The following is a 57,671-nucleotide window of genomic DNA, read 5'->3' on the forward strand; positions in this document are numbered from 1 at the left end:
AACGTCCAGGTCAACCTCGAAACCCTCAAGGAGCAGATCGAGGCCGTTTTGGAAAGCAGGGATGCCCTTCGTTTGCGTGTTGTCAGCGGCAAGCTCCTCATCGAGGGCGAAGCCACCACCCCCCGGGATCTGGAAAGAATCGCCCTTCTCGTCGGGGATTCTCCGCAGGTGGTCAACATGGCCGGCATCTCCGCCAACTCCCTCCAGATTGTGGCCCAGACCATCCAAGATCGGATCAACGACCCGCTGGTCACGGTCATCGGGATTGGTCAACACATCATTCTTAAGGGCATGGCCTACAGTAAGGAGGCTTCCGACCGCCACGAACGGCTGGCTCTTATGTACTATCCCCGGATCACCAATCTGCTCGAAGTCCGAGAGTATCCCTTCACGCCCGGCCTCGAGCCGACCATCCATGTCACGGCCCATTTGATGGAGGTTAGCGATTCGGCCATTAAGGGCTGGGGCGTGAGTTGGCTACCCTTGGGAACCAGTGAGGCCAAGGCCCAGAAGGACATCGGCCCTGGCGGGGCTTCGAGCGGGCATCTGACCGGCACCATCTCCAACCTCTTTCCCAAGTTGAGCGTGGCCAAGGAAACCGGAGACGCTCGGGTTCTGGAAACGGCCAGCATGAGTGTCCGTTCCGGCGATATCGTCTCCTTCCACTCCGGAGGCGAGATGGGTATTCCCACGGCCCAGGGAACCGGGGCCATCTCCCTGACCTTCAAAAAGTGGGGAGTCATGGTTGATGTACTGCCCGTGGCCCTGGGAGACAATATCTCCATCAAGCTTGACGTGGAGGTTAGCACGCCATCCACCACTGCCCCCGGAGCCAGCGTGGTCAACTTCTCGACCTCGAAGATCTCCACGGTCCAATGGAGCAAATCCGGAGACAGCATCGTCATCGGCGGACTCCTCAGCCAAAGAGATTCCAAGACCTTTGACAAGCTCCCGGACGACGCCGGCGGGGCCTTGGTCCAACTCTACCGTTCCGAGGATTTTCGCAAGCAACGATCACAATTCGTCATGTTCGTGACCCCTACGGTCGTGGCCGGCGGAGCCCGTGAGGCCAACCGGGAAATCATGAACATCGTCGAGGACCGGTTCATGGCCTATGAGCCGGACAAGAGGTAAACGGATCGTCCGGATCCGTCTTTTCGGAGGTTCATGAATGTCGCAGGGTTGGGTGTACATGGTGGCCGGGGCCAAGGGCGGAGTGGGCAAGTCCGTGTTTGCCCACAATTTCGCCCTGGCCCTTCTCCGGGAAACCAGGGGCCGGATTCTCCTTTTGGACCTGGACCTTGAATACTGCGGCGACGGATCCCTAGCCCTGGGCATCGACCAGCCGACCCGATCCTTGGCCGACATGGTCGGCCTTCTCGACTCCCTACTGCCGAACATGGCCCGCGGCTTGGCCCACAGTCATGAATCCGGGCTACACTTCCTGCCCGCATACCGGCGTCCTGAAGAAGCGGCGGCCTTGACACCGCAGGTCTTGGGCCGATGTTTTGAAATTCTCGGCCAAGCCTATGACGCGGTCGTCGCCGACCTGAGCACCGGCTTTTCCCCCGCCAACATCCATTGCCTGGGCTGTGCTTCGCGAATCTTCCTGGTGCTCACACCCGATCCGCTGGCCACGGCCCACACCGGTCGCGGAATGGAGATCCTCCAGCATTACGCCTTTCCCCAGCAGATGATCTCCCTGATTCTAAACAAGCATGATCCACGTGGTGAGTTCACTCCGGACATGATCCAGGCCAGGCTCGGCCGTCCGTTAAGGGCCGTGCTGCCCAACGATTCGGAAGCCCTTGCCCGCAGCCTAGCCTCGCGCCAACCCATGCTCCTGTCCCAGCCCCGTCACCCTTTCAGCAGGGCCATGGACGATCTGGCCGCCGATGTCTGGTCATCGGACATGGCCATTCCCTGCCCGCAACGGGTACAAATCAAAAATGCCCCTGTCGCCCCCCAGGCCGATGTTTCTGGCCCGTCCGCCCCGCCGCCAGACCAGAAACATCGTCCGGAGGCACCTGAAATCAAGGCCCCCCGGTCCAGCCCGAAACCCCTCGAACGGAACCCTCTGGATGCCGTCAAGATCCGGATCCATGACCGGCTACTGGAGTCCATGGACCTCAAAAGCCTGGAATACGAGACCTTCCAGGATCCGAGCAAATCCGAGCAGATCCGCATCGATACGAAAAAGGTTGTCGACCGCCTTCTGGACGAAGAAGGAAGCGCCATCCTCGACCGAAACCTGCGAAGCCGTATCAGCCAGGAAATTCTCAGCGAGGCCCTGGGGTTGGGGCCGTTGGAAGTTCTGCTTGAGGACGAGACCGTTTCCGAGATCATGTGCAACGGACCCAGCCAGATCTATGTGGAACGCAAAGGCAAGCTGACCCTGTCCGAAGCCCGATTCATGACCGACAAACAACTTCGGGGCGCCATTGAACGTATCGTCGCGCCCTTGGGACGTCGCATCGACGAGCTCTCGCCCATGGTCGATGCCCGCCTCAAGGACGGCTCCCGGGTCAATGCGGTCATCCCCCCCTTGGCCGTGGACGGTCCTCTTTTGACCATCCGCAAATTTCCAAGCAAATCCTTGATCGTCGACGATCTCGTCGCCTATGGATCATTCAACCAGGCCATCGCCGAACTCTTCAAATTCTGCGTCCAGGCCCGGCTGAACATTCTCATCTCCGGCGGTACGGGCAGTGGCAAGACGACCCTGCTGAACGTCATGTCCTCCTTCATTCCCCATGATGAGCGGATCGTAACCATCGAGGACTCGGCCGAACTCCAACTCAAGCAGGACCATGTCTGCCGGATGGAATCCCGTCCTCCCAGCCTGGAAGGCACTGGTGAAATCACCATCCGCGACCTGGTCCGCAACTCCCTGCGCATGCGGCCTGACCGCATCGTCGTCGGTGAATGTCGCGGAGCCGAAGCCTTGGACATGCTCCAGGCCATGAATACTGGTCACGACGGATCCATGACCACCATCCATGCCAACAACCCCCGGGACGCTTTGAACCGTCTCGAAACCCTGGTTCTGTTCGCCGGTTTCGAACTGCCGGTCAAGGCCATCCGCGAACAAGTGGCTTCGGCCATCAACATCATCGTTCAACAGAGCCGCTTCCCGGATGGTTCCCGGAAAATTACCCACATCACGGAATTGACGGGCATGGAGGGTGACGTCATCACTCTCCAGGACATTTTCGAATATCGACAGACCGGTGTGAACGAACAGGGCCGGGTCGAAGGTCATTTCGTGGCCAGCGGCTTCATCCCCAGATTCATGACCACCCTGGAGGCCAAAGGCTTTACCTTCCCAAGGGAAATTTTTCTGGAATCCTACAGCTAAAAAGGAAACCATGTCGTGACAGCCGTCTTGTTCGCCATTCTTGCAGCCCTGACCATGGGCACGGGCCTGTTCATGCTTGCCCGCCACTCAGGCTGGAACTGGTTTTCACGCCGGTATCACGCCGACGTGGAATATGTCAGGACCACTCTGGAGCGGATGTTCAAGGAGGCACCACTTCCCCGATGCCGAATGATGGTCGCCGCCGTCCCGGCCTTGGGCGCTGGTTTGGGCGTTCTGCTGACCTGGGCTGCATCCTGGCCGGTTCAAATCGTGTTCGCCCTGCTCCTGGCCTCGTTTTTCTGGTGGGGATTGCACCGCTTCATGGATCTTCTTTACGCCAAATACCTGCACCGTTTCGAGGAACAGCTCGTCGATGCCCTGATCATGGCCTCCAACGCCCTGCGCGTCGGCCTTTCACTCCCTCAGGCCCTGGAAATCATCGCCAAGGAACTCCCTCCGCCGGTCAGCCAAGAATTCGCTCTGGCTCTCAAGGAGCACCGAATGGGCAAAACCCTTGACGATGCCCTGAGCACCATGGCCGACCGAATTCCCAGCCTGGATCTGACCATGGTCGTCAACGCGGTCCTCATCCTGAGGGAGACCGGAGGAAACCTGGCCGAAACCTTTGACACCATCGTCTACACCTTTGTCGAGCGGGAAAAGGTCAAGGACAAGATCCGAACCCTGACCGCCCAGGGCCGGGTCCAGGGTATCATCCTCATGGCCATGCCCTTTGTCCTCGGCTATGCCTTGAACTGGGCCAACCCCGACTATATGCGGCCCCTCTATTCCACCCCTTTTGGCTGGATCCTGATTACCTTCATGATTCTCATGCTGACTGTCGGCGGACTGATGATCAATAAAATTGTGAACATCGACGTTTAGGAGAACATCCCATGAAAACTCTTGCATTGAGATTGCTCGTCTGTTCGGTTCTTCTGTCCCTGTTGGCCTGCGCCAAGACTCCACCTGCCCCTCCGGAGGATCCATATCGATGGATCGCCGCCGAAGGAGCTTGGTATGGCGAAATGTTTCACGGCCGGAAGACCGCCAGCGGCGAGGTCTTTGACATGCGCCTCTCCACCGGGGCCCATTCCGAACTCGCCCTTGGAACCGTGGTCGAAGTCAAGAATCCCCAAAACAACACAATTGTCAGGGTCACCATCAACGACCGCGCCAACGAGGACCGCGGTGTCGATCTGCTCCTGAGCAAGGCCGCCGCCGAAAAACTCGGCCTAGTCCGGGAAAGACGGTTCCAGGTCGAATACCGCCTGGCTCGCTGACCATGGGCATGTCCGGGCTTTTTTTCAGTGCTCTAAACCGATTCAAAAGAGGGGTATCGGGCCAGACGACCACCGAATACATGCTCGTCATCGGAGTTTTGGTCCTGGCCTTGGTATTCGCTTACTGGTTCATCGCTCCGGGCCTGCGGGACGGCTTCGTGGAACTGGCCGAAAAGATCACGGCCCAAAAGCCATGATGGCCCACACTCAAGAGCAGAGAATCTGATTGGAGTAACCCAATGAGTTCCTTGATTTTACTAGGTATACTGGTGTTGATCTGCGTGGCCGGGTACATTTTTACGGCCCAGTTTTTTGCCCGGGAAGGGGACGTGGACCGTTTGGAGGTCCTGGGAGTAAAGGATGGACGCAAGGAAACCAAATCTCTGCTCCTGCGCCTGAGTAGACCGTTCCTTCCGCACCTGATGCACGTCACCCAGAACCTGGCCATGCCCGAGTGGCGCCGTAAACGTCAACGACAACTACTTGCAGCAGGCATGTCCGATGAAATCACCATCGAGGAACTTTTGGCCTACAAGGCCTTCATGGCCCTGGTCGCCCTAATTTTGTTGGCTGTTTTCAAGCCCGATACATCCTGGTGGGTTTTCGTGATCGTGCCGCTCATCGGGTTTTTCTTCCCCGACCAATGGCTGGCCGACCGGGTCAAGCGACGAGGCAAGGCCATATCCAGGGCACTTCCGGACGTCGTGGACATGCTGGCTCTGTCCGTTGAGGCCGGGCTGGATTTCGTGGCCGCCATGAACAAGGTCGTGAAGAAGTCCCGGCCGGGGCCTCTGATCGACGAACTGGCCCAATCCCTTGCAGAAATGCGTGTCGGTTCGAGCCGGGCCGATGCCCTGCGAAACATGGCCTTCCGCTGCAATCTCCGGGAGCTGAACTCGTTTGTTTCCCTTCTTGTCCAGGCCGACAAACTCGGCGTTTCCATTGGCAAGGTGCTGAGAAACCAGAGCGAACGCATGCGCATGGAGCGATTCCAGAAGGCGGAACGTCTCGGGGCCGAGGCCTCCCAAAAAATCCTCTTTCCCCTGGTTCTCTGCATCATGCCCGCGGTCTTCATCGTCTTCTTCGGCCCCTTGGTCATCCGGTTCCTGACCGGGGGATTGTTTTGACTTTCAGGCCCAAACGGATAGGCTGACTTCGCAAGGTTCATGACTCCGACGGAAATACAAAGGGGTGCCTCGTTTGCCTGCTACCTGACCGACTCGGGAAAAGCACTCGCCTTGAATATCCAAAGGGCGGACACTTTGTTCGCTCGGATGCGTGGCCTGCTCGGAGCTCCAAAACAAGCCAATGGCCAAGGCCTCTGGATCGTGCCCTGCAAGCAAGTGCACACGGCCTTCATGCCTTATGATCTGGACGTGGTCTTTCTCGACCGTGAACACATAGTCGTGGGTTTCGTTTCCCGACTGCGACCTTGGCGCTTGAGTCCGTTCTTTCTTGGCGCCCACAGCGCCCTAGAACTGCCGGGGGGCTCTGTCGAACGCATGAACCCCGGACAGCGACTGACTTTTGCCCGGAACAAGGATTGAATGGTGAGCTCATTCTCCCTGGAAATTCTCACAGGCCCACGCAAGGGGAAAATTGTCTCCCTGACCTCCAAAGCCCAGATTCTGGGACGAGGAGAGGCCGCCGACATCGTCGTTGACGACCATGAAGTCTCTCGACGCCATTGCCAGATATCCGCCTCCGAGGACGGGGGGAAACTCTCGGATCTGGGAAGCGCCAATGGTGTTTTCGTCAACAACCGGATGATCGAAACGGCCAGCCTGCAGGACGGAGACCTCATCAGAATTGGAACAACGGAACTTCGGTTCATCTCCATCGAGGCTCCCAATTCCGGCCCTGAGACCACTCCGAAAGGAATGCCGGAAACCGTTCTGACTCGTATCGCCGGGCTCAAATGGTCTACCCTGGTACTGCTCGTCATGCTGGCCGCCGGTCTTCTCTGGCACCTTTTGGCCTCCTGGCCGTTGATCGTCGCCCAGCGCCAGGTCGTGGCCAACGAGGCCCTGCGGCGGGCCCAGGCGCTGGTCTCGGCCTTGGCGGCCCAAAACCAGGAAGCCCTCCGTCTCGGCGACGAAATGCTTCTGGTGACCGAGGACGTGACCAGACACGACGGCGTGGTCCAAGCCATGATATACGACAACCAGGGCCGAATCCTTGCTCCCCTGGCCAACTTTCACGAGAGACACACCGACTCCGACACGCTTCGAGCCCTTGGGGCTGAAGCTCCGATCATGTTCGAGCGGTCGCGAGGTGTTTACGACCTGGCCGAACCCATTCGCATCTACAACGCCCAGACAGGGCAATTTGAAAAATTCGGCACGGCCCGGATTCTCTTCTCCATCCAGACCGTCCTTGATCTCGAGGCAGGACCCAAAAGATGGGCCTGGATCAGTTTCATCGTCCTTCTGATGACCGCCTTCCTTCTGGCCAAGCTGATCGGGCTGCTCACATCCCGCTCGGTTACAACCCTGCGCGACGATCTCGAGGCCGTACTCAAGGGGGATAGGGCCGATCTCGGCCGAGAATATGGACTGACCGCCCTGGACAGATTGGCGGCCAGCATAGAACGCTGTCTCGTCAAACTTTCGGCATCCCCCGTCCCCGCTGCCTGGAATTTCCCAGCCGGAGGAGGCGAAACTCCACAAGACAAAGGACTCCTGCCTCCTGAACTTCTGGCCGAAACGGTAAACGAAGCCGTGCTCGTGGCCGATGCCCACAATGAAATCCTGCTGGTCAACGCGGCCTTTGAAAATCTCATGGGTCTCAAGCGCCAGGGACTCATCGGTCGACACTTCTTCGAGGCCTTTACCGACCAAAAAATCCTAAACAAAGTCCTCAAACTCGTGCAGGAAGCCACGTCGTCTCAGGAAAACCGGGCCGTTGGACGCGTCGATGACGGGACCAGATTCTTCTCGATTCAGATCGCCGTCCAGGCCGGGCACTCCGGAACAGAGGGTGACTATCAATATCTCGTCATCGTCCTGGAACTTCAAACGCATGGAGCCGACCATGTCGGGGACTGAACACTCCCCCTGCTCTCCGAAACTCTCCGTCACTCAGGCTGACGGCCGAAAGATGGAACATGTTTTGTCCGCGGACTCCGTTCTTGTCGGCCGGGCCCAGGAATGCGATTTGACCCTCGACGATCCAGGGGTCTCCCGGCGCCACGCCCGCATCCGAAAGACACCGAACGGCTGGCAGGCCGAGGACCTCGAATCAGCCAACGGGCTCATGGTCAACGGCCGAAAAATCAAATCCATCCTACTAGCGCCCGGCGATGTCCTGTCCCTGGGGACTTCCAGCCTCGTCTTCCTCCTGCCCGAGGCCCCCGGATCCGACCCCGACAAGACCGTTTTCCGCAAGGTCGAGCCCCCTCCCATCCCCGAATCTCCAAAATCCTCGCACGGCCAAAAGCCCACCCGTATCCGCAATCCGAGGCGCATGGTTCTTCTCGGCGCCGTTTTGGTCCTCTTTACCGTCATCGTTGCATCGTTTTTGGGTTCGAACCCGGCCGTGGATCCGAATCAATCCGCGCCAGCGTCCTCGAACTTGGCCGAACCAGCCGTCCCGGAACCGGCCCCACTTTCGCCTGCAATGGTCAGGCAGGAGCCCAAACCCGAGTCGAGCCAAAATCCGACCCTGGAGGAGTCCACTTCCAACGCTCTTGCGGAGGCAGCCATCCTTGCCCAGGCCGCTCAGGTATCCTACGACACGGGCAAGCTACCCGACGCCGTCATGGAATGGCGAAAGGCCGTGGCCCTGGACCCTCAGAATCCCATCTACAGGGTCAAGCTCGAAACCGCCGAGGCCCAGCTGACCGCCAAGGCCGAGGAAGCCTACAGCCGAGGGGCCAAGAACTATCAATTTCTGAAATATGACGAGGCCGTCAGGGATTGGAATCAGGTTCTCCACCTGATACCCGATCCCGAACATCCCCTGCACCAGAATGCCAAAAAGAACCTGGAACAGGCTCAGGCCCAGATGCAGAGATAGGAGAAGGTTGTGCTTTTACTCACTGTTTTCAAGGACGGTCGACGGATCATGGAACGAAAACTCCCTCCGGGGGAGTACGTGCTCGGTCGCCAGAGTGACTGCGACATCATTCTCGAAGACCGGCAAGTGTCGCGTCGCCACGCCCGAATGACCGCCTTTGAAGACAGGGCGACCATCGAAGACCTGGGATCGGTCAACCGCCTGATCCAAGAAGGCAAGGAGTCTGGATCGGCTACCTTGGACCCGGGACATCCGGTGATCATCCGTCCATTCACCTTGACCGTCGAAGCCCAAATCAAGACGGAAAGGGTCGAAGCGGACAAAACCATCATCCTCGGATCCCGTGAAACAGCCGGTATCGACCCTCCCACGGTGATTCTCAAACCTAATGCTCCGTCGAACGACCCACAACCTCTCATCGGTTCCCCGTTCTCGAAGCTTGGACCTCTGGGCGAAAAGCGGACCCTCCTCTATACCCTGGCGGGCCTGGCGGCCGTCGCGGTCGGGATGATGCTCGTATTCGGCGCCGGGGACGGCTCCGACGGCAGCCCTTCCAAAACGGTCGACATGACCCGACCCACCCAGGAAAAAGAACTGAGCCAGGTCGAGAGGATGGCCGCCATCAATCTGGTCAAGGGGAAACAGGCCCTGGAGTCAGGAAGGCTTGAGGAGGCCGCCGATCTTCTGCACCGGGCGGCCGTGGCCGCTCCCGGGAACGAGGAAATCGCCAACCTACTGGCCCAGGTCCAAGATCTTCTTGAGACCAAGAGGAACGAGCGGGAACGGCTTCAACGAGAGCAGGCGGTCATGGCCGAAGAAACCGGGCGCCTCATGTCCCTGGCCGCCGCAGCCATAAATGACCAAAATTTCGACCAGGCCGAGGCCCTGGCCCTGGAGGTCCTGGAACTCGACCCGAGTCACCAGCAGGCACAGGATCTGGCCCGATTTGCGGCCGAGTCCCGTCAAGAGGCGGCGGAAACTCTCCAGACCATGGAGCGGTCTCTGTCCGAGGCTTTGAGTCGGGGCCGGGAGCTAAAAGCCGATGGGAAGCCCGTCGAGGCCGTCTCGGTCTGGGAGGAGGCTCGACTGCTCGATCCCGGCCTGAGGTCTGAACTCACCGAAAAAATCCAGGAACTGATTGACGGCACCAGGGCTGAACAGCGCAAGCTGGCCCTTCCCCGGGTGGACAAGGCCAAAAACCTGCTCAAGAGCGATCCCCGCCAGGCCTTCAAGGAACTTCGTGAGGTATTGACGACCGATCCCTGGAACACAGAGGCCGGGGAACTGATGGAAAAGGTATTGGCCCGCCTCAATTCCGAGGCCAAAAAACTCTTCGATCAAGGCCTGGTTCTAGAAAGCCTGGGTGAACGCCGCAAGGCCTGCGCCAAATGGGCCGAGGCCCTGAAATCGGCTCCTGAAGATGGAGAACTCCATCGACAGATCGAAGCTAAGGGGTCGATGTGCGACTGATCGTGAAGGGTTCGGTCGGCCTCTGGCCGGCGGCTCTGCTTTTGCTTCTCCTGCCCCTGGGCTGCCAATGGCATCGCCCCCAGGATTCATCAGGTCCAGACGTCTTTCCGTCCGATCTGACCCAGGCCACTTCCGAACAGGCCCTCCTGGCCATGTGGTCCTTCTGTCCCTGGCGACTGGGCTCGGCTTGTCCGGCCTTCACCTCCAACGCAGCCGTCCCGCAGGCCGATGCTCGCTGGAAGGCCCTGGCCATCGAATGCCGAGCCTTGCAGATCATGATCGCCCGCAATCTGCGCCGGGAGAATCCCCCCTTCGATCTCGACGGACTCACCCGTCAGGCCAGGACCGTTTTGGACGAAAATCCCCGTTCCCTGGAATCCAAACGGGCCTTGGCCCTGGCCCTCATGCTCAATGACCGAGTTACCGAGGCGGCGGGCCTCCTTCAATCGGCACTCAACGACGATCGGAATAATCCCTACACCCTCCTGACCCAGGCCGTCCTGGTCCGAAAGGATCCGGTTCAGGCCGAGGCCTTGCTGCGTCGGGCCGAAGCCCAGGCCCCAAATCTTCCCGCCCTTTGGCTGGTCCGGGCCTGGCAAGCCGAGGAGAGAAACGATCCGGAACTGGCCGAACGTGCCTATCGCCGAGCATTGACTCACGATCCGCGAAATACGGCCGTCATGATCGGTCTAGGTCGGTTGGAGATGGACAACGTCGACACCCAGGCCATAGCCGCCGAGCGCTTTGCCCAAGTCCTGGCCCTGAACCCCGGGGACGAGGTCGCCATGTTCAACCTAGCTCTAATCCGCCTACGGGAAGGTCATCCCGACCAGACCCGGGGGCACGTCCAGCGCCTGCTGGAACTCCATCCCAAAGACCCCATGGCCTGGGAACTACAGGGCCTTGCCCAGCGGGCCACAGGGGCCTACCTCGACGCAGCCCATTCTTTTCGCATGGCCATATCTCTTGATCCCGCTCTGGCCGGTCCTTTTTTCAACCTTGGAGTCCTCTGCGCCGTCCATCTGATGGACATCTCCTGCGCCAGGGACTCCTTCTCCTCTTTTCTCAACCTGGAGCCTCAGGGGGCTCGGGCCGACCAGGTGCGTGCCTGGCTCCTGGACCACCAGGACCCTAAACCCCTCGAATCCCCTGTCCATTTGCCGTTGTCTCCTTTGCCCACGGCAGACTCTTCGCAATGACCATTTGAACTCCGAGGAGGCACCATGAGCCAAGACATGTTCTCCCAGACCGTTCTGCAATTTCTCGGTCCGGTTCAGGATTTTCTCCTGGACGAAGGCGTCAGCGAGATCATGATCAACGGGCCGCGGGAAATCTATATCGAACAGCGTGGCAGGCTCGTCCTGACCGATCGACACTTTTCCTCGTCCGAAAGCCTTCTGGCCGCCATCCGCAACGTCGGTCAGTTCGTCGGAAGAACCATCGACGAAACAAAGCCCTACATGGATGCCCGTCTGCCCGACGGCTCCCGGGTCCACGCCATGATCCCCCCCATTGCAAGACGGGGCCCCTACATGGCCATTCGGCGCTTTTCCAAAAACATGTTGACCGTCGACGACCTCATCGAAAAAGGCAGTCTGACCGCCGAAGCGGCCCTGTTTCTCAAGGCCTGCGTGAGAATCAAGAAAAACGTCGTCGTTTCCGGGGGCACGGGAAGCGGCAAGACCACCCTGCTGAACATTATCTCGGAATTCGTCCCGGGTCATGAGCGGATCATCGTCATCGAGGACGCCAGCGAACTCCAGCTCCGCCAAGCCCATGTCCTTCCCATGGAAACCCAGAAGGCCGACAAGAAGGGGCGTACCGAGGTCGGCATCCGTGAACTGGTGGCCTGCTCCCTGAGGCTGCGACCGGACCGAATCATCGTCGGCGAATGCCGGGGAGGAGAGGCTTTGGATATGCTTCAGGCAATGAATACAGGCCACTCCGGCAGCATGACCACTCTGCACGCCAACTCAAGCCGGGATGCCCTGAGCCGTCTGGAAACCATGGCGATGATGTCCGGGGTGAACATGCCTCTGAACGCCGTTCGAGGCCAAGTGGCTTCGGCCATCGACATCATCGTCCAGATCTCCCGTTTTCCGGACGGTTCTCGGAGAATGACCGAAATCACCGAGGTTCTCGAATTGGATTCCGAGGGTCGCTATCAATCGGCTCCGTTGTTTGTTTTCAATCTCCAGGGCAAGGACGACGAAAACCGGATCGTCGGAAATATGCGCTCCACGGGCAGCAAACCGACATTTGTCAAGGAATTGCAATTGTGCGATGTTGAATTGCCACAGGGGATATTCGACGGGCTATAGCCTTTTGTCCTCGCGCTCGATTCAATTTTCGGTGGGACAGCCAACATGATTCATGTCGAACGGTTCAAAGACTACTACCTGACCAGGCGCATCGGCGTCGGCGGTATGGCCGAAATTTTCCGCGGCCGGAAAATCGGCGAGGGTGGCTTTGAAAAGCCGGTTGTCGTCAAACGGCTGCTAACCCACCTAGCCAGCGACGAGTCCTTTCGGGCCATGTTTCTGGACGAGGCCCGCCTAGCCAGCCAGCTCTCCCACCCAAACATCGTCCACGTCTACGACCTTGGCAAATACATCCAGGGTGGGTCTGAAAACTACTTCATCGCCATGGAGTATGTCTTCGGCAAAAACTTGGCTGAAATTCGGAACCAGGCAGCCGCCCGAAATCTTTTTCCGTCCATCGAGCATATCGCTCGCATCGTCTCCGGGGCCGCTCTGGCCTTGCATCACGCTCATTTCAGGATGGACGACTGCGGCAAGCCTTTGAACATTGTTCACCGGGACGTCAGTCCGCAGAACATTCTCCTCTCCTACGAGGGCGAGGTGAAGCTGGCCGACTTCGGCATCGCCAAGGCCCTGACCAAGTCCCAGCACACCCAGGCCGGGGTCCTCAAGGGCAAGCTGGCCTACATGTCCCCGGAACAGGCCAGGGGCGAATCCATAGATTACCGGGCCGACATCTATGCCCTGGGAATCGTTCTGTGGGAACTACTGACCGCCAAGCGCCTCTTCGTTGGAGACAACGAGGCGGCCACTCTGCGTAACGTACTCGAACCCACCGTTTGCCCTCCAACCGAGATTGCCCCCCACGTGCCACCGGAACTGGACGCCATGTGTCTGCGGTGTCTGGCCGTCAAACCCGAAGATCGCTACCCGAATGCCATGGCCCTGGCCAAGGACCTGGAAAAATTTTTGCACGACTCCGGGCTAACGTCCGGGTCACATGCCCTGCGGGACTATCTGCGGGGGCTCTTCGCCAAGGAAATCGAAGAGGAGAACGCCCAGATCCAGGAGGAAGCTCTGGCCGTACGCAGGATGGTCGGTGCGGAAAACAAAGGGGTCGAGGAAAAGACCCTGGCTGCGGAACCGGTTTCGGACGGGACAGGGTCTCGATCGGAAAACAGGTCTACGAATTCCGTCAAGCCGAAAAGATCCCGTAGGCCGATATGGGTCATGCTGGCCATCGGCGGACTCGCGATATTGGGAATTGGCGGACTTCTCCTTTTGAGCGGGAATGACCCTCAGGTCAATCTCAAGGATACTCCTCAGCCGCCGTCCACATCTGTCGAGACCACCGAAGCGCATGAGGACCCATCGGCGGCACTCCCTGTGGAACCGGCTTCAGAGATCCCCGAGACTCAGGAAGAAACGGATATTGAGAAGCCTTCCTCCGAGGACCTTGAGGCCTCCCGCCTGGCCAGGACCCGCAGTCAAATCGAAGGATTGGTGCAAGCGGGTCAGGTCGAGGATGCCCTGGCCATTCTTGATCAGGCCGAAGACCGTCGCCCTTGGAGCGTCCCCGAGCTCGGCCCGGCCCGGTCCGCAGCCTTGAAGGCCTTGGCTGCTGGGCTCCAGGACGGGGACCCTGAACGGGCCGTGGCCATCCTGCGAGAGATCGCCGCCCATGAGCGGGATAACGCCCAGACCTATCTGACCCTGGGACGGATGCTGACCCGCCTCGGCCGAATCCCCGAGGCCATCGAGTCCTACGACTTGGCCCTGCTCCAGGATGAGCGGCTCCACGAGGCCCATTACAACAACGGGGTCCTCTGGCTCCGTCTGGGACGAATGGATCTGGCCGAACGGGCCTTGCTCAGAACCTTGGCCCTGAATCCGCCCTACTCAGCCGACATCTACGTCAACTTGGCCGCCTGCAAGGCTCAAGGCGGAGCAAAGGACGAGGCCGTGGCATATCTTCGCAAAGCTCTTGAAATTGACCCCGGCCATGAAATCGCACGGTACAACCTCAACGTATTGGCATTCCAACCCTAATCCTCAACCCACGGAAGAATTCCCATGTCTGTACGCCGTTTGCTTCTAATATTTCTTTGTCTTCTGGCTCTTGGGCTCTGCCTCGGGTGCAAAAAAAAACCTTCGAGCCAGTCAAGTCCGGCGACCGAAAAGCATCTCTCCCACACCATCCGCCACCAGGGTGAAACGCTGGCCATCATCTCCCAATGGTACACCGGAGACCCGGGGCACTGGCGGACCCTGATGAACCTCAATGGCATCGCCTCTCCCACGGCTCTTCGTCTGGGGCAGACCATTGTCATCCCCATGAACCTGGTCAAGACCTCCAAGCCATTGCCTGCCTCATTCATTAAGGAACAAACTCGGCCCAAGGCCCAGACCAAGACCCAAACCAAGGTCCAGAAAAAGCCCAAGCCCGACATGGCGCCGGCTTCCGATGCCCAGGCCGAACCCGAATCCCCACTGGTCGAATCCGAGAAAATCGCCGATGAACAGGCTGCTCCGGACACGGATGCCCAGACTCCACCTCCTTTGATCATCGCCCCGCCCCGATAGACAAAAAGACCTTTCCAAAAAAAAGCTGCGGGATCAACGTCCTGCGGCTTTTGTTATATACGCCGGGGTTCCGTTCAGTTCGGACCACGGGATGAAAATTCTCTTCTGTCCTTCCACATACGGCGCAACCGTTCCCCGGGAGAAAAAAATATACACCCCATCGGACATGGGGGCCACCAGACGGAAGTTATCCTCTCTCGGCTCTGTCACTCTGTACAGCATGGACGGCTCAAGCATGTCCCCGAGTTCTCGGGACAGCTTCTTGCTGGCCGAAGCTCCCATCCGCTCCAGGGACTTTGGGTCGTCCAGACCGAGATCGGCCAAACGAATCCGTTCCTTTCGCAGGCAGTCTATGGTGACGCTCAGCAAGTCGTGGCTTGGATGCGCCCCGCCAGCGTAGGACTCGATCTCGTAGACCACCGTGACCAACCTGGGGCTGCCCCAGTACACGGAATACCAGACGTCCAGGTTGTTGATCGGGCCCGGCTCCAGATCATGACCAAGCCTCGAAACAGCCCTGAAATCTTCAACGAATCCCTTTAGGGGCCAAAAGGCCAAACGATCGAGTTCCGGGTCGGAAAAAACGGGAAAGCGGATAACCATGATATGGTCGCAATCCCGTTCTTCCAGAATACCGGAGCGGACCACCGGATGTATGTTGCGCGGAACCTGGACTGCAAGACAACCGGCCGAAACACTTAGGATCACGGTCCCCAGAATGAACGTGAGCGCGACCCTCTTCAAGGTTTCCTAGACCACCCTGCTCTGGACCAACTGGGCGAAATGCTCGAAGGACCTGTCGAACGTCTTCTCGGCCGAGGCCGGAAAACAGCAAGCCGGCAATTCCCTGCTGCGCAGGTGATATGCCAAGCACTCGCAGCACATCCCCTTTCTCGGACAGGGCTCGTAGGTGCAATTGCATCGCATACGGTTTTTGTCCTTTTGGCAGTCCATTGTTCCCTCCAGATCGCTTTCGGTGTGTGTCGAATCCATAAAACTCAAAGGGCCGCCCCATGGCGGCCCTTCTCGGATTCAAAGACAATAAGAAAAACCCACGGATCAGGCGTTCAGCTTCCGCTCCTGAGGGAACACAGGCAGATATCTGTAGGACAGGCTGAGGATCAGGAAGGAATAGGCCACGATCATCAGCGTGGTGGACCACTCGGCCCAGTTGGGAATGTAGTACTGCCAAGTGTCAAAGGGCATGACCGGGATGGCCAAAGCCTGAACGGTGAAAACGAAACGGTTCACGACAACGCCTAGACAGTTCAAGATGGCCGCCGAATACAGCAGAGCGGGCCGGTTGCGAAAAGCCGGAACCACCAGAAGGATGGCCGGGAGCACTCCGCATATTCCGAGTTCAAGCCACAAGAGCCACGTTCCGTATCCAAGCTCGGAGTTGAACATCTGGTCAAAGGTCAGGCCCATGTTGGGCAGGATTCCTTGAGCCCAGGCCCAAGTGTCCAGAATCTTAAAGAACATGTAGAAGCAGAGCAACAAACCGGCGATCTTGCCCATCAGTACCTTCGTCGAAAAATCAACAAGCTTCTTGCCGGTCAAAAGTTCCATGAACTTGGCCACCAACATGGTGAAGGCCGGCCCTGAAGCGATGGCCGAGGCGATGAACAAGAAGAAGGTCCAGGGCCAGATGAAAAATCCCTCGCGGAAGACAAAGGGTCGACCGAACAGCACACCGTACATGCCGCCCAGAGATCCTTGGTGGAAGAAGGACAGAAAGGTGCCAACACCGGCAAAAAGCGGCATGTACACATGGAGATTGTGGGCCATGTGATGGAGGAACCGAATTTCGTTCAACTTCCTATTCTCGAAAATGATCGGCAGATATTCAATAATCAAAACCATGCAGTAACAAGTGATGCAGAAGATAACTTCGGTCAGCATGGAGTGGACATTAGGGTGCCAGTATCCGAACCAGGCCCGGATGGGCTGCCCAATATCCAGGGTCAGGATGATCATGGCCCCGGAATAACACAGGAACCCGACGATGACCGCCAGATTGATGATGTTCTTCAGTTGGTCGATACGGATGATGTACCTGAGAAAACCGCTGAAGAAGGCACCGGCCCCGAGACCAATGACTGCGAGGTCGAAGGTGATCCACAGCCCGAATCCGAAATAGTTATCCAGGCCTGTAACGCCCAGGCCAGAACTCAGGATACGGAAGGCACCGTATAGACCCCAGGCCAGGAACAGGCCAATGAATCCGAGCCAGGCAAGGAATCGTCCGAGAGAACAGCGCTCCACCCCTTCGGGCATCAAGGCTTTGTCTATCATGGCCTACTCCCCCTTGGTCTTTTCGTGTTTGAGGTAGTTGTCACCCTGTCGGCGGACCCACTCGCGCTTGGAGTAGTAGTACACCTGAGGATCCGTGCCCAATTTTTCCAAAAGCCGGAAAGCATATGGACTCTTGGATAGCTTGTGCACTTCGTGCTCCGGGTTCAAAAGATCCCCGAAATGCATGGCCCCGGTGGGGCAGATATCGACACAGGCCGGAATATAGGCATCCTCGGCCAAATGGCTGGGGTCATGTCCTTCGTGGCGAGCCTTTTCCTTGGCCGCCATCCAGCGATGGTGGCAGAAGGTGCATTTCTCGACCACGCCCCGGGGCCTGACGGAAGTAAACGGGGTCAAAACCTTGTCCAGTCCTTCGGGCCAAACCGGGTCGTGCCAGTTGAAGTACCTGGCATGATACGGGCAGGCGGCCATGCAGTACCGGCAACCGATGCACCGGGGGTAGACCTGGCTGACGATACCACCCTCCTCGTCTTTGGTCGTGGCTACCACAGGGCAGACCGTAGAACACGATGGATGTCCGCACTGCATGCACGGACGGGGCAGATAGGCCACATCATGGTTCGGAAAATCCTGCTTATTGGACAACTGATAGACCAGCATCCAGGACAACGTCCTCAATTTGTTGGAGGCCTCGGTCACCGGTGCAACATTGTTCTCGGCCTGACAGGCGACCATGCAGGCTCCGCAACCCGTGCACTTGTCGATGTCAATGACCATTCCCCATTTTATGTGAAAAGTATGCGCTTGCATATCAATATCCCTCTTGGTTTCGCTTCAGTGGGTCTTAGGCCCTGGACACCGTAATCTGGGGATTGCCGAAGGAGGCTCCGCCCTGGCTGTCAAGGCCCTGGACAAGAAGCACGTCACAGGCATTGGTCCCCTTGCCTCTGGAGAAATCGTCCCAGGCCGTATGGCCGAAACCCAGGCACGCTGACACGGCCCCGGGCACGACACCTTCGAAAATCTGAACCCGGCCCTTCATTTCCCCGGACTGGCTGGCAATCTTGACCATGCTCCCCTGATCGACGCCTATCATGGCCGCCGTGGCCTTGTTCATGGCCACGAAACAATCCTGGCCCTGTAACTCCCGTTCGGAAATGGTCAGAACATTGAAGGGTGGTGTGGCCATCTTGGCACTTCCGATGTTCAACTTGACCACCGGAGCCAAAACCAGTTGTCCGTCGGCCCCCTTCTTGCCGAGGTCCGCATCGAACGGAACCTTCCACATTGAGAGGAAGAACTGGAAGGCCGTACGTTCCGAAGTCCAGGCTTCCCCATCCTCGAGCAGACCCGACCAGTCGGCCCCGAGATTCTCGGCTCTGGCCTGAAGGACCTCTTCGAAAGATTCTAACCCCAGACCGAGGCCGAGTTCATCCGCCACAGCAAGAATTATGTCGCCTGCGGTTTTGGTGTCGTTAACCGGGCCGATGACAGGGGCTGTTGCCAGGTATGTTCCCTTGGCCGAGCCGTAGGGCGTGTAGGAGTCGTCGAATCCCTCAAATGAATAAGACGCAGGAAGGATGAGGTCGGCCATGGCCGCCGTCTCGTCCATGAACGAACTGAAACTGACCAGGAACCCGGCCTTCCGCAAAGAGTTTGCCATGCTCTGCCCCCCGGGCAAGGCATAGGCGGGATTGGCCTCGTGGACGAGCATGACCGCTGGTGCCTCGTTCCGGCCAACCGCGACTCCTTCGAGAAAAGCGACCAGATCTTTCGCCAGCATGGCGTCGCGACGCGGAGCCCCCTCAAACACCGGCTCGGCCCAGGGCACGATTCGCACCCCACCTTCCTGGTTGATGCGGCCGAGGAGAAAATTGAGGCTCATGCCGGCCGCAGCCTCGAACGTGCTCAATCCCTGTCCGATTTCAGATCCGATGACCACAACGGGCTTTTTGGCCCGGAGCAGCCGCTCTGAAAGGTCCTTAATCTTGGCGGCCTGAACCCCGGTCTTGGCCTCCACCTGGGCCGGGCTAAACCCCTTGCGCACGAAGTCGGAAAATTCGCTCATACCCATGGTGTCGGCGCTTCGACCAGCCTGGATCAGGGCGTTGGCGACACCCAAGGCCAGAATGGCCTCGGTGCCTGGCATACAGGGTATCCACTCATCGGCCACAGCCGCAGTCCCATTCTCAACGGGACCGGCATAAAGCAAGGATCCCCCTGTGGCCTTGGCGTCCATACAGGACTTGCCGACGCCCGGTCCCCACGCCTGGCAGATATCGGCTCCAAGGACCAAGATGCAGTCGGAGTTTTCGAAATCGTATCCAGGTTGCCCGTCACCGCCAAAGACATTCTGCCATGCTCGAACCGCCGGTCCGGCCTCGCTGGGCATCAGAAAATACTGATCCGAACCAAGCCCTGCCACAAGGGCGGCCAAGACCTCGGCCGCGGTGCCGGTCTCGTCTCCGGATATCATAGCCACCTTGTCACCAGCAACCTTAATCTTATCCTTTAAAATGGACAAACCCTCGTCCCAGGATATCGGAACCATGGAGGCCCCGTCTTTCTTCATCGGCGATTTGACCCTGGCCGGGCTGTACAGGAGTTGAACGCTGGCCGCTCCGAGCGGACAGACGCCGCCCTTACTGGCCGGATCCTTTTCGTTCCCGTAGGCTGTGACCGGCCGGCCCCCGACGGTCAACACTTCAACGCCGTATGCGTCGGGTCCCAATTTACACAAGGCCGACTTTCGATCCAGTGCCCCATAGGACAGGCGCGGAATCCATGGCCAATTCTGAGACCATATGGATGCATCGTCCAGGAGTTTCCACACAACCGGGGTGAAGAGGATACCGCCGGTGCCACCAGCCAAGAACGAGATAAAGCTTCTTCGATCGAGTCCCATCTTCTTCATCCCCTCGTTTATTTGTGACACACGAAGCAGGCATTGCTGGCGCCATTCTCGGCGTGGCAACGCTCACACTCCCACATTTTCATGGTCTGCTTGCTGTATTTGGTCAGCCTGTTCTCGTAGTACACCGGCAAAGTCTCGTTGAAGGCCATGTCCGGATGGCAGGCCGTGCAGTCCACACCGTCATGGGCGATGTGGGAGAAATACACGTTGTCCGGCTGCTTCTGATAGACATACCATGGTACTTCCTTGTAGTCGCCTTCATTGACGTACTTCTCGACGAACTCAATCTCTGCGGGATCGTCCCCCATGGGGGCCTCGTGGCAACTGGCGCAGCTTTCCGTTGTCGGAAGGCCGGCGTAGGATCCGTCCTCGCGATAAAAATGGCAGTCTTCGCAGGACATAGCCTGGTCTTCCACGTGCACCTTGTGGCTGAACTGGAGTGGTTGCGTCTTCTCGCTGTAGAGCAACTGGGGGAACCCCCACCAGCCGAGAAAGAGCGAAGCCACAAAACCCGCCACAAAGGGCAGTACAACACAGCTCTTCTTTTTCGACACCTTGTTAACCTCCGTTCCAGAGAATTGAAAAGAACCCCAGCATCCTGACAAAAGCCCGGATCAACCTATGCAACACCCCGAAGAGGTGTCAAGAGCAAATGAAATATTTCACGAGTAAAAATCAAACAAAAAAATAATTATTCCAAAAGAATAGTTGACAACATGGCAGCTTGCGGCCTTAGATCTACTCATTCGGAGCATAGTCGAACGGACTTTGAAATCCTTTCCAGCCGGGGAGTCTCGAATCCTTTTCAGACAGGAGGGGACGTGTCACCGGCCAATCAACGGCAAGGTCGGGATCGTTCCAAATGAGACCGGCATCATGCTCCGGGGCATAGGGGTTGTCGACCTTGTAGAGAAATTCAGCTTCCCTGGTCAGCGTCAGATAGGCATGGGCGAACCCCCGGGGCACAAACAGCTGGAGCTTGTTTTCGGCCGACAGTTCCACCGAATACCAGCGCCCGAAAGATGGCGAACCGCGCCGAAGGTCGACGACCACGTCCAGTACCGTGCCCCGAACCACCCGGACGAGTTTGGCCTGGGCGAAGGGTGGCAGCTGGAAGTGGAATCCTCTGAGAACTCCCGCCTCTTCGGATCGGGCATGGTTGTCTTGAACGAATTCGCAGTCGAGGCTCTGGGCCATAAAAACCGCACGGCTGTAGGTTTCCATGAAAAAACCCCGGGAATCGGAAAATACCCTGGGTTTGAGAATCATGAGTCCCGGCAGGGACGTGGTAATGAATTTCATGACTTCCAGTTGAAACATTGGATTATTTGGAGAGCCGTCCGAAGAAAAAAGCCAGAAAGGCCGTCACTCCGAGAGTCCAAAGGAAGAACTCGTTGTCGAGAACCGTCTGGAAATTTGACAAAAACCTGTCCCATGTCTCGTAAATCATGCTCAATCCTTGAATATCGAAAAAAATGTGTGGCGATGGCCGAAAAACGTCCGCATCACGGGCCCGTCTACATCAAGGGAGCAAAGGCTGCAAACACTTTCTTAAAGCCTGTTGAGAACCTCTCTGGACAAGCTCACAAACGGTCCTAAAAAGAACTATGACACTTCGAAAAATCAAGCCTCCAATTTGGCGAACTGGATTCTGGCTCGTCTTCACCGTCCTGACCATCGGCGCCCATCTCTTGTCGGCCCTTCCGGTCGGTGGCGGATTAGTGTCCACAAGAACCTTCAGCAAGGATACGAAAATGACCGACAACAAGCCCGACATCAAAGCCCAGAAACGAACACTGACCCCAGAACAATTCCGAATCACCCAGGAGAAGGGTACTGAGCGCCCGTTTACCGGCACCTATTGGAACCACCATGAAGATGGAATCTATGACTGCGTCGTCTGCGGTAACAGTCTCTTCCAATCCGTGGACAAATTCGATTCCGGGACGGGCTGGCCGAGCTTCATCGCTCCGGTAGCCCCGGATGCCATTCGAACCCTTCCGGACACATCCCATTTCATGGACCGCACCGAGGTGCTCTGCGGGTCTTGCGACGCCCATCTAGGCCATATCTTCGACGATGGCCCAGGGCCCACGGGCCTGCGGTACTGCATCAACTCAGGTGCCTTGCTGTTTCGACCTTCCCAAGACCTATGACCGGCCCAAGAAACCCGGTCGCACATCCTCGGGCCAACCCACCATGGCCTCGATCATGGACATGATCTGGACTGTTTCGGATCCCTGCAGCCTTATAGCCCCGGATCGACAGGAGGCCACGCACAGTCCGCATCCCTTGCACAGGGTCGGCTGGATGGAGGCTCTTCCGGTCGTTTCGTTCCAGGCAGGGGCCGAGTAGGGGCAGACAATCACGCAGACCCCGCAGGCCACGCAGTATCGGGGGTCAACAATGGCTACGGCCCCGGGGACGGATATCCTGTCCCGAGCCAGGAGGGTCACGGCTCGAGCCGCAGCAGCCTGGGCCTGGGCAATGGACTCATCGATGGGCTTGGGACCGTGGGCCATGCCGCAGACGAAAACGCCTTCCGTGGCGAAATCGACGGGCCGAAGCTTGACATGGGCCTCAGCGAAAAAACCGTCCTCGTCCTGGCTGATCTTGTACAACCGGGTCAGTCGATTGTCCTTTTCGGCCACGATGGCCGTTGCCAGAACAAGCATTTCCGGGCGGATGGACATCTTTCGGCGAAGCACGCAGTCCGAAAACCCGACCTCCAGACCTTCGTTGTCCACTTCCACGGTCAACCCCTTGTCGTAGCAATAGCGTATGAACCGGATCCCGGCCGTCCGGGCCTTCTGGTACAAATCCTCCTGAAAAGCGTAAGGCCTCATGTCCCGGTACAGGACGAAGATGTTCATATCTGGATTGAGTTCCCGCATCTTCATGGCGCTCTTGATGGTCTGGGTGCAGCAAAGCTTGGAGCAATATGGTCGCTCCGGAATCCTTGATCCTACACATTGAACGAGAACCACGCTTCGCAACCGGGCCAGCTCCTCGGGAACGTCGATGAACTTTCTCTGCAACTCGAGTCTGGTGAGCACTCTCGGGCTTCGGCCATACCCCATCAGGTCAGGCTTCAATTCCGAAGCCCCGCTGGCGACAATGGTCACCCCGTGCTCCACGACCACCTCATCACCCTGACAACCTCGAACCGTGGACCGAAAATTGCCGACAAACCCCTCGGCCTCGACCACCTCCGATTCCATGTGAATTAAAATCAGCGGATCGCTTCTGACCGCGTCGATCAGACCCTGGAGATAGGCCTGCACGTCCTCGCCCCGCCAGGTACGCTGAATGAACCAAGCATTGCCTCCCAAATGGGAGGTCCGCTCGACGATATGAACAGGAAAGCCCTGGGCCGAGAGGCTCCTGCCTGCCTCCATCCCGGCAACTCCCCCTCCCACTACTAGAACTGCCTTGCCCACTTCGAGCTCGGGATCCCTGAGGGGAACGGACAGGGCTACCTTGGCCACAGCCATCCGTAACAGATCCTTGGACTTGTTCGTGGCCGCTTCAGGCATCTCTCTATGGACCCAGGAGCACTGATTCCGGATGTTTGCCATCTCGAAGAGATATTTATTGATCCCGGCCTTGATCAGGGTCTCCTGAAAAAGGGCCTCGTGGGTCTTGGGCGTGCAGGCTGCCACGACCACCCTGTTCAACCCCTGCTCCCGGATGACAGCGGTGATCTTTTCCTGGGTGTCCTGAGAGCAGCTGAACAGGTTCACCTCCACGTGGACCACACCAGGAAGGCTTCGGGCAAAGACCTCCAGTTCTTGCATCCTGACTACGCCGGCGATGTTGGTTCCACAACAGCAGAGGAACACCCCGATCCGGACCGGGTCTTTGGAGGTGTCCAGTTCCATCGGAACCGGCCTGGTTTTGGTTAGGGTCCACCTGGCAGGACCGAGCAGCTTTCCGGCCAGGCCCGCAGCCGCGCTTGAATCTATGACCGAAGTCGGGATGTCCTTAGGCGCTTGGACCGCCCCGCAGACGTAGATCCCGGGCCGGGATGTCTCGACCGGAGAGAAGCTTCCTGTGTCCACAAATCGATAGCTGTTCAGCCGAACTCCGAGGGCCTCGGTCAGGGCCAAGCCTCTGCCGGAAACGGCCAGTCCGGCCGAAAGCACGACCATATCGAAGGATTCCTCGACGATTGCCCCCGTGTCGTCCACATACCGGACGGCGTGGCAACCGTTTTGATCCAGGACACCCACGGTTGAAATTTTTGATTTAACAAACCGCACGCCGGCCTCGTCCCTGGCCCGGTTGAAATACCGCTCGAAATTCTTTCCGTTGGTTCTGATGTCAATATAAAAGATTGCCGTGTCCAAAAACCCCTTGCTGTGCCCCTTGGCCAACATGGCCTCCTTGACCGCAGCCGTGCAGCAGACCGAGGAACAATAGCCTTGGGCACCCTTGTGCAGATCCCGGGATCCGACGCATTGCAGCCAAGCGATCTTTTTGGGCTCCCGACCGTCTGAAGGCCGCAGGAGATGCCCTCCGGTGGGTCCCGAAGACGAGAGAAGGCGCTCGAACTCCATATTGGTGACGATGTTTGGAGAATTGAGATACCCGTAGGTGTCCACGGCCCCGGGGTCGAAAGCCTCGGAACCCGTGGCCAGGATCACGGCCCCGACCTGAAGGGTGCGCTCCCGGACCGTGTCGGTGAAATCGATGGCCTGGTTCGGGCAAACTTTGGCGCAGGCGCCACATTTACCCTTTTGCAGGTAAATGCAGTGTTCGGGATCGATGGCATATTTCAGGGGCACGGCCTGCGCGTATTTGAGATAGATCGCCTTTCGTTTTTTGAGGCCCTGGTCGTACTCGTCATCGACCTTCTTCGGGCATTTTTCTGCGCATAGGCCGCAGGCGATGCACTTAGACGTATCCACGTAACGTGGATGGATTCTCAGACGAACCTCGAAACTTCCGGCCTCGCCCGTGACCGACGTGACCTCGGACAGAGTCAAAAGTTCGATATTGATATGCCGGCCGACCTCGACCAGTTTGGGCGAGATGATTCACATGGCGCAGTCGTTGGTCGGAAAGGTCTTGTCCAACTGAGACATCATCCCTCCGATCGAGCTGGTCCTTTCCGATAGGTACACTTGGTACCCGGAGTCAGCCAAATCAAGGGCTGCCTGCATACCGGCCACACCTCCCCCGATCACCAAAACGGATCCGATGCACGTCTCGGCACTCATATTCCCTCCTCGCTTGTCGTAGTATCCAAAATCCTCGACGCCAATTCGCTCCCCATCCCAAGGGCCGCCGGGTCCAGGCCCATGGCCAAGCCCAGCAGTTGCGGATAGAGGATCGGCTCCACATCCGTGGCCCTTGCGGCAAACTGCGCTTGGCAAAACGGACAGGCCGTGCACAAATACCGGGCACCGGCGGATCTTGCGCTTTCGATCTTGCGGTTCATGATCGTCGTGGACAGTTCATTGTCGACGGCTCGCAGGGGCGCACCACAACACTCGAGTCGAAGGTCCCACTCGACGCTTCGAGCCCCGGTCTGGGCGATAAGATCCTCAAAAATTGTCGGTTTATACGGGTCGTCAAAATTGGTGACATCGCTCGGCCTCAAGGCGTGACATCCGTAGTGAGGGGCCAGTGGCAGGCCTTTGAAAAGCCGAACGACCTTGGTTTCGAGTGCCTGAAGGCCCACGTCGTGACGTAGAACGCTCAAGACGTGACGGATTTTGACCTCCTGCCCCAGACCGAGCCCGACTCTGCCAAGATGGCGCGCTATCTCCGCCCTGGCCTCGGGCTCCTCCCGAAGAAACTGGCGAGCCTTTTTCAAGGTTCCGAAACAACACGCGCACAAGACCAGCAAATCCAGTCCGGCCTGTTCGGCCAAGGCCAGATTCCTGACCGCCGAAACCAAGAAGGACAGCCGATCAATGTTGCGCATTGGATATCCACAACACCCGAAGGCCGAAATGTCCAGCAGGTCCACCCCCAAGGATTGAAGCACCGCCCTGGTCGAAGTCTCGTACTGAGGAACCAGGGCCGGGGCCGTGCAGCCGATAAAAAAGGCGAATCGCATGATTCAGACCTCCCGCCTGGACAGTCCGATTTCAGCCACGGCCGTGTGCTTTAGTCGGTAGAAAAGGTCTACGATCCTGACCTGCTGGGGACAATATTCCTGACATTTATAGCAGGTCAGGCACTTCCAGATCATCTTGCTCCCCAAAGCCATCTCGGTCAGACCAAGCCCTAGGCAGCACATGATCTGGTGGGGAAGAAGCCCCAGCTCCTTCTCCGGATTCTCGTAACTCATGACCACCGGGCAGAGCGTCGTGCAGGTCTGGCAGCTGAAACAATAGGAAAAGGTCTTGTTCCTAGACAATTGGGCCGCCAGTTTGTTTTCCTGATCCACAAGAGGAATGGGGCCTGCCGGATTCCGGAAACCTCCCCGGATGAGGTTGAAGGCGGCTTTGGAGTCAACTTCGAAATCCCTACACGCGTTCATGACGGAGCGGGCGAAGAAAAACGGAGACAGCGCGAAAGGCTCCGGACCATGCTCCCTGACCAGCACGTTTCGAGCCTCAAGCCAGATGGACTTCAGATCGATACCGGAAGGACAGAGTGCCGTGCACCTTCCGCAGCTCGAACAGACCGACACTCCCTGGCGAAGGGCTTCCCGCTCCTGCCTGGTCAGGCCAAGGCCCAAAAGCGTCCTCCTCAGGGCCTGAACCTTTTCGCCAGGAAGCACGAGGTCATTGTCCAAGGTCCAGGACGCGGCCATGGCCGAGCAGTTGGCACTGCACTCCCCGCAATGGGTGCAGGCATCCAACTCCAAAACCCGCCTGGTCATAAAATTCTCGGCAGTTGCGGTTCCCAGTCCCGACACCCTGCGGACGATGAGGCTGAGCGGCGTGGCCAAAATGTGAAACATCTTGGTGAAGGGCAACGAGGCCAGCCCAAACAGAGTCAAGAGCACGTGAACCCACCAGAGCATATCCACGGCCCGAAAATGGTTCCACTCCAGGGCCAGGGGGGAAAAACCCCGAGCCAAGGCGAAACTTACAGGAGCCCATCGGCTCGGAGCATGGCAAAATGCACAGGCCTCTTCGTTCACCTCTCGGCCCTTGTCCAACACCTCTGGATCGAAGGGACGCCCAACCCGGTGGGAAACCAGTCCGCACTCGGCCGCCCAAAAGGACTCCAGAGCCGGAACGTCGTCAGGGTCGACGGACGAGTAGTCACTGACCATCCGGTCAAACTCGTCCATTGAGGTCATCTTCATGGCCTGCAGGCCGAAGCCCGAACAGACGATACCGCCGACCAAGGCCAGGGCGATCCAGTCCCTGGCCGAAGACAAAACATGCTTTCTGATCCGTCGGACCACGGCCACGGCCACTCCGGACAGGACCAGGGCGCCAGCCGCATCGCGGAGAAAGAACCAGGGGTTCAGGCTCGATTGGTAGTCGGAAAAAAGTTCCTCGGTCACCATCCCATCCAGGGCGTGGAAAAGGACCAAATAGAGAACTCCCCAGAAGATGGCACCGTGCATGATCCAGCGCTGGAGACTTCGCTTCCGGGTCCGCTCGAGCAGGAAGACGTCCAGAACCGTGGCCAGGCCGAGATCACGAAATCCCCGCCCCCGGGATAGGCAGCGCCAGGTACCGGACAGGGCCGCACCTGTCCTGCGCCAGACCGAAGCCCCTCCGGTCTCCCCTTCCAAACACCGCGAGAACCAGCCGTAGACCCGATACAGAATTCCCAGGATGCAGACCGCAACAGACAACCAGAGCAGGACATCGTAGACCATCGGTGCTCCTTGCCTCTCAATAGTCCGGGGGGAGCCGATCCAGCTCGGCCTTGGTGAAAACCGGACCGTCCTTGCACACGTAGTAGGGTCCGACGTTGCAGCGCCCGCAAATCCCAATCCCGCATTTCATCCGGTTTTCAAGGCTGAGAAAGATTCGGTCCGCGGTCCAGCCCAGCGAATCGAACACCGGCTGGGTGAAGCGGATCATGACCGGAGGGCCGCAGACCAGAGCAATGGAGTTGTCCGGACTCGGGGCCACCTGACCGACCACGTTCGGGACGAACCCGACCAGACCGTCCCATCCCTCCGCCTCGCGATCCACGGTGACGTGACAATGGACATCGTCCCCGAAACGTGCCCATCGATCGAGTTCCCGACGATAGAGAAGCATGCCGGGAGTCCTGGCCCCATAGATGAAATCGATCCGACCGTAGTCCTTCCGGTGTTCCGGCGAGAGAAGCCAGTTCATAGTCGCCCGCAAGGTGGTGACCGCGAATCCCCCGGCCACGATGACCACGTTGCGCCCCCGATTTTCCTCCAATGGATAGGGCCTGCCCAAGGGGCCCCGGACCCCCATCACGTCACCGGCCTGCATATTGTGCAGGGCCGTGGTTACCCTTCCAGTCCTGTTAACCGTGAACAAAAGATTCCGCCCCTCTGTGGGGCTGGACGCAATGCCAATGGGAATCTCCCCGTGACCGGCCAGGCTCAGTTCGGCGAACTGACCGGGCATGTAGTTGAATTCCGGGGCGTCGTCCGGGTCGAGACGCTCGAGCCAATAGGAACGTAGCTGTCTGTCCTCGGTTTCCACGGCGACGTCGACGATCCGCGCCGGGGTAGGCACGTACGGGTTACTCACGAACGCCCTCCGCCTCATTCATCCGGGCCACAATCTCCCGGACGTCGATGTTTACCGGACAGAGCCGTGTGCACCGCCCGCAGCCCACGCAGCCCATCATACCATTTCTGCGCATGGGGATATACTTGAACTTGTGCATGAATCGCTGTCGGAACCGATCGGTCTTGGTTGCCCGGGGATTGTGACCCGAGGCGTGCTGGGTGAAAAGCCTGCTCATGCAGGTGTCCCAGTTTCTGACCCTTTGCCCCGAGGCTCCAGACACCTCGTCCTGGATGTCAAAACAGTGACAAGTGGGACAAAAAAAGGTGCACGCTCCGCAGTTCAGACAGGTGAAGGCCGCCTCTTCCCAAAATTTCCGGTGAAACAGATCGAGAACTTCGGCCTCGGCAATATGGTCCGTATAAACGGCCACGGCCGCTGCCGCCTCGGCCTGCCTGCGGCGCCGACCGGCCCGCACCGAATCTCCCCGCTTGGGTGAGGGAAGGCCTTTGACCAATGTCTCGCCTGCCTCGGACAAAACCCTGACCACATAGCCCTCGCCCACATCCACAAACAGGAGATCAAACCCTTCCTCGTGGTGAGGCCCACACTGCATGGCCATGCAGAAACTGGACGGGCAGGGCTCGTTGCAGGCTAGGCCGACCAGAATCGAATTCTGCCGCTTGGCCTGCCAGTAGACATCCGGGCAGGCGGGATCCTGAAGAAAGATGGCATCCAAAAGAACCAGGGACCGAGCCTCGCAGGGCCTGACGTTCAGAATGACCAGCCGTTCGGAATCGAAAGGCACGGGCCGCATGACCATGCCCTCGGGAGATCTCGGTTCATTCAGAAACCTCATCATACACTCGGTCTGGGGAAAAAACAGCGACTTGAGTGGCGTGACCGTGTTGACGAATTCTCGGATCATGTGTCCGAAATGCTGCACCGGCCCCCAGTCAGGTCCTGCGCTGGTCTCCACCGGGGCCAGAACCGGCATTCGTTCCAGAACCCCCTGGGCCCATTCTTCCAGGCGATCTTTGGTCACGTATCTGTTTTTCCTCGCCACCGACACCTCACGTATTGAAGATCAGGAAATCTTGAGAATCTTCGGACTTGAAGGACATCAGCGGCTGACGGTCCACAGGGTCCAGCCCGGGCTCATGGCCGTAGAGAAATCGGACGTCCTTTTCCAGCTTAGCGGTCAGTCTCCGCACCTTCACTCCCACCGGACAGGCCGACTCACATGCACCGCAATCCGTGCAACGTCCGGCACAATGCAGTGCCCGCAAAAGATGAAACGTCTGGACATCGGCCTCGTCCTGTCCCTTGCCGCACCATTGGGGCCTGCTTTCGTCGACGAAGCATACCGGACAATAGCACAGGGGGCAGGCGTCCCGGCAGGCATAGCACCGGACGCAAGACGCAAAGGTCGAGACAAAGGATCGCCATCGGTCGGAGGCCTCCAAGGATTCCCAAGGCGCGGCGACCATGTCCAGATTCCCGCCACCGGTCTCGTCCACCGGGGAAGCGGCCAGAAAGTCGTGAATCACCGGATTGCGATGCATGCAGGTCATGCAATTGTCGCGGCGCATGTGGGCTCGAACAAGGCGCTCCTCGAAATCCATCCCCCGAACCGTGATCTCCCCTTCCCCGTCGTCGACGACCTCAAGGATTGTCCGGCCTCCGACCTTGGCCTGGATTTTCCGTCGATCCAGCATTCCCAGGCATGGAACCCCCAGAAACACCACCCTGTCCCGCTCGATCTGCCTCTCCTGAATCAGCCCGACGATGTTGCGACTCACGCAACCCTGGGCGACGATGCCGATCCGGCCTTTGAAACCCGACAGATACGTGGCCGGGTTGCCGACACAGAACCCGGACCAGATCAGTTCGCCGACCTGGGACGAATCCCGGATCAAAATGGGCCTGTCCCGCATGGGCACCGTGCCCCGGGCGTGACCGAGCACGGCATCGACCCGTCCCTCGTCCAGAATTGCGGCAGCGAATTCTCGAATGGCCAGGGTTCTCTCCGTCAGCATGGCCCGGCCCCTTCTTCGATCTTTTTGACCAGCCTCGTGTTCGGCCCCAGCCCTCTGACGGTCTCCACCACCTCCGTGGCCGTCCGTCGAAAGGCCTCGGCCTCGGCCGAAGAGATCCAGGAGAAAAGAACTCTTCCCGGCTCCAGTCCCACATACTCCAGAAGATTCTTCAGCAGGGCGAAACGACGCCTGGCATGGAGGTTGCCTGAGATGTAGTGGCAGTCTCCAGGATGGCAGCCCGAAATCCAGACCCCGTCGGCTCCCCGGCGAAAGGCCTGAAGAACGTAGCGGGCATCGAGTCCTCCCGTGCAAGGAAGTCGGACGACCCGAAAATTAGGTGGATACTGCATTCGGCCTACACCGGCCAGATCGGCCGCGCCGTAGGTGCACCAGTTACAAAAAAAAGCGACGATCCTCGGCTCGAACTGCTCCACCAAGTTCTCCATGACCAAAGGTTTCGGATCGATCCTCGATACCTTTCTATACATCCCAACTCAAAAAAAATGCCCGGCTCGCGAAACTTGCGCTGCGCCCCTGACCGTTTCTACTGAAACAACCGGGTTATGATTTCCTTGTATTTTCGCTCAATGACATGACGCTTTTTCTTCAAGGTGTTGGTCAATTCCTCGCCAAGTTGGAACTCCCGGTCAAGAAAAGAAATCCGATGCAGTTTCTCGTAAGGCTTGAATCCTTTCCTGGTATCGAGCAATTTGTTCATCTCCTTGCGAATGCCTTCGAGTATGCTCGAATCGCTCAAAAAATCTTCTGTTTCCTGAGAGATGCGTTGGTATTTGCGCCTCAAGTACTCGCGCAGTTCCTCCATGTTCGGCACGATGAGGGCCCCCAGCCCCTTCTGGTCTTGGCCGACCAGCACGGCATCGTTCACAAAAGGAAACATGGAGATGGTCGCCTCGATCCGACTGGGATCCACATTTTCTCCGCTGGTCAGGACGATGATCTCCTTGGATCGTCCGGTGATCACCAATTCTCCTGTGACGGTCAGCATCCCGAGATCTCCGGTCCGGAAAAACCCGTCGGCCGTAAAGGCCTTTCGATTCTCCTCATCGGCCATGTAATACCCGCCGAAGACCTGCCCCCCCCGGACCTGGATCTCGCCCTCATGCCCTGGGGGAAGAGGCTGATCTCCATCGTCTGCGATCCTCAGTTCCGTTTCCGGCACCGGAGGCCCGAGGGTTCCGAAAACAGGACAATTCCAACCTCTGCCGGCGATGCCCGGCGAACATTCGGTCATGCCATAGGCATTGACGATTCTGATGCCCAGGGCATCGATCCATTCGTCGAGATAGGCCGGCAGACTTCCCCCTCCGCTGATGGCCATTCTCAGACGGCCTCCGAATCGCTCCTGAACAGCAGACAATTTTTTCCGAGCAAGGCAGTACGGCAGGGCCAATGCCGCCATGGCCCAAAAAGCTCTGGCCCTGTCGATCGCCACCCTGAACCGCCCCGGCCTCACAAATACCGGCAGTTCATTGCGGACTATACGCCGATTTCTGCGGTAGGCCTTGGAGGTCCAGACCAAGGCAGCAAAAATCCGCTCGGGCCAAACCCCCTTCTTCCGCACGGCCGCCTGGATTCGGTTGTACAGGGACTCCCAGAGCCTGGGGACACTGGCCACCAGGGTCGGCTTGTACTCGGCCAAATCAGCGGCAAAGGTTTTGATCGAGGAGTAGACGATTTCGCTCCCCCGAGCGACCGAAAGGTACTCGGCGGTCCGCTCGAAAATGTGCCAAGTCGGGAGGACCGAGAGCCATCGGTCCTTTTCGGTCAGCCCGATCAGCCCCGGCAGGTTGACGATGTTGTGGTGGATGTTGGCATGGGTCAGAACAACCCCCTTGGGGACCCCGGTGGTTCCCGAGGTGTAGATGATGGTCATCGGATCCTCGGGCAGAATGTTTCGGGCCGCATCAAGAAATTCGTCTCGATCCTGGGCGGTGAAGGTGCGCTCTCCAAGAATATCGGCATAGGAAAAAACGCGGTCGAACCAGCTCCCCCGACCTTCACCGGCGATGACTAATGTGGTCATCACGCCTTTGATGCCTTTGATCGTCTCTTCGTGACAGCCTAAAAGCTCCGCTGTTTCGAAGATCAGATGTGAACATCCGGAGTGCTCGAGAATGAACCGCAACTCCTGAGATGGTGCATCGCTGCCTCTGGGCACGCTGATGGCCCCCAGGGACTGAAGGGCCATGTCGGTCACGATCCATGCGTAACGGTTGTCCGAAAGGAGAAGAACCCGCTCCCCCTTCTGAATTTTCTTCTTGGCGAAAGCTCTGGACAGGAGCAGGACGTCCTCAAGGAACTTTTCGTAGGTCACCTCAAACTCCTGCTCTCCGGCCCTGTACCGGAAAGCCGGGCGATCCTTGAAACGTTGGCACGCCTCAACAAAGACCCCGATGACCGTTTTCCTCTCGAACTCCATCCCATCCCCCGGTTTGCCCGACCTGTTGATCAAGCCTCGAACCTCAGACACCATCTCTGCGCCTCTACAGGGACTCGGCCTTCCGGGCAAGCGGAACATGCCTCAATGCGATGGCCTTGCCCTGGAAGTGTTTTTCGGGCATTCTCATCAGCACAGGACAGTCCCACTTCTAAACGGCATTTGGAGTCACGATCATGGCCGCCTACCTCGTGTGGTTTATCATCGGCTTGGTGTTCATCGTTCTGGAAATCACCATGCCCAATTTCGTATTCATCTTCTTCGGAGTCGGAGCCTGGGCAGCTTCGGCCGTCGCCTTTTCGGACACCCTCGGCCTCGAGTTTCAGATCGTGACATTCATCCTGGCTTCAGTCCTTGGGCTCGTTTCTCTCCGACGCCTGGGTCTGAAGGCCTTCACCGGCCGAGCGAAGGACACGGAGGATGACGGACTGGATGCCAGTCCCGTGGGGAGCAAATGCCTGGTCACCAAGCCGATCGCCCCGGACATGCCCGGATCCGTCAAATTCAGGGGTTCCTTCTGGCGAGCCGTGGCCCAAGAGTCCATCGAAGCCGGAGCCATGGTCGTGGTTGAAAAAATAGAATCCAACCAAGAAGGGACCGTCTACCACGTCCGGCCCGTGACTAGAGGCTGAACCCCCGATTCTTAACCAAATATCACAGGAGATACCCATGCTTGCTCAGTTGTTCGCCAGCGACTCCCTCGTCGTGGTCCTTCTTTTGGCCGGTCTGGTCATTTTCGTTCTCTACCGGTACACTGTCGTTGTCCCCCAACGTTCCGAATTCATTGTCGAACGTCTCGGAAAATATCGAACCACATTGGGGGCCGGTTTTCATATCCTTTTTCCCTTTCTCGATCGAGTAAGCTATAAACGCTCCCTGAAAGAGGAGGTCCTGGACGTGGTTTCCCAGACATGCATCACCAGGGACAACGTCACGGTTGAAGTCGATGGTGTCATTTATTTGCAAATAGTCGACAGCAAACTCTCCGCCTATGGCATCGAGGACTACAAGCTGGCCGCAAACCAACTGGCCCAGACATCCCTTCGTTCGGCCATCGGCAAGATCGACCTGGACAAAACATTCGAGGAACGGGAAAGCATCAACATGGCCGTTGTCGATGCCGTGGACGAAGCCGCCCAGACCTGGGGGGTCAAGGTGCTCCGCTACGAAATCAAGGATATCACCCCGCCCCAAAGCGTCATGGACGCCATGGAACAACAGATGAAGGCCGAGCGGGAAAAACGGGCCGAGATCGCCCGCTCAGAAGGTGACAAGCAGGCCCGCATCAACCGGGCCGAAGGCCTTCGCCAGGAGGCCATTGCCATATCCGAAGGCGAAAAGCAGAAACGAATCAACGAGGCCGAGGGAAGGGCCCGCGAAATCGAACTCGTGGCCCAGGCCACGGCGCGGAGCATCGCACTGGTTGCTCAGGCCATGACCAGGGACAACGGCATGGGCGCGGCCAATCTCCGCGTCGCCGAACAATATCTGAATGAATTCGGAAAACTGGCTAAAGAAGGAAACTCCCTGATCATCCCCTCGAATCTGTCGGATGTGGCCTCCATGGTCGCTTCGGTCACCCGGGTCATCGGACACGAGGGGTCCGTGTCAGGTTCGGGCCAGAATATGGATTTTTCCCTGGCCGAAGAACGCTGAGCACTGCCGGGGCCTCTCAAAAATCTGACATCTCGGGGCCGGTGAAAACCGGCCCTTTTCCGTTTGCAACCCGAAAGAGCGAGTGTGACGTGTGGTGAATGCCAAGAATGACCCGATTTCAGATCTTGAAATGAAGCTCGGCTATAAATTCGGCGACCAGTCCCTGGTGCTCCAGGCCTTGACCCACAGCTCGTATGCCAACGAGCAAGGCATGGAAAGCAACGAACGGATGGAATTCCTAGGAGACGCGGTCCTGGAGTTGGCCGTTTCGGTGAAGATATATGACCTCTTCTCGGATATGCGGGAGGGGGACATGACCAGACTCAGGGCATCCCTGGTCAATGAAAAGGCCTTGGCCGAACGGGCCAGATCCATGAATCTCGGACGACACGTCCTGCTCGGGAAGGGCGAGGAATTACAGGGGGGGAAGGACAGAGACTCCATCTTGAGCGACGCCCTGGAGGCTCTGCTCGGGGGGATATACCTCGACGCCGGATTCGACCGGGCCATGGATTGCATCGACCGGATTCTAGGCCCGATCTGGCCGACATCCCCAGATCTGGATCGTCCCAAAGACGACAAGTCCCGATTACAGGAACTTACCCAGTCCCTGCACAAGGCAAAGCCGACGTATATCCTCAAGGAAACCATGGGGCCGGACCATTGTGCGAGCTATCTGGTCGAGGTCCGTCTGCCGGATGGATCCTTTGCCGAGGCTCGGTCCTCGACGGTTCGCAAAGCCGAGCAACTGGCAGCCCGCAAGGCAATTCACAAGCTGCTGAACCAAGGCGATCAAAGGCCTTGACCTTGCCCGCCATGGGGGCCAATCCCCCATGGCGGACCATGTCTTAGCCACAGCCACTCACGGAATGACTGTCACCTCTATCAACTACCCGCCCTGAATGAGCTGCATGGCCATCCTGGGCAGCGAGTTGGCCTGTGAAAGCATGGCCACGGCGGCCTGGGTCAGAATCTGATTCCGGACGAACTCGGTCATTTCTGCAGCGACATCCACGTCGGAGATCCGGGATTCAGCGGCCTGGAGATTCTCGGCCTGGATGCTCAGATTGGTGATGGTGTTGGCCAACCTGTTCTGCATGGCACCGAGATTGGCGCGGATATTGTCCTTAGAAGTGATGGCTGCGTTTAGGGCATCCAGCGCGTTCTGGGCCAGGGCCTGTGTGGAGATGGAACGACCGGCGTTTTCAGCGAGGGTAGTACCTCCTCGGGCGCCAAAACCGACTCCCAACGCCGAAGCCGTGGCCGCGCCGATTCGGATGTAATAGTAGTCTTCAGCGCTGTCGTTGCCTGCTCCGAAATGGATCTTCAAATCACCACTCGACTGCAATCCCGTACCTTCATGCGCGCCCGATAATGTTCCGTCCAAGAGCTTGATGCCGTTGAAATCAGTAGCCATGGCGATTCGGGTGATTTCCGAGGCCATGGCTTGGTACTCGGAGTCGATGATCAGTCGCTGGGCCGACGTGTAGGTGCCCGTGGCCGCCTGGGTCGCCAGCTCCTTCATCCGGATGAGTTTCTCATCAATGACCCCCAAGGCCCCGTCGGCCGTCTGGATCATCGAGATGGCATCGTTGGCGTTTCTGATGCCCTGGTTCATTGAAGCGATGTCCGCCCGCATGAGCTCGCGGATCGCCAATCCGGCGGCATCGTCGGCCGCCGTGCCGATCCGGAGCCCCGAAGACAGTCGCCTGGTTGACACACCCAGACTGTTGTACGCATTGGACAGATTCCGGGTGGCATTCATTGCCATGAGATTATGGTTGATGACTAAAGACATGGTGAAACCTCCTTAGGCTTTTTCAGAATTATGCAATCAAGGGGCCAAAAAATTATATATATTTAAAACAGTATATTAAGTATATTTTTGGCCATTTTTTCCCTTTCATGTCATCCTTCCGGCCTTAAAAATCCTCCCATCCGTCATTTTTTTCCCACCCCTAAAGTTTCAAGTGCTTTCGGCCGATTATTGTTATGACCATCAAGGAGGTAAGAAGCATGATCATCCAACCACTCCTGCAGCAAAACGACGGGGGAGCGGAACGACTGGCAGCCGAAGCACGGCACCGTGTTGAGGAATCCATCGGTCGTGACCAGGAAATGGCTCAACGCGAGCAAAAAAACACCGTCCAGAATTTCCAGCAACGCGAAGACGACGAGCTTCTCGATCGGGACACAGCCCGAACCTTGGCCTCGGCCATGGAAAGCTACGCCTCGGCCATGGGCTCCCAGCTCAAGTTCAATCTCGACGACAAGCGAAATGTTCTCCAGGTCGAGGTGATCGATCCGGCCACCGACAAGGTCATCCGAAAAATTCCTCCGGACGAACTTGTCGATCTGGCTTCTTCTCTGGAAAAAGCCACTGGGATCATGATGAATCGAATGTTTTGAGTCGGACCATGTCTTGGCCTCCCAAACACCGATAGCCCGCTGAAATCCCAGCGGGCTATCGGTGTTGGTTGTCGACTTGGAGCCGTTCTTATCTCTTGAGTTGTATGAGAATGGACAGCATCTGGTCCGTGGTGGTAATGGTTTTGCTGTTGGCCTCGAACCCCTTCTGTGTCGTGATCATGTTCACGAACTCCGTGGCCAGATCGACGTTGGACTGCTCAAGGGAGTTGGAAGCGATGCTCCCCTTGCCGGCCGTTCCAGCCAAACCAGTCAACGGCGGTCCGGAAGACCGGGTTTCCGAGAACAGGTTGTTTCCTTCCCGGTACAATGCGTACTGATTGTTGAAATCTGCCAGGGTCAAGGCGTAGAGTTCCAAGACTTGACCGTTGGAATACCTACCAACGAGCACCCCGTCCCGGTCCACGGAAACGCTCTGCAAAAATCCCGCACCATACCCGTCCTGAGACTGGTACAGGGTGGTTGATCCCGTACTATACGTTGTGCTCGACAGGGCGCTGATTTCCGGATCTCTTACGGTCATCAAATTGTCCGGGTCAGTTCCATATGTCGCAGGATCACCGCCTGTGGCACCCGAGTTGCTCGTCCATCCAGGGCCAATGGGATTAACGGGATCTTCTTCTAAGTTCTTGTTGCGCAATCCAAAATTGATTTCAATATTCTTGGGATCTGCAGGAGGATTTGCGGTGGCGCCTCCCGGGTAGGAAGTCGAGCTGGCATTTGCGGCTCCAGTGAAGTTGGCCGTGCAGATGGGGTAACCGTTCTGGGAAAAATTGGCAGGAGTCCACTCAGCCAAATCACTTGGGTCGGCGGGAAAAGTATACGGACCGCCATCCGGACCGTCCGCATTAATCGTGAAACCGGTCATGCCCTCGATCTCGCCGGCCGTGTTGAAGGTCAGGGTCCCGATCATCAACACACCGCGCATCCTCTCGTTATCTCCCCCTGCGTCTATAACGAATTCCCGATGATCTTCGTTAGGCGGAACCGTGACCATGTACTCCACATACTTCTTGCCTCCGGCCGCATCGATAACGTCCTCGTGGTTGACCGGATCGAAATACACGGTAAGATTGTGCGAAGTTCCGTTCTCGTCATATACCTTGATCGTGCTTTGGTAGGCATATTGAGCGTCGCCTAATGGCGGGTCCACAGTAGCGTCCCAATTGCTATACAAGGCGAAGAACGGGTCCGTTTCGCTGGTCGACTTGTCTTCCGCCCTGGAATCGACGTTCACAATCATGCTGACGTTCGTGGTCGCCTGAGGCGGAGACTGAAAATTTTCCAATCGGATGTCGGTTGGTACACCGATGGTCTTGACCCCGACCGTGGCCGAACTGGTCGACGCCGTCGTGGCCGCAGCGGAGATGTTTTCCCGCTGCACTTCCCAGCCCTGAAGCACGTAGCCATTGGGATCGACCAGATAGCCATCCTTGTCGAACCGAAAATTCCCGGCCCGAGTGTAATAATTCGTCTCATACCCCTTGGGGGAGACCATGAAGAATCCCTTGCCACCGATGGCCAAATCCGTGGCCTCGGTGGTGGTTTCCAGGGAGCCCTGGGCGAAATCGGCCATGACCGTGCCGACCATGACGCCCCGCCCTACCTGTCCGCCCCCTGCCGCCGTGGTGATGGACTGACTCAAGGCGTCCATGAAATGCATCCTAGAACCCTTGAAGCCTAGGGTGCTGACGTTGGCGATGTTGTTACCGATGACCGACATGGCCTCGCCATGGGCCTTGAGTCCGGTGGTGCCCGAGTAAAGAGCTGCTGACAAACCCATAACGTACCCCCTTATACTTCGGATTCTTGGGCCTGCTGGCCCGAATCCACCACTTGAGTAACCTGCATGAAGTCGAGATACCGCCCGTCCTGCAATCGAAGATAGATCTGACCGCCCACATTCTCCACTCCGGCCACCACCCCGGCGACCTCGGAATTGACCAGGACGGGCTGCCCGTTGACTCCTTCAGCCGCGATATAAACGTAGTACACACCGTCCGGGGCTGAGCCACCCATGTAGTTGCTGCCGTCCCAGGTGAACTCGTAGGATCCTGGCTGCTTGGACATGGCGTTGGCCGAATAGATGATGTTTCCGTCAGCGTCGTAAACGTTGATGTACATCTTGGCCGCCACGTCGTCGAAGGAGTAATAGATCGGGCCAGCCTTGCCGTCGACCTTGCTGACCTGATTACCTTCGGCGGTCACGGTCTTGCCGATGAAGCTCACCGCTCCGAGCATTTCCTGCCTGCTTGAATTTTCCTGAAGGCCGTCGATGCCCTTGGCGATCTGGGTCAACTGTTCGAGGCTGGAAAACTGGGCCAGTTGGGCCGTGAATTCCTTGTCGTCCATGGGATTCAGGGGATCCTGGTGCCGAAGCTGGGTGACCAGAAGCTGGAGAAAGGCCTCCTTGCCCAGTTCTGACCGGTCTCCGGTCTTCTTCTGGTCAAGGGCCTGTTCCTGCTCGTAAGTCCCGATGACGTTCGTGATCATAATTTCATAACCTCACGCAAAGATGTCCAACCCATCGGAGGAAAAACTTTCCGCCATGCCTGGACTTTGCATCTCCCGGACCACATCCTGGCCGCCTCTCTGAAAGAGTCCCTGCCAACGCATCTTCCGGGCCTGCCTGGCCACCTCCTCCTGCAGTTCATTGTGGCCCTGGGCGCCCGTCCATTCTCCGGCAGAATCGTGATGATTGGCCTCGGATTGAACGTCCAGCCGCGAAACCCTGAGCCCCTGTTGCTCCAGATTCTGACGCAGGGCCTGCATCTGATCGCTCAAGGCCGTGGCCGTATCGGTGTTCGAGGTGTGCATGACCGCCTGAATCTCCTTGCCCTTGACCTGAAGAACCACCCGAATGGTTCCCAGGTCCTCGGGCTGCAATCGAAGCACGAGCTGTCTCTTGCCCTGGCCCAGATCCCTGAAGACACCCTTCTCCAATTGAGCCAGAATCTCGTTCGAACTCGGCTTGGAAGCTGACTGAGCCATGGATCTGGTCTTCTGCCCGGCCTCTGTTCCGGCATCAGCCTTGACGTCCGCCATGGTCTGCGTGATTTGACCGCTCAGCTCTCCAGTCTTGGCAGCCGCTCGGAAAAAACTGCCTGCGGCCCTGTCGTTCGAAGCCGCCTCGCCGTGACTGTCCTTGGCCTTGGCGTCCTGTCGAAACCCGAACTGATCGGCACCCGGACGTTGTCCTTCAGAAAATTTTCCTGCGGCCGTCACCCGATTCGACAGACCTTCCCGCAACTCGGTGTCGGCCTTGACGGCACTGCTGAAACGTGTGGTATCTTTGCCAATGGCCTCAGTACCAACTGTTTCGACATTGCGCTCTCCACCTGCCACGGCATCGTTCCTGGCCGAATTTGTGCGGGTATTCCGAATTTGATCTGCGGCAGTTCCATCCTTAAGTGTCCGTGTTCGGATGGTGTCCACAAAGTGAGCGTCCTCTTTTCCTTCTTCCGAATTCATGCCCTCGCCTTTGAAGCCGCCTTGCCTTCTCTCTTGCCCATTGAAAAGTTGGTTTTTCAAGGAAGACCGATCCATTTGAATCTCGATGGCCTTGTCGGCATCTGCCGACTCCTGACGATTCATGCTCATTGATCCGACTTCCGCCGAGGCCCCTTTGCTCATTCCTTTCAAATCTTTGCCCACAACTTGCCGGAATTTAGATCGGGCACCGTCGTTTCGGCTATCCCCAAGCAATCTTTGATTGTCCCTGTTTCCGACACGACTCTCATCAATTTGGACATGCTCACCTTGACGTGCCAACAGAGACAAAGCCTTCTTGGCCTCTGGACCAACTTGGCCCACCGAGGTCAAATCGACTCTCGTTTCTTTCGAAAGAGAAACCCAGCCGAGGACCAGACTCGCTTGCTTTTGAGCAGACAACGCCCCGAAGCCTTCCTGTCGCCAGGGAGGAACCGATTCGGAACCGGCCTTGGCTTGTCCCGATGTCTGTATGGCCCGCTTCATTCGCTCAACGAGTCCGTGGACCTCAGTATTTCCTCCTGCCAAGCCCTTCAAAAAAGACATGAGGGCCTGCCACTCCTCCAGCCGGATACTCGTTGTTTCTTTGTCACGATCCTCCGGCAAGAGGGGCTCAGCACGCCCATCGGCGATCTGTTCGAAAGTATCTCTCGAATCGAACTCATTTCTTTCCTGCCCAGCCGCGTCCTCGAGAGAAGTTCGCTCCGCTTCTCCCGACAAGCCTTCGGCAACATGCCCGACATCACCCTCGGACAGCGGATCATTCTGGCCCTGATCGTCGTCGGGATAGCCGCCGGAGTATTGAGGACTCTCGTCGGCCCGGGCTTCCACCCCGCCGCTCGCGGCATCAGGCCCATACCCGTCGTCACGAGATCGGCCGTGATTGTCTGAGTCGTCCCCGACTGTTTCACGGCCCCGGGCCGCTTCGGTCGTATCCGTCGACCAATCCGAAGATAACTGTTCATGCGCGTCCGGTTCATGCTGCGCCGAGGTTGGGGAATACTCGATCACCATTTCTTGCGGAGTTCCTTCCCACCATGAACAATCGGAAACTTTGCCGGCATCCGAATAATCGGTCCATGGTTCGGAAACCGACCGACTGTCGCTCGGCTGAGAGATAAGGTCGAACGACTCCTTGCCGGTCTCGAACAGGGGTTGCCCACCTTGGCTATCGAACAGAAACCGGCCAAAAAACGACTCGAAAAGCTCATTGGCGCTTTCCGGAAGGGATGAAGACGTTCCCGGGCTGACATTGGAGTTTGACTCGGTGCCGGACGAAAAAAGGGGAAAAAACTGCATACCGGACCTCCTTTGTCCGGTAGCGATACAAAACCCGTACCCTTCAAAAGAAGGCCCTGGGCTCAGAGGTCAAAGGGAAGTGCGTCGATCAGGAAAAGGCAGGTCTTCAGGGCTTCCCGACCATGGTCTCCGTTATCGAGCACATGCTGGACATAGCTGGTCAAAGGCCGGATTCCGGGGGGGAACGAACGCCAGAAAGAAAGGGGGCCAAAAGATAATGATGATTTAGCCTGACGACCAAGGACCAAGGCGAGACGGACTCGGGACCGGGCCAGGGCCAGGGCCAAATCGGGAAATGTTTGCCGCAGGAGGAGCCATTTGGCCTTCGCTTCCTGGCCAGAGCCGGGTCCGAAAACCGACCAGAAAAATGCCTTCCAGAAAGTACTCACGCACTCCCTGGCCTCCGGTCGAGCCTTTCTCCCGACCGAAGCCAAATCGTAGAGCCCGTCCGCATCCCGTCGCACAGACCAGACCCGGAGGGTCGAAACCTCCATTCTGACGATTTCCTTTCTGAGAACGCGGCTGGCCAAGGACGATATCTTGGTTGCCGTGACCGCGTCGGCGCAAAAAACCCTATTTTGCCGACACGACCAGCACCCTGTACAACTCGATCCGGACCTGACGATCCAGCTTCCGGGCCGAAATGGTCCGGTGTCCCAGGGATACACTGGCCCTATAGACAAATTCAGAACCGGGAGGCCGGCCCATGAGGCCAGATGCATGGGACCAGTATCCGGGGCGATCAACAGGTTGAGGCTCGCGAAGACACGCATCAGTCCGGCCAAATCGGTCTGGCCGCAAAGGTTCATGACCTTGGCAGGCAGGGCACGACTGATGGCCCGCCCTACCGAACTCTCGACCTTTCCACCAAGCAGAACCGGGGCGTGCCCCTGGCTCAGAAGCCGCTGGGCGAGGGAAATCCAGAAATCCACCCCTGGAGTTTTGGCCGCAGTGCTCGCGCCTGGGAAAAGGCCGATTCTGGCCGGGATTCCGGTCCTGCACACTGGCGTCGGCCAGACGTGACCCCGAACCAGATCCGGCACAAGATCCAATCCGTACAGCTCAGACCAGTGGAATCTGTTGTGGCGGCTGTTGTCCGTCAGGCTGGATCGGTACAGGTTCCAGTCGCCCCTGATGTACAGTCGTCCGTCCGGCGTCCGAAAAGGGCCGAAGAGCGCCTCAGCGCGAACTCCTCCAGCTAGGGCCGCTGCTTCCTCTCTGGAGGAAAGATTCAGACAAAACAGGAAGGTCTGGGTCTTCAGGGCCGGATCGGACGGCAAAACATGACGGACCTTCGGCCCGATGCCCTGGAGGGCCATGGAAACAGGGGGCTGGGCCGCCACCCAGACCGGATGCCCGGGCCAGGCCCGAGCCAGCCAGTCGAACAGGGGGAAGGCCATGACCATATCGCCCATCCGATGCATCTGTATGACGAGGATCGGCTTGGCCACGAAACCTCAAGCGTAGACCTCGGCCATGATCTTGGCGATCCTGGCCAGGCGGTGATCGTAGGTGTGTTCGGCCAGAACCCGAGTCCTGGCCGCGGCCGCCATGGTTCGGCGTTGCTCCGGCCTTGCCAGATAATGACGGACCAAATCCGGAATCTCGTCCGGATGACTGAAACAGACCACCTCCCGGCCGGGCTCGAACAGGGTCTCTATCTGCTCTCTGGCGTCCGTCAGCAAAAAGCTCTCGCAGGCCGGAACATCGAAGACCCTCTGGTTGACGGCCCCTTTCATCTGCATGCTGGTGCAGTTAAAGTTGACGGCCACGGTTGGATACAGTCCTGGAAGATCCCGATAGTAGTTCATCTCCGCCTGCCATCGCCAGGAATGGTCCCCGGGCAGAAGTTTCCTCCACCCCCGGTCGCCGACAATCAGCGGCCTGAACTCCAAAAGTCGCTGCACGCACGCGAGGCGGTACGCGAGAGTGGCCTGCCAGGTCAGCATGGTCTCGAAGGCCAGTTGCCGCTCCAGTGTTCCGAGTTTTTGAAAATGGGCATAGAGTTCGGGATGGTTCTCTTCAAGAAAGACCCGGACCGACCGGTTCGAACTGGCCGCATATTCATCGGCCGTCTGTCGGTAGATCCGCAAAAGCTCACGTGGAAAACGTCCGGCTTTGAGCCTGGCTCCGACCTTGTAGACCATGGAATTTCCGACAAAGGCCGCGTCCCATCCCACCCCGGTTCGGACTGGAACAAAACGGGTCACATCGGTTCCCAGGGGGAGATACTCGACCGAAGAGAAACCCAGGCTCCGCAATCCCTCGACATTGTCCCGGTCCCAGGTAAATACGGCCACCCACTTCGAGACCAATCCCTGATAGAGCGACAAAATCAGTTCCGGATTGTCCACGAACCACGAAGCCAGGGGCAATTCCATCCGGGACAGAAGATCGGTCAGCACCCCTTCGCGGTCCACGCCGAGATGGTTGACGGTCAGGACGAAATCCGGACGGAACTCAAGGACGGCCTGAAGAAGCCCCTCTATGAAAGCCGTGCATCCTTGCTCCTGGCTTTCCATCTGCAAAAGCCGGCAGGTGAATCCGCACCTCCGACAGGCCGATTCAAGTTCCCCGATGAGGAAATAGGAACTGGTCAGAAGCAGAATCCGTGGCAAGGCCGGGTTGGTGAACTTTTTGTATCTGAGCCTGTCCCAAATGTTGAACCGCGCGCTGGCCTTGAGATGTTCGAGGATTGGGCGATAGTACTCCGGGTCGAGACGCAGATAGGCGGGCAGAATCACCGGGACCAACGGCAGGCCTCCGTTTCGAGTCTGCCATTGAGTCAGACGGTTCAGGGCTTCACGAACATCCCCGTCCGAGACCCAGAACAGGTTCGAATGCCTGGAGACGAGAGTGTCCAAACCGGTCAACCTGAGAACATCGAATTCCTTGTCCACCAGGGCCACAGGACCGGCCCAGCCTTCCAGAAAAAATTTCAGGCCATGGCCAAGGCCGCTTCCCAACACCACCGGCAAGCAGGGTTCTTTCCCCATCAGGGCTTCGAAGACGCGACGTTCGGACACTGGCCCGCCTCGACCGCACAGAGATACCTCCAGCCCGGCTTTGACGACAACCACGTCCAGTAGTTCCTCCCCGTCCAGAACAGGACGGGCTTTCGCCCGGGAGAGGAAACCGTTTCCTTGGGTCACCATTTCTCGAACTGGGGCTGATGGTAGTAGAACTCCACCCGGCGGTTCATATCCCGGTTGGTCTCAGAGACGTTCGGCACCAGAGGCCGTGTCCCGGCATAGCCGATGGCCTTGAGCCGCGAGGGGGAAATCCCCCCCTTGTCCACCAGATACCGAACCGCCGCCGCGGCCCGGGACGAGGACAATTCCCAATTAGAGGGGTAGACGCTCGACGCGATGTACTGGTCGTCCGTATGCCCTCTGACCACAAGATCGAAATTGTGCTCCTTGAGAATGCCGATCACCGCATTCAAGACCAGAGATGCATTGGGTTCGAGGACGGCGGATTGGGGAGGAAACATCAGCCCGCTTTCGACCCGCATCAACACGCCTTGGTCGTCAGGAGAAATCTCTATGCCGTTCTTGATTTCCTGGTCGTTGCTGACCAGGGCCTTAATCTGGAGCGTTAGATCCAGGATCGCCTTGCTCTCCCTGTCAAGGGCAACGTCCTGGCGTTCGTAAAGGGAAGGGGAAAAGGCCACGTGACTGGTCGGAGGTCGTTTGACCTGAACACCAAACGCATCCCGGACCGAACCCATCATGTCCTGGAACTTCTGAATGTCCATGTTCGCGAACGACAAAAGGAGAACGAAAAAGGTCAAGAGCAGAGAGACCATGTCGGCGAAGGTGGCCATCCAGGGAGGCAGACCCTCTTCGCACATGCGATCTTCCTGTTTTTTGCAACGCACCTGCCCGGACCTGGCGGTCATTCCGCACCTCCCCGAAGGGTGGGTGATAGGAAGGCCTCCAACTTCTCCTGCAAGATCCTCGGGTTGTCACCGTTCAGGATGGAGACCACCCCCTCGACCGTGATCTCCATGTACAGGGCGTCCAGGGCCGAAAGTTGGCCCAGCTTATTGGCGATGGGCAAAAAGACAATGTTGGCCAGCAAGGCCCCGTACAAAGTCGTCAGCAGGGCCACGGCCATGGCCGGACCGATGGACGCCGGGTCGGAAAGATTCTGAAGCATATTCACCAGGCCGACCAGAGTCCCAATCATGCCGAAGGCCGGCGACATGGTCCCCATGCCCTTGAAGATACCCTGGCCCTGGTGGTGGCGCTGCTTCATGAAGTTGATCTCGGTCTCCATGACCGATCGGACCAGATGTTCCTCGGTGCCGTCAGCGACCATGAGCAGACCTTTCTTCAGAAAGGCGTCCTCCACCGGAGCCTTTTCCAGGGCCACCAGGCCATCTTTTCTGGCCACGTTGGCCAGATCGACGATCTGGCGGATGAGCCTCCGGGCGTCAGGGGCCTTACTCAGAAAGGCCTTGAGCATGACTTTGAAGCCCCCGAAAACAGCGATCATCGGATACATGACAAAAGTCACGCTCACGGTCCCACCGATGACGATCAGAATGGACGGCACATCGACGTACGCCACGAGGCTTCCGTTGAAGAGGATGGCCGTGACGACAAGGCCGAAACAGGCAACAATGCCGACAATAGTTCCTAAATCCATGCGCCTCCCGGTTCGGCGGACGCTCCGATCGTTATCACTTCGAGCCTCATTTCTCCAGAGCCGGGGACAGCATGGCCACCTCGCCGTCCTGGAGCACAAACCTTTTGTCCCTGAGAAAATCATTAACCTTCATCTGCGAGCTTCCGATCTGGACAAACACTCCGGGCCTGATCTCCCCGGGAATCAACAACTTGGCCCTAGGATTGAAACCGGCCTCCAGATCCTCCCAGGTACCGGCGCGTTTTCTCTTCAAGATGTCGAGCTTCCGCTCCAGTTTGGCCCCCTCATCCAGGCATCCCTCCTTGTGGGCCGCTCCTTTTTCGGCCTGCCGGGAGCAGAGATCCAACCTCGCCTCGAGGCGCTCGATCTTAGTGTCCAATCCTTCGACTCGGGCAAGCAGACCAGCGTCGTAACCCAGAACCACCTTGGTCATGGTGTTCATGCCGCCTCCAAGTTGCTCCCCGACGTAGACCGCATGGCTGGAGTGGACTTCGCCGCCCACAAGCCGCTTCCGGACGGTGATAAACCGGCCCGCGTAGAGGTTGCAATGCATACTCGCCCCGTCGACGATTATGGACTCCCCGGCCTTGAGAATCGCATTCTCGGCATACGAGCACCGGATGCTCCTGACCGCGTTTACCATACCCTTCTTGGCCCCCTTGATCCCGCCTTCGATCAGAACCGACCCTCCGGCCTGAAGCGAGGCCGCCTCGACATTGCCCTGGACCCTGATGTCCTGGGCCTGGCATTCAAAACCCGAGGCCACGTCACCGTGGACGATGGCGTCCGAAACAAAATAGACGTTTCCGGTCCTGGAGTTCACCCCCTTGCGCAGGTTCAGGACCCGTTTCACGTGAATTTTTTCGTCCAGATAGAACACATACCCGTTGGCCGTGGAGACGAGCTGGTCGGGGTTGGCCGGGTTGGGCCTGCAATTGTGGCCCGCCGGAAAAATCTTGTCATCGAAAACGAATTTCGGATCCAAACCCGCAGGAAGGGCATCGTCCGGCACCGGGATCCATTCGGCCAGCACCTGACCGATGATGGAGTTCTGCACGTATCCGAGATTGAAATGATCGACCCGTCCATGATCGTCCGTTTTGGGCTTCAGACGCTGATAATCGAAATCCGGGTCGAAATGATGCTTGAGAAAAAAACGCATCGACAGGCTCAGTCGGGAAGGGAGGCCAAGAGATCTTCCTCGTCTTGAACAATGGTCAAAAACGAGGTCAACTTGACCAGATGCAAAGTCTTGGTCACCGATTGAGAGGGTTTGTAAATAAAGAAGCTTTTGCCCCGCTGCTTGATCTGATTGTTCAAGGCCACGAGCAGGCCAATACCAGAGCTGTCCAGAAAACCGACGTCGGTCAACTGAAAGACAAGGGCCTGCCAGGAGGGATCTGCCAGAATTTCCTCCATGCGGGCCTTCAGCCCGGCCGTGGTGTCCAGGACCAGTTCGCCGTCCAGCCTGATCCAAGCCACTCCATCCCTGTATTCGACGGAAAGATCTTCCATGTCCAGCCTACCTCGTCCGTTTGAGCATGAGCAGAGAATTGCGGTCGCCCCGCCGCTGCATTTTCACCTCGTCCATTAGGGCACGGATGATGAACATCCCCCGACCGTGGATCTGTCGGCGACTCGGGGTCGTCACCGCCTCCTTGCGCTCAAAATCTCGCCCCCAATCCTCGATCTCCATAGATACCCCCCATGAAGGACGGAATTCGACCCGCAGCATGACCCGGCCCGGAAGCCCATTGTATCCATGAACGGCGATATTTGCCAATGCTTCGGTCATGGCCAGTTCGCAGTCGAAAAGAATCGATTCGTCTCCAATGTGCTCCCGGAGGAAGGTCAGTACCGTTCTCGTTATTGGCCTGACCATACCGATGGATACGGGCTCGTCAATGGTCATGACCTGGTTCTCGGCGACCGTATTTCTGATCGATGCGGGCTGGGCGCATATCTCCCCGCCGGAAGACGGGTTTCGGGCCTCGATCCACAGAGCGGTCAGATCGTCCCTATAGGTAGCCGGGGAAATCAGAGCGGCCTCCATCTCGATCTTCAGCCCCTCGAGCCGAAACGGCCTTTCCCGGGTCAGGCGCACGGCCAGATCCCAAAATCGCTCGAACCCGAACAGCTCACTCTGGCCCATATCCCATTCATACAGGCCGTCGGTGAACAAAAATAGACCGGCCCCCGGCATGAACTCGCACTCCTGGACCTCGAACTCCAGGGGAAAAAAACCCAGTGGTGGATACTGGGGGTCCAGCCGCTCGTGCCCCCCTCCGGGACGAGCCAGAATGCCGGGACAATGTCCCGCGTTGACAAAAGACAGACGATGGGCATTGAAATCGATCTCCGCTGCGAAAAATGTCACGAAGTCGGCTTCATCGCCCAGGGTCTCGGTCATCTGGGTGTTGATCAAGGCCATGGTCCGAGCCAGGGAGGGAAGATGTTGCCGAGTTCCCTGGACGAGAGCCCTGATCATGGACATGACAAAGGCAGCCCGAACTCCGTGGCCGGACACGTCGGCCATCACCACCCGGACCGTGTCCGGTCCGACCGGGAAAAAATCGTAGTAGTCGCCGCTGGCCTGCCCAGATGGGTGGTACATGGCCTGGATCAAGGCTCCGGGGCAATCCAGATATCCCCGGGGGAGAAGTTTGGCCTGCAGCTCGGCCGCAGCGGCCACGTCCAAAGCAATCCGCTCGTAGGCTTGACGAAGCTGGCGCATGAGCTGGACATGGCGGAGGGCCGAACCGGCCCGAGCCATGAGGACCTCCATGTGAAAGGGCTTGGTCAAAAAATCATTGGCGCCGAGGTTGAGGGCCTCGGCCATGTCCTGGGGCGTGTCATTGGCGGTCAAGACGATGACGTACACGTCCTGGTCGTTGGCCTGCTCCCGGATATAGCGAAGGCATTCCTTGCCGCCCATGCCCGGCATATTCAGATCCAGGAAGATGCAATCGGGCCTCGACGCCAGATAGGCTTCAAGGCCAGGCTCTCCATCCTCGGCCACCTCAACCTGGAAACGTTTCCCCAGGGCTCCGCGCAGCAGTTCGCGGATAACCGGCGAATCGTCGATGACCAGACAGGACATGAGAATATCGTTCATGGTCCCAGCTCTAAGCGCCCGATTTTCAGCGGGCACTCTCAAGTTCTTCACTGTCCAGCACAATCGTCACCGGCCCCCAATTGCAGAGTTCAAGATCCATGTCTGCTCCGAACACGCCCATCCGGACTTTGCCGAAGGAGTGTCCCATCTCCTGAACAAAGGCCTCGTAGGCCAATTTAGCATCAGGACTTGGCAGGGATCCGGAATAGGAGGGCCGACGTCCCTTCCGGCAATCGGCGTACAGCGTGAACTGGGATACCACCAGGACTTCCCCGCCGTGATCGACTAGGGACAGATTCATCACCCCTTTTTCGTCGGGAAAGATTCTCAAATTCAGGATCTTGGAAATCATGCGGGTTCTTCGTCCGCCGGCCTCCAGGGAATCTGGCGAATCTTTGGGGCCGAAAGCCGCCAGGAGCAGGAGTCCGGTTCCGATTTCGGCCACGGTCTCGCATCCGACACAAACATTAGCCCGCCGAACCCGTTGCAAAGCAATTCTCATGCACAATCATCCGGAACCATTGAGGATACTCCGTTCCGACTTCGAAAGGTGGCCGTGGACCCGGCCTTCTCCGACACCGAAACGTATTCCAGGCGGACCGCCAGCCCCTGGACTTTGGAAGCCAAGGCTTCGTAGATAAAACGGGCCAGAGTCTCGGAAGACGGATTGATCTCGGTGAACTCCGGCAATTCGTTGAGGTGGCGATGGTCCAGCAGGGACAATACCTCCCCAAGCATGGCCTTGAGAGTCTTGAAGTCCAGAAGGATGCCTGTCTTGGGGTTCAGCCTCGTCCCGCTGACCGCCACCTCGACCCCGAAGTTGTGGCCATGCAGGGCCTCACATTTCCCTTCGTAGTGTCGAAGCTGATGCGACGCGCTGAACTCGCCAGCAACGGTCAAGGTCCATTCGCCGTTGGTCGTCATTGAGGCCTCCCGCTCAATCGCTCATATTCCCGCCAAAAGGACGGCTCCGGCCCAACGCACCACCGCCCTCCCAGTTGGAGCCGGCAGTGAAAATCATTGTCCCGCACCGAAATCCGGACCGGGCAGGAACCGGGGTGGGCGGCCAGCAAGCCAGCAAGACCGTCGAGGCAGGCGTCCAGGTCCTCTGACGAGAACTCTAAATCCACAGGCTCGGTTCCGGAGCTTATGACATCCGTCAAGGAAACAAAGGACTCGGCCAAAACCTTGGTTCTGGCGGACGTTCCCTCCTCGGCCTGGTCCTGATCCCGCTTCAGGCTTCCCTCGATGACCAGAGGAACGTCCTGCTCGAGCCATTGTCTGCAGGTCGCGAAGACCGACGGAAAGATAACCGCCTCCGCAGCTCCGGTCATATCCTCGATCTGGGCGAAGGCCATCCTTTCGCCTTTTTTGCTGACAATCTTCTTCAATCCGGTGACAACAACCGCCACCCTGACCTTGGTCCCGTTGTCGAGGTCCAGGCAGTCGGCCAGGCGCTTCAACCCGAGGCGGTCAATGTCCGTGCGGTAAGGAGAAAGCGGATGGCTAAAGAGGAAAAATCCGAAACTCTCCTTCTCCAGGCGCAGACGCTCCTCCTCCGGATATTCGTCGGGTTCGCTGTCAAGGTCCATGCCCAAACCCGTCATGGAACAGGTCTTGGTCTCGGGCATGAAGGTCATCAGCGACAACTGGCCCATGGACTTCTGCTTGGCCGTCTTCTGAGCCGCAGACTGGGCCCGGTCCAGACCGGCCATCAACATCGCCCGTGCGCACCCCAGACAGTCCATGCTTCCGGATTTGATCAAACATTCGAGGACTTTTTTGTTCACCCTCTTCAAATCGAGTCTCTGGCAAAGGTCCAACAAACTCTGGTAGGGGCCCCCAGCCTCACGCTCGGCCACCAAAAGCTCCGCCGCTCCCTGACCTACTCCCTTGATACCGGCCAGCCCAAAACGGATCTTTCCGTCCTCAACCGTAAACTGGTATCGACTCCAATTCACGTCCGGAGGCAGGATCTCGATGCCGGCATCCCGACAGGCATTGATGTGGACCATGACCTTGTTCGAATCGTTGACCTCCGAGGTGACGATGGCAGCCATGAACTCCACCGGATAATGGGCCTTCAGATAGGCCGTCTGGTAAGAAATCAGTGCATAGGCGGCACTATGGGACTTGTTGAATCCGTAACCGGCGAACTTCCGGACCAAGTCGAAGATGTAGTCCGCAGCCTCGTCGGGTATGCCGTTGGCCCTGGCTCCCTGAAGAAACCGAGATCGCTGCTGGGCCATGACCGCCTCGTCCTTCTTGCCCATGGCCCGCCTGAGGATATCCGCCTCCCCCAAAGAATAATTGGCCATGTCCGAAGCTATACGCATGACCTGTTCCTGATAGAGAATTACTCCGTAGGTGTCCTTGAGGATCGGATCCAGGACTTTTTCAAGGCAGGGATACGGATACTCGACCCTGGTCCGGCCATGCTTGCGGTCCACGAAATCCTTGACCATGCCACTTTCTAGCGGACCTGGGCGGTAGAGGGCCAGCAGGGCGACGACATCCTCGAAACAGGTCGGGCCCAGATCCTTGAGAACGGCCCGCATCCCCGAGCTTTCGAGCTGAAAGACCCCCTCGCTCTCCCCTCGGCCAAGCATTTCGTAGGTCTTGGCATCGTCCAGGGGAATGGTCTCCAACACCGGGGGAGCCACTCCCCGCCCGGCAATCAGCTTTAAAGTCTCATCGATCACGGTCAGGGTTTTGAGACCGAGAAAGTCGAACTTGATCAGCCCGGACTTTTCAACCTTCTTCATGTCAAACTGGGTGATCAGTTCGTCGTTCTTGCCCTTGAAGAGCGGAACGTACTCCATCATGGGCTTTCTCGAGATGACAATACCCGCTGCGTGGGTCGAAGGATGCCTGGCCAACCCTTCCAACCTGCGGGAAACATCCAGAAGTTCGGCGATTGACTCGTCCTCGTCGGCCAGCTTCTGAAGCTCCGGCTCCTGCTCCAGGGCCTTTTTGAGGGTCATCTTCAAATCCGTGGGAACGAGCTTGGCCACCCTGTCCACAGTGGGCAAAGGAATGTCGAGAGCTCTGCCGACGTCCCGGAGCACCCCACGGGCCTTCATGGTCCCCACAGCGATGATCTGGGCCACGTGATCGAAGCCGTATTTTTCCGTAACATAACGGATGACCTCGTCCCGTCGATTGTAGCAAAAATCCACGTCGATGTCCGGGAGGCTCTCCCGCTCGACATTCAGAAACCGCTCGAAGATGAGTCCATAGCGGATCGGGTCGAGATCGGTGATCCGCAGGGCGTAGGACACGAGGCTTCCGGCCGCGGACCCCCGACCAGGGCCTACCGGGATTGATTTGGACTTGGCCCAGTTGATGAAGTCCTGAACAATCAGAAAATAGGCCGGGAACCCCTTTTCACAGATGATGTCCAGCTCGAAGTTCAAGCGTTTCCAATAAATTTCCTCGTCGATCTCATAGGGCAGTGCCTTGATCCTGGCCTTGAGGCCTTGGTTGACCAAATCCCGGAATTCCTCCTCAAGGCTCCGCCCCTCGGGCACCTGATAGACCGGAAAATGGTGCACGTTCAGTTCCAATTCCACATTGCAGGCCTGAACAATCCGCTCCACGTTCTCAAGCGCCTGGGGACAGAAGGAGAACTCGGCCTCCATTCGCTCCGGCGACTTGTAGAAGAACTGGTCGGAACCGAACCTAAGACGTTTTTTCGTTTCAACGGTCTTGCCGGTACCGATGCAAAGAAGCACGTCGTGGGCCTCAGCGTCTTCCTCATTCAGATAATGGCAGTCGTTGGTGGCCACCAGCGGCAAGCCTGTCTGGGCGGCCAGCTTGACCAAACCCTCATTGGCCTCCCGTTGATCGTCCATGCCGTTTTCCATGAGTTCCAGATAGAAACGGCCCGGAAAAATGGCTGCATACTCCTTGGCGGTCTTCAAGGCGGCGTCCATGCCTTCGTGCCTGTACCGATACGGGACTTCCCCTTGGAGACATGCCGAACAGGCGATGAGCCCTGCCCCCCATTGCCTCAGGGCGGCCTTGTCCACCCGGGGTTTGTAGTAGAATCCTCGGGTATACCCGGTCGACACCAGACGGACGAGATTGTGATACCCTTCCAGGTCCTGGGCCAGAAGCAGGAGATGAAACCGTTGCTGATCCTTGTCTTCCATGGACCGGGGGGCCACATAGACCTCGGATCCGATGATCGGCTTCAATCCGAAGGAACGGGCCTTGAGATAAAAATCCAAGGCTCCAAACATGCTCCCGTGATCGCTGATGGACACGGCCGAAAAACCGAAATCCACCGCCTTGGCGCAGAGATCCTGGATTCGGATTGCTCCGTCCAGAAAGCTGTACTCGGTATGGCAATGAAGATGGGTGAAATCTGACACGATGATGGAGTGGTGTTGAGTGTCACTCGAAGGCAAAACCTTCAAGCGCCTCGTTCAGAGGAATTGTCTTGGACAACGTCCCTTCGGGGTCGATCAGGTACCGCTCCATTTCCCAGGCCTCGACGTCAATGACGTCGATCCAGGCCCGGCCCTGACGGGCGACGGATCGGGAAATGAGGTCCACGATCTCCTCGTGGGCCATATATCCTCCCTCGTAGGCTATATCCGCTGTCCCCGGACCCTGCCGACAAACTTCAAACTCGGGTCCGAGGGAACACAAAACGTCCAGGTCGGGCTCGCTCGCTCCCTTGATGGTCGCGTAGAGCTTCAGTCTTGGAGCGTGGGCCACTGCGCGACGCCGGTCGTCACTCCATGTCCCGAACGGCGAAACAGCGATAGCCCTTGAGGGAAAACAGGGCCACGAGATAGGGATCGGCCGTGCGCTCGTCCAGAAGAACGACCTTGGTCTGCTTGCTGTCGATCACCCGGGCTGGGACGGACAGGGCCACATGTCCGCCTTGGGCCTTCCAGGACAGGTACAGGGTCCTCTCGGCCGCCAAGCCTTCATTCTTGAGACAGGCGAAGTATCCGGACAGATCCTCCGGACATTCGCCTGAAATATCGGCAAGCCCTGGAACCTGAAGCAGCCCGGTTCTGACCTTGGCCCCGCGAATCCAGGGCACAAACAGCGCGCCCCGGCCAATGGCCTCTCTGTCTTCCTCCTCGGCCGACAAGTTTCCATCCGGGGGAATGGTGACCAGGTAGACCCGAGCGAGTTCCAGATAGGAACGAAGAAGTTCCGGAAACTCCCCTCCACCCGACTGGGACACGGTGAAAACATGCAAAACGCTGTCCCCATCACACTCCACCTGGACCAGGGCCTCTGCCTGGGCCTCAATGCCAACGCCCCGGGAATGGACGATGAAAGGATGGTTGCGGGTCCAGAACTTGAGCCGACCCGGATAGGCTTCCGCCAAAGGCGGGGCTAAGCCTGCCATGGTCAGGGGACGGCCATACACGCATGTCTTGGGAAAAAGACGCTTCAACTCGTCAGGCCAGGATTTGAACATATCCTGGGGCACGAATACGATCTGACCGCCCAAGGGATCTCGGGCAAAACGAACGGCCCCTAGATCAATCCGCCACCAGCGGCCCCCCGGAGCAGGAATCAGGACTTCCCTTCCCTTAGAGAAGACGAACCCGAGGCGTTCGACCATGGCCCAGGTCACGGCCGGCCAGTCTACGGCCATGGTCTGATCCGCCACGTCCCGTTGCCGCTTCTCTGAGGCCATGGGAACCCGAACCGGGACCAGGAGGCGCATCCCGGGAGTTATTCTGTTCACGTCAACGAGATCGGGATTCAGGCGGTGAAAGGCGGTCATGGTGTCCTTAGACACAACACCTCCATCCAAAACCCCGTGCCTTCGAAAAATCTTGAACACGCTCTCGCCCGGCTGGACCACGTGTTCTATGCTTCGCCACTCCGGAAGCACCTGCGCAGCCTCATCATCCTCGGCTTGAATCAAATTTTCGGCGGATCCGGCCTCGGCTTGATCCTCTGCAAATGTTTCGCTTTCCCGGCCGGGAAGAAAAACGACTTGGCCGGGCTTCAGAATTTCAACGTCACCGATATCGGGATTCAAGGCCCTGATCTCCGGTAGAAGGACCCGGCAGTCATCCTGACAGTATCCGCTCTCTCGCAGGATCTTGAACAACCATTCTCCTTTGCTGACCGTGTGGCTGACGACCTCGGTTCCGCTTTCCTCGGCCTTCGAGCGGTCAGGCTGGATCAATCCCGACAAACCGGCCAAGAATACCATCGCCCATATCAGTGGTATCGATTGTTTTTGCATAGCCCAGACATTTGAACCATATCAATCCGCGGGTCAAGGCCCCGATGCATCTTAATCTGAATCTGCCCCGGTGTTGGCCCGGCCATGAAGCCGAGACATAAATTTGATGAAGGAATCTACTCCCGAATCCCGATACTCGGAATAGATCAGGACAAATTGGGCATAATTCACCCTATACCCGTAGAGGTTGAACGTTGTCTTCTCGTCCAGCCATTCCAGGCTGAAAATCTCGGCCAGACCGGGATGAACGGGAAGATCCAGGGCCGTGTAGTAGTCATCCGGGCCGAGCGAATCGGAGACGAGCGAGGGATCCAAGCCCAGTTGATCCAGAATCTGGTTGGCAGTATCCACCAGCAATTCTACCCCGGGGTGGTTTATGGTGTGGAAAAGGCGTCGTTTTCGACCCTCGGAAATCATCCGATCCAGATATTTTATGGGCGTCCTGACTTCCTTGCCTCGCTCATGGGCCAGAGATCGTTCAACGATTCCCTGAAGATCGTAGTGTCTGAGCAGAGACGGCCTAGAGGCCAGATGGATGAACTCCTTTCTGGTCGGACGATGTTTTCTGATGTCTTCGAGCAGCCTGTCTCGAAGGACGTTTTTCCCCGCGTTGAACTCCAACGGCCAGTACGTCCGGCAAAAATAGTTGGGAATACACAGCGAGACGCACTTGGGTCCGAGTTGGGACAAAAGGCGGTTGGATGCCAATTCTCCCCACTCGTCTCCCAAATATTGATACAGAAAGACGTCGCAACCTGCGAGGACATCAGCCGGTAAGGGCTCCCGGATGTAGTTGGTGAACAGGCGGCAATCGAAAGCCTGAACGAACTCGTCGTGACCTCCGAGCATCCGCAAAAGGACCTCGCCCTGACAGTTGGCATGCATGACCAATTCCCGTTTCACGACCGTCCCTGAAATCCTCGGCCTTTGTTTTTTCCACACAAACCGTGCGCTCGCACCCGTGTCCTCTTGGCCGCCATGATTTTCGAACCCTTCCTGTATGTACAGGCCAGTACTATTTGGAAACCAGTTTGACTTTGCCTGGGATCAATGATGAATGTCGAAAAAATTCCCGCCCAGGATAATCTCAGCCCACGGCAGGAGGCTCTCCATGCGACCCCACCCCTTAGCCGGCCGCCCGGTCCCCGATGAGGACCTCGCCAACATCCCGGCCCTCGTGTCCGCCTACTACACCTTGTCCCCGGACCCCGAAGAACCAGCCCAGAGGGTTTCCTTCGGCACATCAGGGCATCGGGGTTCAGCCCCTATGCGAACTTTCAACGAGGATCACATTGCCGCAATCTGCCAGGCCATCGCCGATTGTCGACGGAAAGCCGGCATCGACGGCCCTCTCTTTCTCGGCAAGGATACCCATGCCCTGTCCGAGCCGGCCTTTTTGACCTCTCTGGAGGTCCTCGCCGCCAACGAGATCGATGTCCGTATTCAAAACGGAGGAGGCTATACCCCGACCCCAGTTGTCTCCCACGCCATTCTGACCTGGAACCGCGGCCGGTCCGAAACCCTGGCCGAC

The 57,671-nt window shown here is 57.9% G+C and carries 51 protein-coding genes and 1 pseudogene (1 of these 52 running past the window's edge); 19 read left to right on the forward strand and 33 right to left on the reverse strand.

What is annotated here, in order from left to right; all coding sequences use genetic code 11:
• The 13 genes from EOM25_00640 to EOM25_00700 all read left to right on the forward strand — a co-directional run.
• Positions 1-1,134 (forward strand): hypothetical protein (locus EOM25_00640; GenBank protein NCC23694.1); only part of this gene is annotated, 1,134 nt, incomplete at its 5' end.
• Between the two features lie 37 nt (positions 1,135-1,171).
• Positions 1,172-3,358 carry a pilus assembly protein TadA gene (locus tag EOM25_00645; protein NCC23695.1) on the forward strand — a complete coding sequence of 729 codons (2,187 nt, stop codon included), beginning with the start codon at positions 1,172-1,174 and terminating at the stop codon, positions 3,356-3,358.
• Between the two features lie 15 nt (positions 3,359-3,373).
• Complete coding sequence (locus EOM25_00650) at positions 3,374-4,243, forward strand: type II secretion protein F (GenBank protein NCC23696.1); 870 nt, start codon at positions 3,374-3,376, stop codon at positions 4,241-4,243.
• Between the two features lie 11 nt (positions 4,244-4,254).
• A complete protein-coding gene (locus EOM25_00655) occupies positions 4,255-4,641 on the forward strand; it encodes a septal ring lytic transglycosylase RlpA family lipoprotein (protein ID NCC23697.1) in 387 nt (128 codons plus the stop codon).
• Positions 4,642-4,880: 239 nt separating this feature from the next.
• Positions 4,881-5,768 carry a type II secretion system F family protein gene (locus tag EOM25_00660; GenBank protein NCC23698.1) on the forward strand — a complete coding sequence of 296 codons (888 nt, stop codon included), beginning with the start codon at positions 4,881-4,883 and terminating at the stop codon, positions 5,766-5,768.
• Between the two features lie 39 nt (positions 5,769-5,807).
• A complete protein-coding gene (locus EOM25_00665; protein ID NCC23699.1) occupies positions 5,808-6,188 on the forward strand; it encodes a DUF192 domain-containing protein in 381 nt (126 codons plus the stop codon).
• Positions 6,189-7,688, forward strand: coding sequence for an FHA domain-containing protein (locus EOM25_00670; GenBank protein NCC23700.1), 1,500 nt, complete (start codon positions 6,189-6,191; stop codon positions 7,686-7,688).
• Entirely contained in the window at positions 7,558-8,658 is a 1,101-nt protein-coding gene (locus tag EOM25_00675; GenBank protein ID NCC23701.1) for an FHA domain-containing protein, read from the forward strand. Before EOM25_00670 ends, EOM25_00675 begins: the two co-directional genes overlap by 131 nt.
• Positions 8,659-8,667: 9 nt before the next feature.
• Positions 8,668-10,128 (forward strand): FHA domain-containing protein, encoded by a 1,461-nt coding sequence (locus tag EOM25_00680; protein ID NCC23702.1) that lies wholly within the window; start codon positions 8,668-8,670, stop codon positions 10,126-10,128.
• Complete coding sequence (locus EOM25_00685; GenBank protein ID NCC23703.1) at positions 10,119-11,327, forward strand: tetratricopeptide repeat protein; 1,209 nt, start codon at positions 10,119-10,121, stop codon at positions 11,325-11,327. The genes EOM25_00680 and EOM25_00685 overlap by 10 nt, the downstream gene beginning before the upstream one ends.
• Positions 11,328-11,351: 24 nt before the next feature.
• The gene (locus EOM25_00690) at positions 11,352-12,449 is read left to right on the forward strand and encodes a CpaF family protein (protein ID NCC23704.1); all 1,098 of its coding nucleotides are present in this window, start codon (positions 11,352-11,354) and stop codon (positions 12,447-12,449) included.
• A 45-nt stretch (positions 12,450-12,494) separates the two neighbouring features.
• A complete protein-coding gene (locus EOM25_00695) occupies positions 12,495-14,438 on the forward strand; it encodes a tetratricopeptide repeat protein (protein NCC23705.1) in 1,944 nt (647 codons plus the stop codon).
• A gap of 24 nt (positions 14,439-14,462) precedes the next feature.
• Positions 14,463-14,972, forward strand: a complete 510-nt coding sequence (locus EOM25_00700; GenBank protein ID NCC23706.1) for a LysM domain-containing protein — start codon at positions 14,463-14,465, stop codon at positions 14,970-14,972.
• A 33-nt stretch (positions 14,973-15,005) separates the two neighbouring features.
• Here EOM25_00700 and EOM25_00705 read toward each other — a convergent pair whose 3' ends face one another.
• From EOM25_00705 to rfbC, 7 genes are all read right to left on the reverse strand, one after another.
• Complete coding sequence (locus EOM25_00705; protein ID NCC23707.1) at positions 15,006-15,716, reverse strand: DUF3298 domain-containing protein; 711 nt, start codon at positions 15,714-15,716, stop codon at positions 15,006-15,008.
• A 6-nt stretch (positions 15,717-15,722) separates the two neighbouring features.
• Positions 15,723-15,926, reverse strand: a complete 204-nt coding sequence (locus tag EOM25_00710) for a cytosolic protein (protein ID NCC23708.1) — start codon at positions 15,924-15,926, stop codon at positions 15,723-15,725.
• Positions 15,927-16,031: 105 nt separating this feature from the next.
• Positions 16,032-17,267: a molybdopterin oxidoreductase gene (locus tag EOM25_00715; protein NCC23709.1), complete on the reverse strand. Its 1,236-nt coding sequence runs from the start codon at positions 17,265-17,267 to the stop codon at positions 16,032-16,034.
• A gap of 3 nt (positions 17,268-17,270) precedes the next feature.
• Positions 17,271-18,038: a 4Fe-4S dicluster domain-containing protein gene (locus EOM25_00720; GenBank protein NCC23710.1), complete on the reverse strand. Its 768-nt coding sequence runs from the start codon at positions 18,036-18,038 to the stop codon at positions 17,271-17,273.
• A 34-nt stretch (positions 18,039-18,072) separates the two neighbouring features.
• Complete coding sequence (locus EOM25_00725; GenBank protein NCC23711.1) at positions 18,073-20,142, reverse strand: molybdopterin oxidoreductase; 2,070 nt, start codon at positions 20,140-20,142, stop codon at positions 18,073-18,075.
• A gap of 8 nt (positions 20,143-20,150) precedes the next feature.
• Positions 20,151-20,696 (reverse strand): cytochrome C, encoded by a 546-nt coding sequence (locus EOM25_00730; protein NCC23712.1) that lies wholly within the window; start codon positions 20,694-20,696, stop codon positions 20,151-20,153.
• A gap of 184 nt (positions 20,697-20,880) precedes the next feature.
• Positions 20,881-21,444 carry a dTDP-4-dehydrorhamnose 3,5-epimerase gene (gene rfbC / locus EOM25_00735; GenBank protein ID NCC23713.1) on the reverse strand — a complete coding sequence of 188 codons (564 nt, stop codon included), beginning with the start codon at positions 21,442-21,444 and terminating at the stop codon, positions 20,881-20,883.
• Positions 21,445-21,896: 452 nt separating this feature from the next.
• On the opposite strand from rfbC, the gene msrB reads away from it, so the two are divergent.
• Positions 21,897-22,298: a peptide-methionine (R)-S-oxide reductase gene (gene msrB, locus EOM25_00740; protein ID NCC23714.1), complete on the forward strand. Its 402-nt coding sequence runs from the start codon at positions 21,897-21,899 to the stop codon at positions 22,296-22,298.
• On the opposite strand, the gene EOM25_00745 is transcribed toward msrB, so the two are convergent.
• The 9 genes and pseudogenes from EOM25_00745 to EOM25_00785 form a co-directional block, all read right to left on the reverse strand.
• Entirely contained in the window at positions 22,293-25,139 is a 2,847-nt protein-coding gene (locus EOM25_00745) for a CoB--CoM heterodisulfide reductase iron-sulfur subunit A family protein (GenBank protein ID NCC23715.1), read from the reverse strand. The genes msrB and EOM25_00745 overlap by 6 nt on opposite strands.
• A 42-nt stretch (positions 25,140-25,181) precedes the next feature.
• The gene (locus EOM25_00750) at positions 25,182-25,364 is read right to left on the reverse strand and encodes an FAD-dependent oxidoreductase (GenBank protein ID NCC23716.1); all 183 of its coding nucleotides are present in this window, start codon (positions 25,362-25,364) and stop codon (positions 25,182-25,184) included.
• Positions 25,361-26,209, reverse strand: coding sequence for a disulfide reductase (locus EOM25_00755; protein NCC23717.1), 849 nt, complete (start codon positions 26,207-26,209; stop codon positions 25,361-25,363). Before EOM25_00755 ends, EOM25_00750 begins: the two co-directional genes overlap by 4 nt.
• A 3-nt stretch (positions 26,210-26,212) precedes the next feature.
• A complete protein-coding gene (locus EOM25_00760; protein NCC23718.1) occupies positions 26,213-27,937 on the reverse strand; it encodes a 4Fe-4S dicluster domain-containing protein in 1,725 nt (574 codons plus the stop codon).
• 16 nt (positions 27,938-27,953) lie between these two features.
• On the reverse strand, positions 27,954-28,796 hold the full coding sequence (locus EOM25_00765) for a heterodisulfide reductase subunit F (protein NCC23719.1): 843 nt from the start codon (positions 28,794-28,796) through the stop codon (positions 27,954-27,956).
• A complete protein-coding gene (locus EOM25_00770) occupies positions 28,789-29,820 on the reverse strand; it encodes a 4Fe-4S ferredoxin (GenBank protein ID NCC23720.1) in 1,032 nt (343 codons plus the stop codon). Before EOM25_00770 ends, EOM25_00765 begins: the two co-directional genes overlap by 8 nt.
• Positions 29,821-29,920: 100 nt before the next feature.
• Positions 29,921-30,811: pseudogene (locus tag EOM25_00775) on the reverse strand (4Fe-4S ferredoxin).
• Entirely contained in the window at positions 30,808-31,248 is a 441-nt protein-coding gene (locus tag EOM25_00780; GenBank protein ID NCC23721.1) for a hydrogenase iron-sulfur subunit, read from the reverse strand. The pseudogene EOM25_00775 and the gene EOM25_00780 overlap by 4 nt, the downstream one beginning before the upstream one ends.
• A gap of 110 nt (positions 31,249-31,358) precedes the next feature.
• Positions 31,359-33,254 (reverse strand): long-chain fatty acid--CoA ligase, encoded by a 1,896-nt coding sequence (locus EOM25_00785; protein ID NCC23722.1) that lies wholly within the window; start codon positions 33,252-33,254, stop codon positions 31,359-31,361.
• 194 nt (positions 33,255-33,448) lie between these two features.
• Here EOM25_00785 and EOM25_00790 point away from each other — a divergent pair, with 194 nt between their 5' ends.
• The 3 genes from EOM25_00790 (at position 33,449) to rnc (ending at position 35,733) form a co-directional block, all read left to right on the forward strand.
• Complete coding sequence (locus EOM25_00790) at positions 33,449-33,904, forward strand: NfeD family protein (protein NCC23723.1); 456 nt, start codon at positions 33,449-33,451, stop codon at positions 33,902-33,904.
• 37 nt (positions 33,905-33,941) lie between these two features.
• Entirely contained in the window at positions 33,942-34,928 is a 987-nt protein-coding gene (locus tag EOM25_00795; GenBank protein NCC23724.1) for a paraslipin, read from the forward strand.
• 130 nt (positions 34,929-35,058) lie between these two features.
• The gene (gene rnc / locus EOM25_00800) at positions 35,059-35,733 is read left to right on the forward strand and encodes a ribonuclease III (GenBank protein ID NCC23725.1); all 675 of its coding nucleotides are present in this window, start codon (positions 35,059-35,061) and stop codon (positions 35,731-35,733) included.
• A gap of 84 nt (positions 35,734-35,817) precedes the next feature.
• On the opposite strand, the gene EOM25_00805 is transcribed toward rnc, so the two are convergent.
• Positions 35,818-36,726 (reverse strand): flagellin, encoded by a 909-nt coding sequence (locus tag EOM25_00805; protein ID NCC23726.1) that lies wholly within the window; start codon positions 36,724-36,726, stop codon positions 35,818-35,820.
• Positions 36,727-36,920: 194 nt separating this feature from the next.
• Between EOM25_00805 and EOM25_00810 the strand changes: the two genes are divergently transcribed.
• Positions 36,921-37,337 (forward strand): flagellar protein FlaG, encoded by a 417-nt coding sequence (locus EOM25_00810; protein ID NCC23727.1) that lies wholly within the window; start codon positions 36,921-36,923, stop codon positions 37,335-37,337.
• A gap of 88 nt (positions 37,338-37,425) precedes the next feature.
• Here the strand turns inward: EOM25_00810 and EOM25_00815 are convergent, their stop codons facing one another.
• The 16 genes from EOM25_00815 to EOM25_00890 all read right to left on the reverse strand — a co-directional run bounded on the left by EOM25_00815 (position 37,426) and on the right by EOM25_00890 (position 57,025).
• Complete coding sequence (locus EOM25_00815; GenBank protein ID NCC23728.1) at positions 37,426-39,138, reverse strand: flagellar hook protein FlgE; 1,713 nt, start codon at positions 39,136-39,138, stop codon at positions 37,426-37,428.
• Between the two features lie 11 nt (positions 39,139-39,149).
• Complete coding sequence (locus EOM25_00820) at positions 39,150-39,848, reverse strand: flagellar hook assembly protein FlgD (GenBank protein ID NCC23729.1); 699 nt, start codon at positions 39,846-39,848, stop codon at positions 39,150-39,152.
• A 12-nt stretch (positions 39,849-39,860) separates the two neighbouring features.
• The gene (locus tag EOM25_00825; GenBank protein NCC23730.1) at positions 39,861-42,143 is read right to left on the reverse strand and encodes a flagellar hook-length control protein FliK; all 2,283 of its coding nucleotides are present in this window, start codon (positions 42,141-42,143) and stop codon (positions 39,861-39,863) included.
• 62 nt (positions 42,144-42,205) lie between these two features.
• On the reverse strand, positions 42,206-43,594 hold the full coding sequence (locus EOM25_00830; GenBank protein ID NCC23731.1) for a glycosyltransferase family 9 protein: 1,389 nt from the start codon (positions 43,592-43,594) through the stop codon (positions 42,206-42,208).
• A 6-nt stretch (positions 43,595-43,600) separates the two neighbouring features.
• Complete coding sequence (locus EOM25_00835) at positions 43,601-45,298, reverse strand: hypothetical protein (GenBank protein NCC23732.1); 1,698 nt, start codon at positions 45,296-45,298, stop codon at positions 43,601-43,603.
• The gene (locus EOM25_00840) at positions 45,292-46,044 is read right to left on the reverse strand and encodes a flagellar motor protein MotB (protein NCC23733.1); all 753 of its coding nucleotides are present in this window, start codon (positions 46,042-46,044) and stop codon (positions 45,292-45,294) included. The genes EOM25_00835 and EOM25_00840 overlap by 7 nt, the downstream gene beginning before the upstream one ends.
• Complete coding sequence (locus tag EOM25_00845) at positions 46,041-46,796, reverse strand: motility protein A (protein ID NCC23734.1); 756 nt, start codon at positions 46,794-46,796, stop codon at positions 46,041-46,043. The genes EOM25_00840 and EOM25_00845 overlap by 4 nt, the downstream gene beginning before the upstream one ends.
• A gap of 46 nt (positions 46,797-46,842) precedes the next feature.
• Positions 46,843-47,958 carry a DUF342 domain-containing protein gene (locus tag EOM25_00850; GenBank protein ID NCC23735.1) on the reverse strand — a complete coding sequence of 372 codons (1,116 nt, stop codon included), beginning with the start codon at positions 47,956-47,958 and terminating at the stop codon, positions 46,843-46,845.
• Between the two features lie 8 nt (positions 47,959-47,966).
• Positions 47,967-48,311, reverse strand: a complete 345-nt coding sequence (locus tag EOM25_00855; protein ID NCC23736.1) for an anti-sigma factor antagonist — start codon at positions 48,309-48,311, stop codon at positions 47,967-47,969.
• Positions 48,312-48,318: 7 nt separating this feature from the next.
• Positions 48,319-49,911 carry a response regulator gene (locus EOM25_00860; GenBank protein NCC23737.1) on the reverse strand — a complete coding sequence of 531 codons (1,593 nt, stop codon included), beginning with the start codon at positions 49,909-49,911 and terminating at the stop codon, positions 48,319-48,321.
• A gap of 25 nt (positions 49,912-49,936) precedes the next feature.
• Positions 49,937-50,413, reverse strand: coding sequence for a D-tyrosyl-tRNA(Tyr) deacylase (locus EOM25_00865; GenBank protein NCC23738.1), 477 nt, complete (start codon positions 50,411-50,413; stop codon positions 49,937-49,939).
• Positions 50,410-50,835, reverse strand: a complete 426-nt coding sequence (gene queD, locus EOM25_00870) for a 6-carboxytetrahydropterin synthase QueD (protein NCC23739.1) — start codon at positions 50,833-50,835, stop codon at positions 50,410-50,412. The genes EOM25_00865 and queD overlap by 4 nt, the downstream gene beginning before the upstream one ends.
• Positions 50,832-54,287 carry a DNA polymerase III subunit alpha gene (locus EOM25_00875; GenBank protein NCC23740.1) on the reverse strand — a complete coding sequence of 1,152 codons (3,456 nt, stop codon included), beginning with the start codon at positions 54,285-54,287 and terminating at the stop codon, positions 50,832-50,834. The genes queD and EOM25_00875 overlap by 4 nt, the downstream gene beginning before the upstream one ends.
• A gap of 22 nt (positions 54,288-54,309) precedes the next feature.
• Positions 54,310-54,636 carry a hypothetical protein gene (locus EOM25_00880; GenBank protein NCC23741.1) on the reverse strand — a complete coding sequence of 109 codons (327 nt, stop codon included), beginning with the start codon at positions 54,634-54,636 and terminating at the stop codon, positions 54,310-54,312.
• Positions 54,637-54,652: 16 nt separating this feature from the next.
• Positions 54,653-56,140, reverse strand: a complete 1,488-nt coding sequence (locus tag EOM25_00885; protein NCC23742.1) for a LysM domain-containing protein — start codon at positions 56,138-56,140, stop codon at positions 54,653-54,655.
• Between the two features lie 51 nt (positions 56,141-56,191).
• Positions 56,192-57,025 carry a hypothetical protein gene (locus tag EOM25_00890; protein NCC23743.1) on the reverse strand — a complete coding sequence of 278 codons (834 nt, stop codon included), beginning with the start codon at positions 57,023-57,025 and terminating at the stop codon, positions 56,192-56,194.
• A 226-nt stretch (positions 57,026-57,251) separates the two neighbouring features.
• On the opposite strand from EOM25_00890, the gene EOM25_00895 reads away from it, so the two are divergent.
• Positions 57,252-57,671, forward strand: partial view of an alpha-D-glucose phosphate-specific phosphoglucomutase gene (locus tag EOM25_00895; protein NCC23744.1) — the start only. 1,236 nt of this gene lie beyond the right edge of the window; only the first 420 of its 1,656 coding nucleotides appear in the window; it begins with the start codon at positions 57,252-57,254; the stop codon falls past the right edge of the window.

The sequence above is a fragment of the Deltaproteobacteria bacterium genome (genome assembly GCA_009929795.1).
In the GTDB taxonomy this organism is placed as follows: domain Bacteria; phylum Desulfobacterota; class Desulfovibrionia; order Desulfovibrionales; family Desulfomicrobiaceae; genus RZZR01.

Coding starts and splice junctions, on each gene's coding strand:
- EOM25_00645 (NCC23695.1), top strand. CDS start 1,172: ATGTCGCAGGGTTGGGTGTACATGGTGGCCGGGGCCAAGGGCGGAGTG.
- EOM25_00655 (NCC23697.1), top strand. CDS start 4,255: ATGAAAACTCTTGCATTGAGATTGCTCGTCTGTTCGGTTCTTCTGTCC.
- EOM25_00660 (NCC23698.1), top strand. CDS start 4,881: ATGAGTTCCTTGATTTTACTAGGTATACTGGTGTTGATCTGCGTGGCC.
- EOM25_00665 (NCC23699.1), top strand. CDS start 5,808: ATGACTCCGACGGAAATACAAAGGGGTGCCTCGTTTGCCTGCTACCTG.
- EOM25_00670 (NCC23700.1), top strand. CDS start 6,189: ATGGTGAGCTCATTCTCCCTGGAAATTCTCACAGGCCCACGCAAGGGG.
- EOM25_00675 (NCC23701.1), top strand. CDS start 7,558: ATGACGGGACCAGATTCTTCTCGATTCAGATCGCCGTCCAGGCCGGGC.
- EOM25_00690 (NCC23704.1), top strand. CDS start 11,352: ATGAGCCAAGACATGTTCTCCCAGACCGTTCTGCAATTTCTCGGTCCG.
- EOM25_00695 (NCC23705.1), top strand. CDS start 12,495: ATGATTCATGTCGAACGGTTCAAAGACTACTACCTGACCAGGCGCATC.
- EOM25_00700 (NCC23706.1), top strand. CDS start 14,463: ATGTCTGTACGCCGTTTGCTTCTAATATTTCTTTGTCTTCTGGCTCTT.
- EOM25_00710 (NCC23708.1), bottom strand. CDS start 15,926: ATGGACTGCCAAAAGGACAAAAACCGTATGCGATGCAATTGCACCTAC.
- EOM25_00715 (NCC23709.1), bottom strand. CDS start 17,267: ATGATAGACAAAGCCTTGATGCCCGAAGGGGTGGAGCGCTGTTCTCTC.
- EOM25_00720 (NCC23710.1), bottom strand. CDS start 18,038: ATGCAAGCGCATACTTTTCACATAAAATGGGGAATGGTCATTGACATC.
- EOM25_00725 (NCC23711.1), bottom strand. CDS start 20,142: ATGAAGAAGATGGGACTCGATCGAAGAAGCTTTATCTCGTTCTTGGCT.
- rfbC (NCC23713.1), bottom strand. CDS start 21,444: ATGAAATTCATTACCACGTCCCTGCCGGGACTCATGATTCTCAAACCC.
- msrB (NCC23714.1), top strand. CDS start 21,897: ATGACCGACAACAAGCCCGACATCAAAGCCCAGAAACGAACACTGACC.
- EOM25_00750 (NCC23716.1), bottom strand. CDS start 25,364: ATGAGTGCCGAGACGTGCATCGGATCCGTTTTGGTGATCGGGGGAGGT.
- EOM25_00755 (NCC23717.1), bottom strand. CDS start 26,209: ATGCGATTCGCCTTTTTTATCGGCTGCACGGCCCCGGCCCTGGTTCCT.
- EOM25_00760 (NCC23718.1), bottom strand. CDS start 27,937: ATGGTCTACGATGTCCTGCTCTGGTTGTCTGTTGCGGTCTGCATCCTG.
- EOM25_00785 (NCC23722.1), bottom strand. CDS start 33,254: ATGGAGTTCGAGAGGAAAACGGTCATCGGGGTCTTTGTTGAGGCGTGC.
- EOM25_00790 (NCC23723.1), top strand. CDS start 33,449: ATGGCCGCCTACCTCGTGTGGTTTATCATCGGCTTGGTGTTCATCGTT.
- EOM25_00795 (NCC23724.1), top strand. CDS start 33,942: ATGCTTGCTCAGTTGTTCGCCAGCGACTCCCTCGTCGTGGTCCTTCTT.
- rnc (NCC23725.1), top strand. CDS start 35,059: ATGAAGCTCGGCTATAAATTCGGCGACCAGTCCCTGGTGCTCCAGGCC.
- EOM25_00805 (NCC23726.1), bottom strand. CDS start 36,726: ATGTCTTTAGTCATCAACCATAATCTCATGGCAATGAATGCCACCCGG.
- EOM25_00810 (NCC23727.1), top strand. CDS start 36,921: ATGACCATCAAGGAGGTAAGAAGCATGATCATCCAACCACTCCTGCAG.
- EOM25_00815 (NCC23728.1), bottom strand. CDS start 39,138: ATGGGTTTGTCAGCAGCTCTTTACTCGGGCACCACCGGACTCAAGGCC.
- EOM25_00820 (NCC23729.1), bottom strand. CDS start 39,848: ATGATCACGAACGTCATCGGGACTTACGAGCAGGAACAGGCCCTTGAC.
- EOM25_00825 (NCC23730.1), bottom strand. CDS start 42,143: ATGCAGTTTTTTCCCCTTTTTTCGTCCGGCACCGAGTCAAACTCCAAT.
- EOM25_00835 (NCC23732.1), bottom strand. CDS start 45,298: ATGGTGACCCAAGGAAACGGTTTCCTCTCCCGGGCGAAAGCCCGTCCT.
- EOM25_00840 (NCC23733.1), bottom strand. CDS start 46,044: ATGACCGCCAGGTCCGGGCAGGTGCGTTGCAAAAAACAGGAAGATCGC.
- EOM25_00845 (NCC23734.1), bottom strand. CDS start 46,796: ATGGATTTAGGAACTATTGTCGGCATTGTTGCCTGTTTCGGCCTTGTC.
- EOM25_00850 (NCC23735.1), bottom strand. CDS start 47,958: ATGCGTTTTTTTCTCAAGCATCATTTCGACCCGGATTTCGATTATCAG.
- EOM25_00855 (NCC23736.1), bottom strand. CDS start 48,311: ATGGAAGATCTTTCCGTCGAATACAGGGATGGAGTGGCTTGGATCAGG.
- EOM25_00860 (NCC23737.1), bottom strand. CDS start 49,911: ATGAACGATATTCTCATGTCCTGTCTGGTCATCGACGATTCGCCGGTT.
- EOM25_00865 (NCC23738.1), bottom strand. CDS start 50,413: ATGAGAATTGCTTTGCAACGGGTTCGGCGGGCTAATGTTTGTGTCGGA.
- queD (NCC23739.1), bottom strand. CDS start 50,835: ATGACGACCAACGGCGAATGGACCTTGACCGTTGCTGGCGAGTTCAGC.
- EOM25_00885 (NCC23742.1), bottom strand. CDS start 56,140: ATGCAAAAACAATCGATACCACTGATATGGGCGATGGTATTCTTGGCC.
- EOM25_00890 (NCC23743.1), bottom strand. CDS start 57,025: ATGCATGCCAACTGTCAGGGCGAGGTCCTTTTGCGGATGCTCGGAGGT.